This is a genomic window from Streptomyces sp. NPDC020299 (assembly GCF_044387825.1).
Classification (GTDB): Bacteria; Actinomycetota; Actinomycetes; order Streptomycetales; family Streptomycetaceae; genus Streptomyces.
In genome coordinates, this window is the sequence record NZ_JBIRWL010000032.1 from 1 (window position 1) to 55,935 (window position 55,935).

The window sequence follows — 55,935 nt, forward strand, 5'->3', positions numbered from 1 at the left end:
AGGACGCCGTCTCCGACGTGAACCGGTCACCCGTGAGCTGCATACCGTCACCCGAGTCGCCCGCGAACCGGATGATCACCCGGTCCAGACGGCGGACGCCCTTCGCCCCGGCCGGTTTGCGCGGCCCTCCTACGACTGCTCCGTCGGCCTGTTCCGCTGCGCTGCTGACCTGGCTGGTCACTGAACTGGACCTCCTTAGAGGCGGCTGCCCGGGGCGTGGTCGTCCCGAGGACCTTCCCAGGATCAACCCTACGTCGCTTAGGGTCGCCTTCCCTCGGCCATTCGCATGATGGACAGCGATTCACCCGGGTGTCCCGGCCGCCCGCGCCCCGATGTTCCGGCCGTCACGAGTTCAGGTAGGTGAGGACCGCCAGCACCCGCCGGTGGTCTCCGTCGCTCGGCGACAGACCGAGCTTCAGGAAGATGTTGCTGACGTGCTTCTCCACGGCTCCGTCGCTGACCACCAGCTGCCTGGCGATCGCCGAGTTCGTGCGGCCCTCGGCCATCAGCCCCAGGACCTCCCGCTCGCGCGGGGTGAGCCCCGCGAGCACGTCCTGCTTGCGGCTGCGCCCGAGCAGCTGCGCGACCACCTCCGGGTCCAGCGCCGTGCCGCCCCGGGCCACCCGTACCACCGCGTCCACGAACTCGCGTACCTCGGCGACCCGGTCCTTGAGCAGATAGCCGACGCCGTGACTGGAACCGGCCAGCAGTTCGGTGGCGTAGCGCTCCTCCACGTACTGTGACAGCACCAGCACCCCCAGCCCGGGGTGCGTCCTGCGCAGCCGTACGGCCGCCCGGACGCCCTCGTCGGTATGAGTCGGCGGCATCCGTACGTCCGCCACCACCACGTCCGGCAGGGTGCCCTGCGCGTCCAGGTCGGCGATGGTCTTGATCAGCGCCTCGGCGTCCCCCACCCCGGCGACGACCTCGTGCCCGCGATCGGTCAGCAACCGGGTCAGGCCCTCCCTGAGCAGCACTGAATCCTCGGCGATGACCACCCGCACCCTGTCCTCCACGATTTCCCGGCCCCCCACAGCCCGTCCCGCACACCTGTCCATCCGTACGCGCCGTACGCGTTCGTACGAAGGTTCAGCATTCCAGCATCGGGAACGGACCGGGCCCGGACAAGCGGATTGAGGGGCCGGCCGGTCAGCGGCGCCAGGGCAGCTCGGCCGTCACCCGGGTGGGGCCGCCGGCCGGGGAGTCGACCACGAGGATCCCGTCCACCGCGTCCAGCCGCTCGGCGAGCCCGGCCAGTCCCGACCCGGCGGACACGTCGGCCCCGCCGGCCCCGTCGTCGATGACCTGGAGCATCAGCCGGTCCTCCGACCGCCACACGTCCACGGTGGCCGACGCGGCCCGGGCGTGCTTGCTGACGTTCTGCAGCAGCTCGGAGACGGTGAAGTAGGCGATCCCCTCGATGGCGGGGGCGGGCCGGTCGGCGAGATCCACCTCGACCTGGACGGGGACCGTGCAGCGGGAGGCGACGGCGGACAGGGCGGCGTCCAGGCCGCGGTCGGTGAGGACGGCGGGATGGATGCCGCGTGCCAGGTCGCGCAGCTCCTGAAGGGCCGTCTTCACCTCGCCGTGCGCGTCCTCCACCATGCGGGCGGCCGCCTGCGGGTCCTCGGCGAGCTTCTCCTTCGCGAGGCCCAGGTCCATGGCCAGCGCCACCAGCCGGGCCTGCGCGCCGTCGTGCAGGTCCCGCTCGATGCGCCGCAGGTCGGCCGCCGCCGTGTCCACCACGACACCCCGGTCGGACTCCAGCTCCACCACCCGCTTCGCCAGCCGCGACGGCCCGAGCAGCCCCAGCACCATCAGCCGGTCCACCGTCGTCAGCGCCCGCACGATCCACGGCGTGGCCATCGTGAACAGCAGCCCGACCAGCGCCGTCACGGTGATCTCGAACGGGTTGTCGAGGTAGATGCGGTGCTGGGCGTCGCCGTACAGCTGGAGCCCGCCCTGGCCGCCGTACATCGGGAACAGCCAGAACCACAGCGGGTACGTCAGCAGCGCCCAGCCGTACGTCCAGAAGACGACGGCGACGATGAAGGAGAACAGCGCCCACGGGAAGTGCAGCAGCGCGTACAGCAGGTGCCGCCAGGACGTGCCGCTCTTCAGGACCGCGCCCATCCAGCCCAGCGGACCGTCCTTGCGCACCCGCAGCGGCTCCGGTTCGGCCACCTCCAGACGGAGCAGCCCGCGCGCCCGCGCCCGCTCCAGGGAGCCCAGGCCCCGGCAGCCCGCCAGCGCCCCGGCCAGCACCGGGATACCGAGGAACGTCACCAGCAGGCCCGCGCCGAGCGCCACCATCGTCACGGCGTAGCTGAAGGTCAGGACGGCGATCGGCAGGTTCAGCAGGACGTAGCCGAACTCGCGCCAGCTGCGGGCCTCCAGCGGCGCCCGCAGCGCGGCGGGCAGCCGGTTCGGGCGGTGCCCCCAGTCGTCGGTGCCGTGGCCTCCGGGCCGGCCGCCGTGCCCGTACCCCTGCCCGTACCCCTGTCCGTAGTCCGTGGCCATCGGTGTCGTCCCGTTCTCCTCGTCGGCGGCTGTGTTGCCGTACATCCAGGCTGCTGCGGCGCAGGTCGACGGGCCATGGAGGCCGTCGGCGTCTTGGTCCGGGGGTTTTCCCTACCCCTGCCCGGTGTCCTGGGTCCGGTCCCGCCAGGGCAGCTCGGCGGTGACGGTGGTCGGGCCGCCCGTGGGCGAGTCGACGACGAAGAGCCCGTCGACCGCGCCGAGCCGCTCCGCGAGCCCCCGCATCCCCGTGCCGCCGTCCAGCCGGGCGCCACCGCGTCCGTCGTCCCACACCTGGATCAGCAGCCGGTCCTCGGACCGCCACACCTCGACGGAGGCGGATCTCGCCCGGCTGTGCTTGCTGATGTTCTGCAGCAGCTCGGAGACGGTGAAGTAGGCGATGCCCTCGATCGCGGCGGCCGGCCGCTCCGCGAGGTCGGTGGTGACCTTCACCGGCACCGTGCAGCGGGAGGAGACGGAGGACAGGGCCGCGTCCAGGCCGCGGTCGGTGAGGACGGCCGGGTGGATGCCGCGCGCCAGATCGCGCAGCTCCTGGAGTGCCAGCTTCACCTCGCCGTGCGCCTCGTCGACCATCGCGGCGACGGTGTCGTCGGCGCGACCCTCCAGCAGTTTCTCCTTCGCCAGGCCGAGCCCCATCGCCAGATTGACCAGCCGGGCCTGCGCACCGTCGTGCAGATCGCGCTCGATGCGCCGCAGGTCGGCCGCCGCCGTGTCCACGACCACTCCGCGGTCGGACTCCAGTTCGCTGATGCGGCGTTCGAGATCATCGGAGGGCGACAGCAGCCCCCGCACCATCGCCCGGTCCGCGTTCGCCAGGCCCCGCGCGATGAACGGCAGCACCGGCCACAGTATGAATAGCGAGGCGAAGGTGATGACGAAGGTGAGGATGCCCCAGGGCAGCCGGATGAAGTCGTACAGCAGCGTCCGCCAGCCCACCGGGTCCTTCAGGGCCATCCACAGCCGCTGGAACATCCCGCCGCCCTTCCTGAGCGGCAGCGGCGTCGGCTCCTCCACCCGCACCCCGAGCAGGCCCCGCGCCCGGGCCCGCTCCAGCTTCCCCAGCCGGCGAGCGCCCAGCAGGCTCGCCGCGAGCAGCGGGAACCCGACCACGGTGAGGGTCAGGATGCCGCTGACGAACAGCACGCTGACGACGTAGGTGAAGCCGAAGATCGCCACCGGCAGGTTGGCCAGGAGATGCGCGATCTCCTTCCAGGTGTGCTTGTCGAAGGCGAAGCGCGCCGGCGGCAGACGGGGCTCGTCGGCGCTGAGGCCGTCGGCACTGGGGTCGGGTGCGGTCATACGGGTCAGCGTGCCGTGGACGGCGCCGCCGCGCCATGAGGTATGCCGCCGCAGTCCACGGGGGAAAACCCCACCCTCGCCGTGCTCACCTGTCTCATGGCGTGACGGGCTGCTTACCCGCTCTTTATCAGGGCCTAGACTCCCGTGCGTACACATCGTCGAATCACGTCAACCACCACGGTCGGCGATTCACGGTGCACCGCAGTCACCGGGTCAGGGAGCGAGGGACGCACGTTGCGGGAGACGTTGGGGGACTCGACCGTCGTCGCGGCGGACTACTTCCAGTCATATTTGGTCGTGGGACTGCTCGCCCTGGTCGGCGTGCTGTTCGTCGCGGTCGCTTTCGGGGCGGGCCGCCTGCTGCGGCCGGTGGTGCCCACCCCGGAGAAACTGCTGACCTACGAGTGCGGCGTCGACCCCGTCGGCGAGGGCTGGGCCCACACCCAGGTCCGCTACTACGTCTACGCCTTCCTCTACGTGATCTTCGCGGTCGACTCGATCTTCCTGTTCCCCTGGGCGACGGTCTTCGCCGCCCCCGGCTACGGCGCGACGACGCTGGTGGAGATGTTCATCTTCCTCGGCTTCCTCGCCGTGGGCCTGCTGTACGCATACAAGAAGGGCGTCCTGACATGGACGTGACCCCCACTCCTTCCGAGCCTGTCCTGCTTCCCGAGCCGAAGCGGCTGGGCGCGCTCGCCCGGCTGGCACCCGAGCCGATGAAGGTGGTCCTGAACTGGGGCCGCCGCTACTCGCTGTGGGTCTTCAACTTCGGTCTCGCCTGCTGCGCGATCGAGTTCATCGCCGCGTCCATGGCCCGCCACGACTTCATCCGCCTCGGCGTCATCCCCTTCGCGCCGGGCCCGCGCCAGGCCGACCTGATGGTGGTCTCCGGCACGGTGACGGACAAGATGGCCCCGGCCGTCAAGCGCCTGTACGAGCAGATGCCCGAGCCGAAGTACGTCATCTCCTTCGGCGCGTGCAGCAACTGCGGCGGGCCGTACTGGGACTCCTACTCGGTGACCAAGGGCGTCGACCAGATCATCCCGGTCGACGTGTACGTGCCCGGCTGCCCGCCCCGCCCCGAGGCCCTCCTCCAGGGCATCCTCAAGCTCCAGGAGAAGATCGCCCAGGAGTCGCTCGACGAGCGCTACGGCTCCGGTGGAGCCCCGCGTCCCTCCGCCGCGGCCCTGCAGAGCGGCCTGGTGCGGCCCCCGGCGCAGCCCTCCGGCGGGGAGGGTGACGCCCGATGACCACCGTCGGCTGGCTCCCCGCCCCCGTGGAGGACCTCTTCGGTACGGAGGCCACGGCCGAGGAGTCCTACGAGCTCCTGACGGTCGACGTACCGCCCTCCTCCTGGATCCCGGCGCTGGAAGCGGCACGCACCAGCCTCTCCTGCACCTATTTCGACTGGCTGAGCGCGGTCGACGAACCGGGCACGGGCTTCCGCGTCTCGGCGCACGTCGTCGCCCTCTCTCCGGTGCGCCGCCTCCTGCTGCGCACCACGGTCCCGCACGAGGCGCCGACGCTCGCCTCCGCCGTCGGCGTCTACGCGGGCGCGGCCTGGCACGAACGCGAGACGCACGAAATGTTCGGCGTCCGCTTCGAAGGCCACCCCGCCCTGGACCACCTCCTCCTTCCCGAGACCTTCGAGGGCCACCCCCTGCGGAAGGACTTCGTCCTCGCCGCACGGGTCGCCAAGGCCTGGCCGGGCGCCAAGGAACCCGGGGAGCCCGAACACGGCGGTCCCAAGCGCCGACAGATGCTTCCCCCGGGCGTTCCCGACCCCAACGAGTGGGGCCCCCTCAAGGGCCAGCTGCCCCCTGCCCCGGCCCGACCGGCACGAGGAGCGGGACGCGCGGCGGCCGCTGGAGAGCGGCCCGCGCGCGCGGCGGGGGAGCGGCCGGTGCGACGGACACGTACCGCCGCGGAGGGATCGGCCAGCCAGGCCCCGGCGACGGAGGCCGCGGCGACCGAGGCCCCCGCGACCGAGGCCGCACCCGCGACGCCGCGCCGGGCGCGCAGCGCGAGCGGGGGGTCCGCCTCGCAGCGTGCGCAGCGTGCGCAGGGTGCGCAGGGTGCGGAAGGCGCGGAGAGCGCGGAGGGTGCACAGGCCGTACAGGCCGCACAGGGCGCCCCGCGCAGCTCGGACGCCCCCTGGCACCACGCCCGCCCGGCTTTCGACAAACCGGAGGCCGGGCCGGAACCCGAGACCAAGCCGGAGACCAAGCCGGACAGCGCACCCGGAACCGAACCCGGCGAGGAGTCCACGCCTGAGGACACCCGCGACGACCCCACAGGAGGCCCGCAGTGAACGACGCGCTGGACGTCGCCCTGCGACTCCTGGTCGTGTTCGTCGTCTTCCTCACCTTCCCCCTGATCGTCGGCCAGACCGAGCACAAGGTGATGGCCCACATGCAGGGCCGCCTCGGCCCGATGTACGCCGGCGGCTTCCACGGCTGGGCCCAGCTCATCGCGGACGGCGTGAAGTTCGCGCAGAAGGAGGACGTCGTACCCGCGGGCGCGGACCGCCGCATCTTCCAGCTCGCCCCCGCCGTGGCCCTCCTGCCGTACCTCCTGGTGCTCCTCGCCATTCCCATCGGCCCCAGCGACAGCGCGGTCGGCCAGGTCCTGGACGCGGGCGTGTTCTTCGTGCTCGCCGTGATGGGCGTCGGCGTCCTCGGCTCGCTCATGGCCGGCTGGGCCAGCGCCAACAAGTTCTCCCTCCTCGGCGGCCTGCGCACCGCCGCCCAGCTCCTCGCCTACGAACTTCCGATGCTGCTCGCCGGGGCCTCGGTGGCGATGGCCGCGGGCACCGTGTCCATCCCCGGGATCCTCCACGCCTTCCACTGGTGGTGGCTGCCCTGGCAGATCGTCGGCGCGGTCGTCTTCTTCGTCGCCGGGCTGGCCGAGCTCCAGCGCCCGCCCTTCGACATGCCCGTCGCCGACTCCGAGATCATCTTCGGCGCGTACACCGAGTACACCGGCCTGCGCTTCGCCCTGTTCCTGCTCGCCGAGTACGCGGGCATCGTCGTCCTGTGCGGCCTGACCACCGTCCTCTTCCTGGGCGGCTGGCACGGCCCCTGGGGCGCCGACGGCCTCGGCTGGCTCTGGACCCTGCTGAAGACCGCGATCCTCGCCTTCATCGTCATCTGGCTCCGCGTCACCTACCCCCGCCTGCGCGAGGACCAGCTGCAGAAATTCTCCTGGACCCTCCTCGTGCCCCTCTCCCTCGCCCAGATCGCTCTCACCGGCGTCGTCAAGGTGGTGATCTCCTAACCATGGCTCCCATCCCCGGCTCCGGCCTCGCCAAGGGCCTGGCCGTCACCCTCCGCACGATGACGAAGAAGACCGTCACCGCGCAGTACCCGGACGTCCAGCCCGACCTCCCGCCCCGCACCCGCGGCGTCATCGGGCTGTTCGAGGAGAACTGCACGGTCTGCATGCTGTGCGCCCGCGAGTGCCCGGACTGGTGCATCTACATCGACTCCCACAAGGAGACGGTCCCGGCAGCGGCCCCCGGCGGCCGCGAACGCAGCCGCAACGTCCTCGACCGCTTCGCCATCGACTTCTCCCTGTGCATGTACTGCGGTATCTGCATCGAGGTCTGTCCTTTCGACGCCCTGTTCTGGTCCCCGGAGTTCGAGTACGCCGAGACCGACATCCGCGAGCTAACCCACGAGCGCGACAAGCTCCGCGAGTGGATGTGGACGGTCCCGCCCCCGCCCGCCCTCGACACGGGCGCGGAGGAGCCGAAGGAGATCGCCACCGCCCGCAAGGCGGCCGAGAAGCTGGCGGCCGCCCAGGAACAGCCGGCCGAGCCGCAGGAGGGGGAGTCGTGAGCCTCGCCGCCGAAACCCACGGCTTCCTCTCCCCGAACGGCGTCGAGATCGCCTTCCTCCTCGTCGGCCTGGTCACCTTCGGCGCCGCGCTGGTCACCGTCACCACCCGGCAACTGGTGCACGCCGCCCTGTGGCTGGTGGCGACCCTCGGCGGCCTCGCGGTGGAGTACCTGCTGCTCACCGCCGAGTTCATCGCCTGGGTGCAGGTCCTCATCTACGTCGGTTCCGTCGTCGTCCTCCTCCTGTTCGGTCTGATGCTCACCAGGGCCCCCATCGGCCGCTCCCCGGACGCCGACTCGGGCAACCGCTGGGCCGCCCTCACCGTGGCCGTCGCCGCGGCGGCCGCTCTGGTCTGGGTGGTCGTCGACGCCTTCCGCACCACCTGGATCGACCTGGACGGGCCGGCCGCCGGCTCGACCAAGGTCACCGGCGCGAGCCTCTTCCAGAACTGGGTCCTCCCCTTCGAGGCCCTCTCCGTCCTCCTCCTCGCCGCCCTGGTCGGCGCGATCGTCCTGTCCCGCAAGGCGAAGGCGGACGCGGACGTCCCCGGCGCCCGGCAGAACCAGGCCGACAAGGAAGGTGTCCGCTGATGCACCTCGCGTATCCCGCCGTGCTCTCCGCCCTCCTGTTCTGCACCGGCCTGTACGGCGTCCTCGCCCGCCGCAACGCGATCCTGGTCCTGATGTCGGTCGAGCTGATGCTCAACGCCGTCAACCTGAACCTGGTCGCCTTCGACGTCTGGCTCAGCAAGGCCGCCAAGGAGACCCTGCACTCCGGTCAGGCCCTGACCCTGTTCACCATCGCCATCGCCGCCGCCGAGATCGGCATCGGCCTGGCGATCGTCCTCGCCGTCCACCGCAACCGCGGCACCTCCGACATCGACAAGCTCCGCGACACCGCCGAAGGCCCCGGCACCGACGGCCCCGGCAGCGACTCCCCAGCGGCCGAGAAGGCTGAGGCCACCGCGTGACCACGACCACCCTCGCCGTCCTCGTCCCCCTCCTGCCGTTCCTGGGTGCCGCCGCCGGCCTGCTGCTCGGCCGCACGGCCCCCGGTTTCACCCGCCCGCTCGCCGTCCTGCCGCCCCTCGCCTCCCTGGTACTGGCCGTGCTGGTCGCCGTCCGCCAGGGCGGCGGCCAGGCCATCGACGCCCAGACCGAACTCACACCCACCGGCTCGGTCCCGATCGAGCTCGCCCTGCACATCGACGGCTTCGCCGCCCTCGTCGCCGTACTCGTCGGCGTCGTCGCCACCTGCGTGCAGGTCTACTCGACCGGCTACCTGCGCGACGACCCGCGCTACCCCTCCTACGCGGCCCTCGTCTCCCTGTTCACCTCCGCGATGTTCCTGGTCGTCTACTCGGGCGACCTGATCGTGCTGCTGGTCGGCTGGGAAGTCATGGGCATCTGCTCCTACTTCCTGGTCGGCCACTACTGGGAGACCCCGGAGGCCCGCGCCGCCTCCCTCAAGGCCTTCCTGGTCACCAAGCTCGGCGACGTGCCTTTCCTCATCGGCCTGTTCGCGCTCGGCACCGACGCCGGGTCCTTCCAGATCACCCGTGTCCTCGGCACCGTCGCGAGCGGCGGCCTGCACCACCCGACGCTGATCGCCCTGCTGCTCCTGGCGGGCGTGGCCGGCAAGTCCGCGCAGTTCCCGCTGCACACCTGGCTCCCCGACGCGATGGCGGGCCCCACACCCGTCTCCGCGCTGATCCACGCCGCGACGATGGTCGCCGCCGGTGTCTACTTCGTCGCCCGTCTCCTGCCCGTCTTCGAGGCCTCCTCCGCCGCGTTGCTCGTCCTCGCCGTCATGGCCGCCGTCACGATGACCGGCTCCGGTCTCGCCGCGCTCGCCCAGGACGACATCAAGCGCGTACTCGCCTATTCGACGATCGGCCAGCTCGGCTACATGACCGGCGCCCTCGCCGTCGGCGACCGCGGCGCCGCCGTCTTCCACCTCCTCTCGCACGGCGCCTTCAAGGCGCTGCTGTTCCTCGCGGCCGGCGTGATCATCCACGCCGCCGGCACCAACTCGCTGGCCGCGATGTCCCGCATGAGCCACCTGCGCGACCGCATCCCCGACGCCTACTGGACGATGACCGTGGCGCTCCTCGCGCTCGCCGCGATCCCTCCCTTCAGCGGCTTCTTCTCCAAGGAATCCGTCCTCGGCGCCGCCGAGCACGTCGCCACCGGCCACACCGAGCACGCCCCCGCCGCCGCCGGCTGGCTCGTCCTCGTCGCAGGCCTGCTCACCGCCCTGCTCACCGCCGCCTACGCCACCCGCCTATGGCTGCTGGCCTTCCGCGGGCGCGGTGCCGAGGCCCCCGAGCACGGGCGGCAGCCGCTCACCATGACCGTGGTGCTGTGGGTGCTCGCCGTCCCGTCCCTGGCCTTCGGTGCCGTCGCCTACCGGGCGCTGCCCGACTGGTTCGGCGGCCGCGACCTGACTCCGACCCTCATCACGTCCATCCTCGGCACCGGCCTCGCCCTGGTCGGCGGGATCGTCACCTACGGCGCCTGGCAGCGCACCACCGCGCTCGCCGCCCGTGTCCCGCTGGGCGCGGTCGCCGCCCACCCCGAGGGGGACGCCGCACTGGTCGAGGCCGAGGCCATCGCCAGCCACGCACCCGTCTACGGCGGCGTGGCCTACGCACCCGACCCGGCCGACCCCGGACGGCTGCTGCTCGGCCCGCTGCACCGGCACGCGGCCGTCGGCTTCCACCTGGACGCCGTGTACGCGGCGCTGTTCGTCCGCCCGGTCCAGGCCGGAGCGAGTCTCGTCCGGTTCCTCGACCGCGAGGTCGTCGACACCTACGTACGCGGCGCGGCCGCGCTGCCCCGACTGCTCGGGGCCGCCGTACGGCGCGCCCAGACCGGCAATGTGCAGACCTATGTGAGCGCGCTGCTCGCCGGCACCGTCGTCCTGGCGGTCGCCGTCCTCCTCGTCGCCTCGGGAGCGTGAGCAGGCGTGATCGATATCAACGAGTCCGTGATGCAGTTCCTTCTGGCGTTCCTCGTCGTCGGCCCGCTCCTCGGCGCCGTCGCCGCTCTCCTGCCCGCCCCGCCCGGGCTGAAGGGGAAGTCGCCCGAGCAGGCCGTGCTCCGGCACGGCGTGACCGTCACCGGCGTCATCCTCATCGCCGCGATCGTCCTCGCGCTCGGCTTCGACCACGACCATCCGTCGAAGATGCAGGCCACGACCGACATCAGCTGGATCCCCGCACTCGACGTGCGGATCCACCTCGGCATCGACGGCATTTCCCTCCCCCTTCTGGTCCTGACCGCGCTGCTGACCTTCCTCTGCGCGCTCTACTCCTACTTCAAGATGCCCTCGGGTCCGACCCCGAAGGCCTTCGTCGCACTGCTGCTCGTCCTCGAGTCCGGCACCCTCGCGACCTTCGCCGTCCTCGACCTGCTGCTGTTCTTCCTCGCGTTCGAGATGGTGCTCATCCCGATGTACTTCCTCATCGCCCGCTGGGGCGGCGAGGGCCGGACCCAGGCCGCCTGGAAGTTCATCCTCTTCACGTTGCTCGGGTCCGTGGTCATGCTGCTCGGCCTGCTCCTGATCGGAATCAAGGCGGGCACGTTCGACATGGTGGCACTCGCCACTGACAACGGCCGGTCGCTGACCACATCCGTGCAGGTCATCGCCGTTCTGGCGATCGGGATCGGGCTCGCGGTCAAGACGCCGATGTGGCCGTTGCACAGCTGGCTGCCGGACGCCCACACCGCCGCGCCCACCGTCGGCTCGGTCATGCTGGCGGGCGTCCTGCTGAAGATGGGCACGTACGGGTTCGTCCGGATCCTGCTGCCGGTGGCGCCCGACGGCTTCCACACCTTCGCGCCCTACCTCGCCGCGTTCGCAGTCGTCGGAATCATCTACGGATCCCTGGCCTGCCTGGCCCTCGCCAAGCAGGGTGCGAAGGGCGATCTGAAGCGGCTCATCGCCTACTCCTCCGTCGGCCACATGGGCTTCGTCCTGCTCGGCATCGCCAGCACCACCCCGACCGGCGTGAACGGCGCGCTGTTCGCCAACATCGCCCACGGCCTCATCACCGGCCTCCTGTTCTTCCTGGTCGGCGCGCTCAAGGACCGCACCGGCACCACCGACCTCGACGCCCTTGCCGAGGAAAGCGGCGCCGCGCTGTACGGCAAGGCCCCCCGCCTCGGCGGCCTGCTCGCCTTCGCCGCGGTCGCCTCGCTCGGCCTGCCCGGCCTCGCCGGGTTCTGGGGGGAGATGCTGGCGCTGTTCGGCGCGTTCGAGCCCGCCGCCGGCCTCAGTCGCCCCGCGTTCCTCACCTTCATGACGATCGGCGCGTTCGGCACGCTGCTGACCGCCGCGTACATGCTCGTCGTGGTCCGCCGCGTCTGCATGGGCGCCGTACCGCAGGACGTCCCGAAGCTCGCCGACGTCCACGGCTACGAGTTCGCGGCCTGGACCCCGCTCGTCGCCCTCACCGTCGTCGCCGGGCTCTGGCCGAAGGCCCTCCTCGGCCTGACCGACCCGGCCGTGCAGCAGCTCCTCGCAGGAGGCACCCGATGAGCGCCCTGGCCCAGCCGGTGGTCCAGTCCGTCGACTGGCTCGCGATCGCCCCGCCCACCCTCGCGGCCGTCGTCGCCCTCGCCGTCCTCGTCGCCGACCTGTTCGTGCCCGACGCCAGGAAGGCCGTACTCGGCTGGGTCTCCGTCACCGGGCTCGCCGCCTCGGCCCTCCTGCTGCTGCCCCTCCTGGACGGCGACCGCAGCACCTTCTGCCTGACCGGTGCCACGCACGCGTGCAGCTACACCGCCGACCGGTTCACCCTCGTCATCCAGTTCCTCGTGCTCGGCGGCGCCCTCCTCGCGGCCCTGCTGTCGGTCACCGCGCTGAAGGACGCCGGCCGACGCGTCCCCGAAGGCGAGTTCTGGTTCCTGCTGCTCTCCTCCGCCGCGGGCGCCGCCCTCCTGCCCGCCTCCCGCGACCTCGCGACCCTGATCGTCGCCCTGGAGGTCGCCTCCCTGCCCGCCTTCGCTCTCGTCGGCATCCGGCACGGCGACCGGCGGTCCTCGGAAGCGGCCCTGAAGTTCTTCCTGTCCTCCGTCACCGCCACCGCGGTCAGCCTGATGGGCATCAGCTTCGTCTACGCCTCCACCGGCACCCTCTACCTCACCCAGGTCGCCGACCGGATCCAGCACGTCGACGGCCAGCTGCACACCCTCGCCCAGACCGGCGTCGTCCTCACCCTCGTCGGCTTCGCCTTCAAGACGGCCGCCGTCCCCTTCCACTTCTGGGTGCCCGACACCTACGTCGGAGCCCCGCTGCCCATCGCGGCCTACCTGTCGGTCGTCGGCAAGGCGGTCGGCTTCTCCGGCCTGATCCTCGTCACCGTCGTCGCCTTCCCGTCGTACGCCGACGTCTGGGGCCCGGCCCTCGCCGTCCTGGCCGCCCTCACCATGACCGTCGGCAACGTCGCCGCCCTGCGCCAGCAGGCCACGCGCGCGTACAGCGCGGTACGGCTGCTCGCCTGGTCCTCCGTCGGCCAGGCCGGATACCTGCTGGTGCCGATCGCCGCCGCCGGATACACCAAGGACGCCCAGAAGGCCATCGGCTCCACCGTCGCCTACGCCCTCATGTACGCCGCCGTGAACCTCGGCGCCTTCGCCGTGGCCGCGCTCGTCGGCCGCGCCAAGTCCCTCAACCGGATCACCGACTACCGGGGCCTCTACGCCTCGAACCCGCTGACCGCACTGCTCCTGGCGTTCTTCCTGCTCTGCCTCGCCGGACTCCCTCCGGGCATCATCGGCCTGTTCGCCAAGGTCACCGTCTTCTCGGCGGCCGTCGACGCGGGTCTCGGCTGGCTCGCCGTCGTCATGGCCGTCAACGTGGTGATCGCGCTGTTCTACTACCTCCAGTGGACGGCCCTGCTGTTCCGTGCCCCCGAGGGCGAGCCGGGCCGCCACCACGTCCCCGCCCCCCTCACCGCCGCGCTCGCCCTCACCGGCGTCCTCGGCGTCGTCCTCTCCGGCGCACCCCAACTCGTCCTGCGCTTCGCGGCCACCGGCCTGTTCGGATGACTCGTCACGCGCGCACGGGGCACCCGTGCTCCCACGCGCGCGTGGGGTCATAAGGGCACGTCACCCGGACGGCCGACACGCGCCGCCGTCTGTACCAGGGAACTCGCGGCGGTCACCTGGCGTTGACCAGAGCGGGAGGGTCCACTGGACCCGAGACTTTCCCTGCTGCGCGATTTGGAGGGCGTACCGTGCACCGCCGGCACAACGGGCTCAGGACGGCAGTACTCCTCGGTGGACTGTCCGCACTCATCATCGTCATCGGCAGCTTCTTCGGCCGCATGGGGCTGATCGTCGCGGTCCTCGTCGCCCTCGGCACGAACGCGTACGCGTACTGGAACAGCGACAAGCTGGCGCTACGCGCGATGCGCGCCCGCCCGGTCAGCGAGTTCGAGGCCCCGGCCCTGTACCGCATGGTCCGCGACCTCTCCACCCAGGCCCGCCAGCCCATGCCGCGCCTGTACATCTCCCCGACGGAGGCACCGAACGCCTTCGCCACGGGCCGCAATCCGCGTAACGCCGCCGTGTGCTGCACCGAGGGCATCCTGCGCATGCTCGACGAGCGTGAACTGCGCGGCGTCATCGGCCACGAGCTCAGCCACGTCTACAACCGAGACATCCTCATCTCCTCGGTCGCCGGTGCGCTCGCCTCGGTGATCATGTTCCTGGTCAACTTCGCCTGGCTGATCCCGATCGGCCGCTCCGACGACGACGAGGGCCCCGGCCTGCTCGGCATGCTGCTGATCATGATCCTGGGCCCGCTCGCCGCCTCCCTGATCCAACTGGCCATCAGCCGGTCCAGGGAGTACGAGGCGGACGCCTCCGGCGCCCAGCTCACCGGCGACCCGCTTGCCCTGGCCAGCGCCCTGCGCAAGCTGGAGACCGGCACCCAGCAGCTTCCGCTGCCCCCCGAGCCCCGCATCGAGACCGCGAGCCACATGATGATCGCCAACCCCTTCCGCCCCGGACAGGGACTGTCGAAGATGTTCTCCACGCACCCGCCGATGGCGGACCGCATCGCCCGGCTCGAGAAGATGGCAGGTCGTTACCAGTGAGAACCACCCTGAACGTCATCTGGCTGATCCTGAGCGGCTTCTGGCTGTTCCTCGGCTACCTGCTGGCAGGCGTGCTGCTCTGCATCACGATCATCGGAATTCCGTTCGGGATCGTTCTTCTGCGTTCAGCATCACGCTCGGGTCGACCCGCCCTTCGATGACCATCGAGGGCAGTAGCTGGATCTCCGGGAGAGGGACCTGATCCACGTCCGTGAGCGCAGCGTTCACGCGGCTCCAGGTCCCGTCGGAGATCCAGGCGTTGAAGTGCTTCGAAGCTTGGATGGTGGCGCCGGTTTCCTTGATCACGTTGGGCCATGACTTGCCGGTGCGAGCCTTGTAGAAGATGGCGTCCACGGATCGGCGGACGGTGCCCCTGCGCCCTTTCGGGAGGAGGGGAGCGACCTTCGCCCACTCCTCGTCTGAGAGCGCGACAGCGGGGATGCCGACGCCGGTCGTGGCGTACCAGGCCCGCACGGTACAGGGGACGCCGCCGCGTCGGTCGTCGGGAACCGGACCGGTGATGGTGATCTTCAGTTCCAGCATGGACAGGATGGCCGCTTGCTGGTCAGGGGCCATGTCCGGGAACGACTTCTGCGTCATGTCCGCCAGCGCGATGAGATCACGAGCGCGCTGATCGGACTCTTCCATCTCGGCCAGCCATTCGGCCGCTTCGTCGCGCAGGTTCTGAAGCTGTTGAAGTTCGCCGTTCAGGACTGCTGTGGCCGCCTCGATGGCATCCGCAGACTTGCTCTGTTTGGCTGCTGCGACGATGACGGCCGCAATCGAGGCGTTCATGCCCTCGATCTGCTGGTCGAGGTCGGCGATCCGGTCGGCCAGGGCCACGGTGTCCCCTGCCGCCATCCCGATCCACTCGGCAGCCAGCTCTTGGAGCTTCTCGCTGTCGCTCGCAATCTCGGTGACGTGCTTCCAGACGTGCTCTTCAAGGGCGTCCGCGTCGATGCGAGAACAGCCGCAAGACTGCTGGCTGATGTCCTTGGGGGCGTTGCCAGTGCACCGGTAAAACCGGGCTACTTCCCGATCCGTCGCATAGCCGAACCCCGAGTGAGTCTTGCCGCAGAGGCTGACGATCCGACCGCTGAGTGGGTAGATCCACCGCTGGCCGTTGCTGAGCTTCGCTGTCTCGGCGACCTTACGCCGTAGCTCAGCGCACTGCTCTTCGGTCAGGATTCGAGGCAATTCGATCTTGACGGAGTCGCCCCAGACCGGGTCGCCGTCTTCGTCCCTCTTGGCATGCTTCCCACGGAAGACGAGCACGGCGTCGAGTACGGGCGCTGACATGATGCGGTCTCGGAGATTGTCCCGCGTCCATGTCCTGCCAGAGCGTGCCGTGATCCCTTCGCTGACCAGGCGAATGGTGGCCTTGCGGAGGTTGAGCCCCTCGCCGACCACCAGGTCGTACACGCGCTTGATGACCTTCGCCTCGTCCTCATCGATCACCAGGTACGAACCGGGCGTCCCCTTGTTGGCGATGCGGTAGCCATAAGGGGCACGCCCACCGATATGCGCGGCCGGCGTCAGCTCTGCCTTCTCCTGCAAGCCGCCCTGGGTACGGTCGCGGATCGTCTCCCATTCGGTCTCGGCGTAGTCAGCATCACGGCGCATCTTCTTGCGCCCCTCGGTGGTGGTGTTGTCGTAGTCGTCGGCGACGACCGCGACGAAGACACCGATGTCTTCGAGAGCCCAGACCCAGCGCCAGAAGGCCCGGCCCTTGCGGCCGATCACACGACCGTCCGGCACGACCACGATGTCGAAGGGACGCGGAGTCTGCTGGGCGTCGTCCATGAGCCGCTTCAGGTCACCGCGGTCAGCAGCTTCCAGGGAACCCGAGACTCCCTCGTCCTTGTAGGTGCCGACATGCGTCCACTGCTTGAGCGCGATGTGCCGAGTTGTCTTGCGGCTTTGCCTGGCTACGCCGTAGCCCTTTTTCTGCTCCTCAGTCGATACGCGTAGGTAGTCGACCGCACGCAGGGTGCGTGTACCGGCCCCACGTGCAGCGGTCTCGATGGCTGAAGACAGGGGTGTGCTTACATTGGACACGTCGACTCCCAATCAGTCGGCCAGCCCCGGGGCGGTGCCAGCCGCTGCCGGGGCGTTTGTCTGAACGCCCAAGGTAGCCCGAATATCTGACGCACCGTCGGTTTTCCGGAGTTCCGTCGCCGACGTCCCCGTGGCCCGAACAAGGACGGCCTGGCCGCGCTGCCATTTTGCCTGCTTGAACCCTCCCAGACAGCGGTGCAGGCCGGTCGAGCGCACCAAGCAGATAGGCGGCCTGGGCACCGTAACTGAGCGTCAGATGTTGGAGGGTTGGCTGAACTGGCACCGGGAAACGTTGCTGGCCAAGTGCGCCGGGCCTGAGCCGGCCCAATTAGCGCGGACGACCGTAGAGCCGTCGGACCTCACCCTCCTTGGCTTGGTGCGGCACATGGCGGAGGTAGAGCGATGGTGGTTCCGGCGAAGCTTCGCCGGTGAGGCTATCGGCGATGTCTTCACCGGCCCGTCAGACGGCAATGAGGGACTCGACGGTGTTCACCCAGCCGATGCGGAGAGAGACTTCGGATTGTTCCAGATCGAGGTCAAAGCGTGCGACGTGGCGACTGCCGGGCACGACCTCGACGAGACCTTCGTGTCCTCTCGCGGAGTTACCCTCAGCCTGCGCTGGGTCTACGTGTTGATGATCCAGGAGTACGCCCGCCACAACGGCCACGCCGACTTCCTGCGGGAGCGGACCGACGGGGCAACGGGTGACTGAGCTTCTTTCTCGGACCGGAGCCCCCTCCATGCCTTGGAGGGGGCTCCGACGGTCGCTGTCTTGTCCTGGAGAACCTGACCGCAGGATGCGGGAGCGTGGTCAGCGGCCACCGAAGGCTTGGTCTGTGGGGACGACCTCCCGCCCCAGAGGCATGAGTGAGATGGGGATGAGCTTCAGGTTCGCCCAACCAAAGGGGATCCCGATGATCGACAGGAACAGAGGGATGCTCGTAATGAGGTGAGCCAGCGCCAGCCACCATCCCGCGAAGATCACCCAGATCACATTGCCGATGAAGGAGCCCGCGCCGGCGTCACGCCGGTCCACGGTGGTGCGGCCGAACGGCCACAGGACGAAGCCGGCGATGCGCAGCGACGCGATGCCGAACGGGATGGTGATGATCAAGACGAAGCAGATCACCGCAGCGATGAGGTAGCCGAGCGCCATCCAGAAGCCGCAGAAGACGAGCCAAAGGATGTTGAGCAGCAGGTTGAACACCTTCATGATCGGTACCTCTCCAGGTCGGTCCGTCGGCATGCCTGCTGTCACCAGTATCAGCCGATCACGCGCTCAGGCGGAACCGGAGAGCGCTTGTAGCGTGATCGGGAACGTCCTGAGACGATCCCGTTCGGCATCGCGGCGTTCCGTATCGGCGTCTACGCCCTGTGGCCCTTCGGGTACACCACCGTCGAGCGCCGCGACGCGGGCGCCGCGTCCTGCGTCGGCAACGTGCTGTGGCTGATCCTCGCCGGCTGGTGGCTCGCCATCGCCCATATCGTCACGGGGATCGCCCTGTGCGTCACGATCATCGGCATCCCGTTCGGCATCGCCAACTTCAAGCTGATCCCGATCTCCCTGTTCCCGCTGGGCCGGGAGATCGTGCCGTCGGACGAGCCGTTCGCGACGCGCTGACGGCCGTCCTCCTCGCCTGACCGCCCTTCAGGCCCGCTCCCCTCGCGCCGGGTTGTCCACAACCGGCTCGTTGTCCACAGGCCCGCCCGGTTGTCAGTGGCGACCCGCATCATGGGTACCGAGTCCCACCCACCGCCCTACCGCGTAGGCCGCCGCTCCCACGGCCAGCACGCTCGCCCCCACGAAGACCGAGACCGCCGGCAGGGCGAACGCCAGCGTCACGCACCCCAGCAGCCCCACCGTCGGCACCACACGTGCCGACGGAGCGGGGCTCAAGGTCCAGGCCGAGGCGTTGGCGATCGCGTAATAGGCCAGCACACCGAAGGAGGAGAAGCCGATGGCACCCCGTACGTCCACCGTCGCCGCCACCGCGGCGACGACCGCACCCACCGCCAGCTCCGCGCGGTGCGGGACCTGGAAACGCGGATGCACGGCGGCCAGCGCCCCGGGCAGACGGCGGTCGCGGGCCATGGCCAGCGTGGTCCGCGACACCCCCAGGATCAGCGCGAGCAGCGACCCCAGCGCGGCCACCGCGGCCCCCACCCGCACCACGGGCACCAGTCCCGGCACCCCGGCCGCCCGCACCGCGTCCGCCAGCGGCGCCTCCGCGAGCCCGAGACGGCCCGCGCCGAGCACGGACAGAACGGCCACGGCCACGCACACGTACACGGCCAGCGCGATACCCAGGGCGAGCGGGATCGCGCGGGGAATGGTGCGCGCCGGATCCCGCACCTCCTCACCGAGGGTCGCGATCCGCGCGTACCCGGCGAACGCGAAGAAGAGCAGCCCGGCCGCCTGAAGCATCCCGCCCCCGCCCGAGGACAGCCCGATGCCCAGCCGCCCGGCATCGGACCGCCCGGAGGCCAGGCACACGACCACCACGGAAGCGAGGACCGCCAGCACCACGGCCACGATCACCCGCGTCAGCCAGGCGGACTTCTGGATGCCGCCGTAGTTCACCGCGGTCAGCGCCACCACGGCCGCGACCGCCACCACGTGCGCATGTCCCGGCCAGACATACGCTCCGACGGTGAGCGCCATCGCCGCACAGGAGGCCGTCTTCCCGACGACGAAGGCCCAGCCCGCGAGGTAGCCCCAGAACACCCCGAGGCGCTCCCGCCCGTACACGTACGTGCCGCCCGAGGCCGGATACAGGGCGGCGAGCCGTGCCGACGAGGTGGCGTTGCAGTAGGCCACCACGGCGGCGACGCCCAGCCCGGGCAGCAGCCCGGACCCGGCCGCGCGGGCGGCGGGCCCCAGGGCGGAGAACACCCCGGCGCCGACCATCGAGCCGAGCCCGACGACCACGGCGTCCCGCACTCCCAGGGTGCGCCGCAGCTCTGAACCGGAGGGTGTCATGCGCTGGACCCTACTGATCGATGCAACCGCCCGGTGTGCCCGCGGCGTCCTGTGCAGCAACACGGCACGAACACGCGCACGACGGACAGACGGTCCTCACCGAATTCTCAAGGGCCGGACAGTGCGGGCACAGCACGGAAGGGCAGGTTCAGGGCATGAGCATCATCGGTTGGATCATCCTGGGACTTCTGGCCGGAGCCATCGCCAAGGTCCTGCTGCCGGGCCGTGACCCGGGCGGCTTCATCGGCACGACCCTCATCGGCATCGCGGGTGCGTTCATCGGCGGCTGGATCTCGGCCCGCTGGCTGGACCACCCGGTCTCCAAGCACTTCTACGACGGCGCCACCTGGGCCGCCGCGATCGGCGGCTCGCTCGTCCTGCTGATCGTCTACCGCCTCCTGTTCGGCAACTCGCGCGACTGACCGTCGGCTGGGACGCGACGGAAGGGCGGTACGACGGAAGGGCGGTACGACGGAAGGGCGGACACCACCGGGTGCCCGCCCTTCCGCGCAGTGGAGTGCCCTCCTACCGGTAGTTCACGAACTGCAGCGCGAAGTCGAAGTCCTGGCCCTTCAGGAGGGCGATCACGGCCTGCAGGTCGTCGCGGCTCTTGGAGCTGACGCGCAGCTCGTCGCCCTGCACCTGCGCCTTGGTGCCCTTGGGGCCCTCATCGCGGATGATCTTCGCCACCTTCTTGGCGTTCTCCTGGGAGATGCCCTCCTGGATGGACGCGAAGATCTTGTACTCCTTGCCGGAGAGCTGGGGCTCGCCCGCGTCCAGCGCCTTCAGCGAGATGCCGCGCTTGATCAGCTTGGACTGGAAGACGTCGAGGACCGCCTTGACCCGCTCCTCGGAGTTCGCCTCCAGCAGGATCTTCTCGCCGGACCACGAGATCGAGGCACCCACGCCCTTGAAGTCGTAGCGCTGGGAGATTTCCTTGGCGGCCTGGTTGAGGGCGTTGTCGACCTCCTGCCGCTCGACCTTCGAGACGATGTCGAAACTGGAGTCGGCCATGTCCTGTGGCTCCTTGTATCGGGGTGCGTATCGGGTGCGTATCGGGTGCGTATGGGTGCGTGTCGGCGTGCGCGGCGGTCGCCGCCGACCCCGGCACGAGGGCCGGACCGCATCCGCACCAGCCTAGCCACCCCGCGTCTGTGAGGGGCCGATCAACAGAGTGGCGAAGCACCCCTACCCATCGGGTATTGTTTACGTCGTTGCCAGGGAGCATCGCCGAAAAGCGGTACGACCGGCTTCAACCCCCGGCGGTGTGCCCGAGCGGCCAAAGGGAGCAGACTGTAAATCTGCCGGCTCAGCCTTCCCAGGTTCGAATCCTGGCGCCGCCACACTGGGGAAGACCCCCGTCCGATCTGCGGAGACGCAGGCCAGACGGGGGTCTTTTGCGTGGGTCTCGCGTGCCGGGCTCACTGATCTCCGATCATGGAGTGACGTCCGTCACCTCGTCGATCACGGCGTTGTCAGTGCCCCGGGGCACACTGGCTGCATGTCCTCCGCGTCCTCCCGGTCCGGCCTGTCCGCCCGTCGCAGAACCTGCCCGGTGTGCCGTCGTGAAATCGCCGTCGTCGCCGGGCGGTTCGCGCGGCACGATCCGCCAGGGGTGCGGCGCGGTGGTGAGCTCGTCTCGTGTGCCGGGTCACGGCGGCAGGCGGAACTGGGGGCCGTACAGCCGTCGTTGGACGGGTATGCGCTGCCGGACTTCCCCGGGCAGCTGCCCCTGTTCTGACCGCCCGCCGCCGCCCGGTGACGGGCGGACGGGCCGGACCGCCCGGCCGTCGGCCTCAGTGCGACGGCCCCGCCGTCGACGGCAGCGCCCGGGGCCCGGCCGTCAACCTCAGTTGCCCGCCACCGACTTCACGGCCACCGTCATCGGAGTCGACCCGCCGATCAGCTCCAGCGTCAGGCCCGCCGTCGCCGGTGTGTCCACCAGTTCCGCCAGGACGGCCGCCACGTCCTCGCGCGGGACCGAGCCGCGGCCGGTGTGCGCCTCCAGGCGGACCAGGCCGGTGCCGGGGTCGTTCGTCAGCGAGCCGGGGCGCAGGATCGTCCAGTCCAGGGCGTCCAGACCACGGACGTAGGCGTCGGCCTCGCCCTTGGCGCGCAGGTACACGTCGAAGATCTCGTCACCCTGGTGCGCCGGATCCGCGCCCATGGACGAGACGACCAGGAAACGGCGTACCCGCGCCCGGACGGCGGCGTCCGCGAACAGCGTGGCCGCGCCCTTGTCCACCGTGTCCTTGCGGGCCGCACCGCTGCCCGGGCCGGCGCCCGCCGCGAAGACCGCCGCGTCGGCGCCCTGAAGGTGCGCCGCGACCTCCTCCACCGAGGCCGACTCCAGGTCGAGCAGAACCGGTTCGGCGCCCACCTCCCGCAGATCGTCGCCCTGTTCCGGCTTGCGGATGATGCCCGCCACCTCGTCTCCGCGCCCGGCGAGCAGCCGCTCCAACCGCAGCGCGATCTGACCATGACCACCAGCGATGACAATGCGCATGTTTCCGACCGTACGCCCGAAGGGCCGCATCCGCCGCACGACTTCGGCCCTGTCCCACCCGTCCGGGTCACAGCGGTCAGGACAGTTCGCCCCGGCCCTGCCGCGGCAGCCCCAGCTCCGCCGCCACGGCCGAGTTGCAGTACTCGCGCACCGCGCTGGTGCGCGCCACCACGCGTCCCCGGTGCACCACGATCCGGCTGTACGCCAGGGACAGCGCTCCGGCGAGGTGGTCACCGCGCACGGCGAGGAGTTCGGCGGGGAACCCGGCCTCGACACGCACCTCGGGCAGACCGAGTACGGCGCGGGCGGAGGTACTGACCGCGTCGTAGGCGTCCGCGGGGCGCAGACCGTGACGGGAGGCCAGCAGGTAGGCCGCCTCCAGGGGGTCGCCGCGTCCCACCGGGTTCGACACGTCCCGCAGCGCGCCGCTGCCGGCCGCGACCCGCACCCCGGCGGCGCGCAGCAGCCGTACCGGAGCCGTGTCCCGCCCCTCGGCGTGCCCGCAGCCGCCCTGGGGCAGGCACACCACCGTCACGCCGGCCGCCGCGAGCCGGTCCGCGATGCCTGAGACCGCCTCGGCGGGCAGCCGGGCCAGACCGGCGCACGGGCCGAGCGTCACACCGGGGCGCAGGCCGCCCGCCATCGCCGCGAGCCGGGCCAGGCGGGCCGGGTCGGCGGCGTCCGTGTGCAGGTCCACCGGGCTGCCGTGCTCGGAGGCGATCTCCAGCACCGCCTCCACATAGCCCGTCGGATCCGGATCCAGATCCGGACAGCCGCCCACCACGGAAGCGCCCATCTTGACCGCGTCCCGCAGTATCGCCAGCCCGTCCGCCCCCGCCATCCCGGTCAGCACGCGCGGCACCGCCACCGCCGTCAGCTCCGCCAGCCCGTGCAGCGAGCGCCGTGCCCGCAGCACGGCGGCCAGCGCGCCCAGCCCCTGGACGTCGCCCACCCGCACGTGCGCCCGCAACGCCGTCGCCCCGTGGCCCAGCTGGAGCAGGGCGGCCTCCGTGGCCCGGCGCTGGACGTCGTCGGGGTCGTACGAGACCGGGCCGCCGTCCTCGGCGGACAGCGCCGTGTCGCCGTGGGCGTGCGGCTCGGCGGGGGCCGGGAGCAGGAGATACCCGCCGAGGTCCACGCGCGTGCCGCCGGCCCGGGGCGGTCCCGACGCCAGGCTGCCGGCCGTGCCGACCGCCTCGATGCGCCCGCCGCCCAGCCGTACGTCCACGGCCCGGCCGTCGGTCAGGCGCGCCCCGCACAGCAGGAGGGGCGCCGCGTCGGGCTGTCCCGACGACGAGGAAGGCGGCTGCGGTCGGCTCTCGGGCATCGCGCTCCAGGGACTCGGGGCTGCGTGAAGGGGCGCATGATCGGGGGCATGATCACGCAGAGTGAGTCGAGCCTAGGGTGGCGGGCCGCGCCTGGCGGGGAGGAGCGCAATAGTCGTACCGGCGTGGTCCGTCGCTCGGAGTGCTGGTCGGGGGCATGCGGAGGGTGCGCGGGAGGGGCGTACGAGGCCGGAGAGAGCCCTGCTGGACGGGGCGGGGTGGGCCGTCCGGAATGGATTTGGGTGAACGGCCGCCGAGCGTGTAATGTCTTCATCGCTCGCCCCAATAGCTCAGTCGGCAGAGCGTCTCCATGGTAAGGAGAAGGTCTACGGTTCGATTCCGTATTGGGGCTCTGGTGTGAGAGGTTCCCGCCGCGAGGCGGGTTCCGATCTCATCAAAGCGGTGTAGCTCAGTCGGTAGAGCAAGCGGCTCATAATCGCTGTGTCACCGGTTCAAGTCCGGTCACCGCTACTGACAGTAGCCGATTGTGGGGTCGGTCCTTCGATCGGCTACTCTTTCTTGCGTTAAATCATCCCATCCGTTCGTCAAGGAGCACTCACGTGGCTGCCACCGACGTCCGCCCGAAGATCACGCTGGCCTGCGTGGAGTGCAAGGAGCGGAACTACATCACCAAGAAGAACCGGCGTAACAACCCGGACCGTCTTGAGATGAAGAAGCACTGCCCGCGTTGCAACGCGCACACCGCGCACCGCGAAACGCGATAAATCAGGCTCGTACGCGAGGCCGTCCCCGGATGACCGGGGGCGGCCTCGCGTCGTTGAGCGACTAGTACCGGTCAGTAGAGCAAGCAGGAGGTGCCGAGCCCATGGCGCTCGACCAGTCCTTCGTGGGGCGGACCTACCCGCCCACCGAGCCCTATGAGGTGGGCCGGGAGAAGATCCGCGAGTTCGCCGAGGCGGTGGGGGACACCAACCCGGCGTACACGGACGCGGAGGCCGCCAAGGCGCTCGGCCACCCCGATGTGATCGCCCCGCCGACCTTCGTCTTCGCCATCACCTTCAAGGCCGCGGGACAGGTCATCGAGGACCCTCAGCTCGGCCTCGACTACAGCCGTGTGGTGCACGGCGACCAGAAGTTCGCCTACACCCGCCCGGTGCGCGCCGGTGACCGGCTCTCGGTCACCTCGACCATCGAGGGGATCAAGTCCCTCGCGGGCAACGACATCCTGGACGTCCGCGGCGAGGTTCACGACGAGGCGGGCGAGCACGTCGTGACCGCCTGGACCAAGCTCGTGGCGCGTGCCGCGGACGAGAAGGCGTGAGGAAGCGATGACGGCGAAGATCGCGTACGACGACATCGAGGTCGGCACCGAACTGCCGGCGCAGACCTTCTCTGTGAACCGCGCCACCCTCGTGCGGTACGCGGGTGCCTCCGGGGACTTCAACCCGATCCACTGGAACGAGAAGTTCGCCAAGGAGGTGGGCCTGCCGGACGTCATCGCGCACGGCATGTTCACCATGGCCGAGGCGATCCGCGTGGTCACCGACTGGGCCGGCGACCCGGGCGCGGTCGTCGAGTACGGCGTCCGCTTCACCAAGCCCGTCGTCGTCCCCAACGACGACCAGGGCGCCACGATCGAGGTCAGCGCCAAGGTCGCGGCCAAGCTCGACGACAACACCGTCCGCGTGGACCTCACGGCGATGAGCGCCGGGCAGAAGGTACTGGGGATGTCCCGGGCGGTCGTACGACTCGCCTGACCGGGAGAAGGACAGAGGGACAGAGGGACAGAAGGGCAGAAGGGCAGAAGTAAGGGGCGCCTGCCCTTGCGAGCGCCCCTTACTTCTGCCCTTCTGCCGTACTTCGCCCGCCGGATGCCCCGCCCCTCCCGAACAGCGCCCCGACGACCTGCACCCCGGCCGCCGTCAGCAGGGTGCCCGGCAACGACCGGCCGATCATCGGGCCCGCCACCGCCGCGCCCAGCGCGAAGCCGGTGATCTTCAGGCTGGCGCCGGTGGTGAAGACCTGGCTGCGCAACCGCTCCGGCGCCTCCCGGTGCCGCACCGCGAACAGAGCCGTGAGCTGCGGCCCCTGCCCGGCCCCGGCGAGTACGACCGCGGCGGCCAGCAGCGCCGGGCGGCCGGTTGCGGCCAGGGCGAGGGCGACGGCCTGTAACAGCGCGCCGGTACGGACCACGCGGTCCGGGGTGAGCCCGCGGGGGCCGGGGAGGCGGGCGAGGGCGGCGTTCGCGGCAAGGGACACGACGGCGACACCACAGAGCAGCAGCGCGCCGCGCTCCGCTCCGCCGAGGGACCGCGCCCCCAGTACCGGCGTGCAGGTGAGAAGCATGCCCTGCGCCGCGCAGGAAGCGACCGACGTCAGGGTGGCCCGGGCCAGGGACGGGCTGCGGCCGACGCACCGCACACCGGCCACGAGGTCGCCCACCACCGTGCCCGCGCGCCGCCCGCTCGGCCGGCCAGCGGTGCCCGCGCGCCGCCCGAGCGCCGCCGGCCCCGGCCCAGTCCCCGGCCGCCCGGGCAGCGTCCACGCGACGGGCAGCGACGCCCCGATGAGCGTCACCGACAGCATGACCGCGGCGGGCGCCCCCAGCAGCCCCGCCGCGAGGCCGGCCAGGGCGGGGCCGGCCAGGCTCGCGGCGCCGAAGGTCATGGCGTCGAGCGCGGTGGCGCGCGGCAGCCTCTCCGGTGGGACGACGCGGGGCAGTTGGGCGGTCCAGCCGCCCGACAGGGCCGGCCCGAACAGACCGGTACCCACGGCGATCGCGAGCACGAGGGCAAGCGGCAGGCGGCCCAGCGCCGACAGGATCAGCGCCAGCCCGGCCGCGTACAGCGCCAGCGCGGTCGCCAGCAGACGGCCCGGTCGCTCCGCCCGGTCGAGGAACGCCCCGAGCACGGGACCGCCCACCGCTGCCGCGACCGTCACCGCCGCGAGCAGCGAGGACGCCTCGGCAGCCGAGCCCGAGGCCGCGAAGCCGGCCAGCGACAGCGCCGGGCCGGACATCTCGTCGCCGGTGCGGGCGGCCGTCGCCCCGGCCAAGTAGAGCCGTGCGTAAGGCCTTTTCATCGGCGCGACGTTACGCACGTAACTCAAAAAGTCTCAATATGCGTTACGTTCCGGGGATGCCCTCCCGTACCCCCGACTGGTCCACCCGCCACTCCGTGCTCACCAACGCGCGCCGCACCGCCGCCCTGGTCAACGCCCTCACGGTCGGCCCGGACCCGGACCCGGAAGCGGTCGCCGCCGTACTGCGCGAGTACGGCGAGACCGGCCCTCTCCATCTGACCGCCCAGGACGTCGGGCGCATGCGCACGGCCGCCGTGCCGCTCCGCGAGGTCTTCACCGCCGAGGACGTGGACACGGCCGCCGCCACCCTCAACCGCCTCCTCCGGGAGTGCGCGGGGCCGCTGCGCCTCACCTCGCACGGCGGCGGCACGCCCTGGCATCCGCACCTCGACCGCGACGACGACGCCCCCTGGGGCGAGTGGCTCCTCACCTCCTCGTGTCTGGCGCTCGCCGTCCTCGTGTGGGACCAGCAGCGTCCGCCCGGCCGGGTCTGCGCCTCGCCCGCCTGCGGGAATGTCTTCATCACGCAAGGGCAGGGCCCTGCGCGCCGGTACTGCTCCCGGCGCTGCGCGACCCGCGAGAGGGTCGCCGCCCACCGCCGTTCGCAGCCGCGGGCCGGCACCCCTTGACGGAGTTAGTGATTGAGCACTAACTTACTGGCATGGTCAGGATGAGCGCAGAAGAGAGGCGCGAGAGCGTCATCCGTGCGGCGATGAGCGAGTTCGCGCGGGGCGGCTATCACGGGACGTCCACCGAGGCGATCGCCAAGCGGGTCGGTGTCTCGCAGCCGTATCTCTTCCGGCTCTTCCCGGGCAAGAAAGCGATCTTCCTCGCGGCGGCCGAGCGGTGTGTGGAGGACACCATCCGCACCTTCGAGGAGGCGGCCGAGGGGCTGGAGGGCGAAGAGGCCCTGCATGCCATGGCGAACGCGTACGTCAAGGTCATCGCGGAGCGGCCCGAGCGGCTGCAGATGCAGATGCAGATGTACGTCGCGGTCGCGGCCGCCGACGAGGAAGGCGATCACGCCTTCGGGGAGTCCGTGCGGGCCGGCTGGATGCGCCTGTGGGACACCGTGCACCTGCCGCTCGGGGCCGATGTGAACGAGACGACGACCTTCATGGCGTGCGGGATGCTGATCAACTGCCTGGTGGCCATGGGCTTTCCGCCCGGGCATCGGGTGTGGGAGGGGATCTACCCGGACGCGCGGGTCACGGGTCGGCTGGAGAAGTAGCGCGGGCGGCGAAGGGTGATGCCTGCCGCCGTTTGCCCGCAGAAGTTAGTCATCGATAACTAATCAACTGTCACGAGCACTCCCTGGGGGAGAGATGCCACAGCAGAGGTCACAGCAGACGCAACAGCAGAGCACAAGCCGCGGGGGAACCGTCTGGGCCCTCGTCATCACCAGCGTCGCCGGATTCATGGCGTCCCTCGACAATCTCGTCGTCACCACCGCGCTGCCCTCGATCCGCCGGGACCTGGGCGGCGCTCTGGACGACCTGGAATGGACCGTGAGCGCCTACACGCTCACCTTCGCCGTCCTGCTGATGTTCGGCGCGGCGCTCGGCGACCGGTTCGGCCGCCGTCGGCTCTTCCTCGCCGGGCTCACCGTCTTCACCGGCGCCTCCGCGGCCGCCGCCATGGCACCCGGCATCGGTTCGCTCATCGCCGCCCGCGCCGTCCAGGGCGTCGGCGCGGCCGTGATGATGCCGCTGACGCTGACCCTGCTGACCGCGGCCGTGCCCGCCGCCAAGCGCGGGATGGCGTACGGCATCTGGGGCGCGGTCAACGGCCTCGCGGTCGCCTCCGGGCCGCTGATCGGCGGCAGCCTCACCGAACACGTCTCCTGGCACTGGATCTTCTGGCTGAACGTCCCGCTCGGCGTGGCCCTGCTGCCGCTCGCCCGGCTGCGCCTGGCCGAGTCGTACGGCACCGGCGCCCCGCTCGACCTCCCCGGCACGCTGCTCGCCAGCGGCGGGCTCTTCGGGATCGTGTACGGCCTGGTCCGCGGGCCCGCCGACGGCTGGACCGACGCCGTCGTGCTGAGCGCGCTGTTCGCGGGCAGCGCCCTGCTGGCCGGCTTCGTCCTCTACAGCACCCGCGCCAAGAACCCGATGCTGCCCATGCGGCTGTTCCGCTCCCGTGCCTTCGCCGGGATCAACGCGGCCAGCCTGCTGATGTTCGTCGGCATGTTCGGCTCGATCTTCCTGCTCAGCCAGTACATGCAGGGGGTGCTCGGCTACTCGCCCACCGAGGCGGGCTTCCGGATGCTGCCCTGGACCGGGATGCCGATGCTCGTCGCGCCGGTCGCCGGGATCCTCTCCGACCGCGTCGGCGGCCGCCCGGTCGTCGCCACCGGACTGTTCCTCCAGGCCGTCGGGCTCGGCTACCTGGCCCTGGTGGTCTCGGCCGACGTCTCCTACGCCGCGCAGCTGCCCGGTCTGATCATCAGCGGTATCGGCATGGCCCTCTACTTCGCCCCGGCCGCCAACCTGGTGATGTCCAGCGTCCGCCCGCAGGAGCAGGGCATCGCCTCCGGCGCCAACAACGCGCTGCGCGAGGTCGGCGGCGCCCTCGGCATCGCGGTCATGTCCTCGATCTTCTCGGCGCAGGGCGGCTACGCGTCCGCGCAGAACTTCGTCGACGGCCTGAAGCCCGCCCTGGTGACCGGCTCCGGGGTCGTGGCGCTCGCCGGAGCGGCGGCGCTGCTGATCCCGGCGAGGCGACGGGCCGCCACCCCGGCCGCCGGCCCGGCCGAGCCGGCGCCCGCCCCGGTCGTCGAAGCCGCCTCCCACTGACGCCGTGAGCAGCGGTTCGCGACCCCACGCGCGTGAGGCACGAAAACGCCATGACGGCCCGGCTTCCCGCCGGGCCGTCGCCCTGTGCCCCGGCACTGTCGGTGCCGTCTCGTAGTCTTGGGCACGTGCAGGAACTCCACGACGCCCCCCTCGCCCCGCTGACCACGTTCCGGCTGGGCGGTCCCGCGACCCGGCTGGTCACCGCCACCACCGATGCCGAGGTGATCGACGCCGTCCGCGAGGCCGACGCCACCGGCACGCCGCTGCTGGTCATCGGCGGCGGATCGAACCTGGTCATCGGCGACAAGGGGTTCGACGGCACGGCCCTGCGCATCGCCACCACCGGCTTCGAACTGCGCGGTACGACACTGGAGCTGGCGGCCGGCGAGGTGTGGACGGACGCCGTCGCCCGCACCGTGGAGGCCGGGCTCGCGGGCATCGAGTGCCTCGCCGGTATCCCGGGCTCGGCGGGCGCGACACCGATCCAGAACGTCGGCGCGTACGGCCAGGAGGTCTCCTCGACCATCACCGAGGTGATCGCCTACGACCGCCGGTCCCACGAGACGGTCACACTGGCCAACGACGAGTGCGCCTTCTCCTACCGCCACAGCCGCTTCAAGGACGACCCCGCGCGCTACGTGGTGCTGCGCGTCCGCTTCGCCCTGGAGGACGCGGACGGGCTGTCGGCGCCGGTCAAGTACGCCGAGACGGCCCGCGTTCTCGGTGTCGACCCCGGTGACCGGGTGGCGCTCGCCACCGCCCGCAAGACCGTCCTGAAGCTGCGCGCCGGCAAGGGCATGGTCCTGGACCCCGACGACCACGACACCTGGTCGGCAGGCTCGTTCTTCACCAACCCGATCCTCACCGACGCCCAGTTCGACGCCTTCCACGCGCGCGTGCGGCAGCGGCTGGGCGACGGCGTGGAGCCGCCCGCCTACCCGGCGGGGGAGGGCCACACCAAGACCTCGGCGGCCTGGCTGATCGACAAGGCCGGCTTCACCAAGGGCTACGGCACCGGCCCCGCCCGCATCTCCACCAAGCACACCCTCGCCCTCACCAACCGGGGCGGCGCCACCACCGAGGACCTGCTGTCCCTCGCCCGCGAGGTCGTCGACGGAGTCCGCGAGGCCTTCGGCGTCACGCTGGTCAACGAGCCCGTGACGGTGGGCGTCAGCCTGTAGGCGGCCCTGGGTGGCCTACCAAGGGGCTGTACCGGCCGGCCCCTAGTACGCCACCCCGACCCCCTGCTTCACCGTCCCCGGATCGTCGATCATCGCCAGCATCGCGTGGGCCACGTCCGCCCGCGCGATGAAGCGCCCCTTGGGCGGGAAGCCGCCGACGACCGTCCGGTACGAGCCGGTGAGGGGCTTGTCCTGCAACCGCGGGGGCCGTACGGACGTCCAGTCCGTGCCGCTGCGGGCCAGCTCGTCCTCCATCTCCCGCAGGTCCGCGTAGACGTCCTTGAGCAGCGCCGAGACGATCCCCCGCATACCGCGGTCGAGGAAGCCGTCCCCCTCCGGCTCCGGGCCGACCGGCCCCGCGCTGACCACGAGCACCCGCCGCACCCCCTCGGCCTCCATGGCCCGCAGGACCGTACGGGTCAGCCGGGCCGCGACCCCGGCGTCCTTGCGGCTGCGGGCACCCAGACCGGACAGGACCGCGTCCCGGCCGGCGACCGCGGGGCGCACCGATTCCGGGTCGGCGAGGTCCGCGCGGAACACCTCCAGGCCCGCACCGGCCACGTTCAGCCGGGCCGGGTCGCGTACCACGGCCGTGACCCGATGGCCCGCGGCGAGCGCCTGCCGGACGATTTCCTGGCCGATTCCTCCGGTGGCACCGAAGACGGTGAGGTTCATGACCCACTCCTCCGTTGGTGGGTGAGTATTCACTCACCCGCTTGCCCTCTAGAGTGAGTAAGTACTCACCCACTCGTCAAGAATCCTTGGAGGGACCATGCGATCCTTGGGCGCCATGCAGCAGAAACCGGCCCGCGCCCGCATCCTCGACGCCGCCCACGAGCTCATGCTCACCGTCGGGCTGGCCCGCGCCACGACCAAGGAGATCGCCAGGGCGGCAGACTGCTCCGAGGCAGCCCTCTACAAGCACTTCACCGGCAAGGAGGAGCTGTTCATAGAAGTCCTGCGCGAACGGCTCCCGCGACTCACCCCGCTGCTGCACGCCCTCACCGCCGAGCCGGGCCGGCACACCCTGGAGGAGAACCTCACCGAGATCGCCCGGCAGGCGGCCCTGTTCTACGAGCAGAGCTTCCCGATCGCGGCCTCCCTCTACGCCGAGACCCAGCTCAAGAAGCGCCACGACGACGCGATGCGGCAGATGGGCTCGGGCCCGCACCTGCCCATCGAGGGCCTCGACGCCTACCTCCGCGCCGAACAGACCGCCGGCCGGGTCCACCCCGGCGCGGACACCTTCGCCGCCGCCTCCCTCCTCCTGGGCGCCTGCGCCCAACGGGCCTTCGCCTACGACGCCACGAGCGACGGTGAGCCGCCCCCCGTGGACGACTTCGCCCGACGCCTTGCCCGCACGCTGCTGACCGGGATCGCCGTATGCGGCTGAGACTGCGCCAGTTCCGGCCGAGGACCGGCCCGCACGAGCACCGGGTCGTCCAGCCCTGGCAGACCCTGCGCCACACCTCCCTGAGCGCGCCCGAGCCGATAGGCCTGCTGCTGGGCGACCACGACGGCCTGAACCGGCTCGCGGGCCTGTTCTCCTTCGCCGCCTACTCCCGCCACACGATCGTCCACCTGCCCTTACGCGACGGAGTCCCGCCCGACGAGGGCTGGGGCGAGCCGGTCGACCTCGTCCTCGCCCACCACACCCTCGGCCTGCGCCCCAGCCAGTGGCCCGAACTGCGCCAGAAGCTGCGCCACGGCACCCCGCTGACCGTCCGCACCGACGAGGCCCGCACCGCCCGGGACGCCGCGGCCTGGCGCGAGCGCTGGGAGCGGGCGGACTTCCGTGACGAACTGCGGCACGCCACGCACGCCCGCACGTTCTTCCTCTTCGGCAGCCGCGACGTCTTCGCCGAGACCGCCGGCTACTTCGCCCACGCGGCGGGCTGGGGCCCGCGCCAGAAGGGCGTGACCAAGGGGTACTCAGCGCTGATGGCGGCGCTCCCGACGCTGGTCCAGCCACCCGGCGGCGGCCACCCCGTCGAGGTCCTGATCTGCTTCAAGCCCTATCCGCCCTACGCCCACTTCAAGCGCCCGGGCCACTGAGCCAGTCGTCCACGCCCGCCAGCAGCCGCGCCTTCACATCCTCCGGCGCCGCCGAACCCCGGACCGACTGCCGGGCCAGCTCCGCCAGTTCGGCGTCCGTGAAACCGTGGTGCAGGCGTGCGAGGTCGTACTGGGCCGCGAGCCGGGAGCCGAAGAGCAGCGGGTCGTCGGCGCCCAGCGCCATCGAGACCCCCGCCTCGAAGAGCGTGCGCAGCGGCACGTCCTCCGGCTTCTCGTACACGCCCAGCGCGACGTTCGACGCCGGGCACACCTCGCAGGTCACACCCCGGTCCGCCAGCCGCTTCAGCACCCGCGGGTCCTCCGCCGCGCGCACCCCGTGGCCGATCCGCGAGGCGTGCAGGTCGTCCAGGCAGTCCCGGACCGAGGCCGGACCGGTCAGCTCGCCGCCGTGCGGGGCCGCGAGCAGGCCGCCGTCCCGGGCGATGGCGAACGCCCGGTCGAAGTCCCGCGCCATGCCCCTCCGCTCGTCGTTCGACAGCCCGAAGCCGACCACACCCCGGTCGGCGTACCGCACCGCCAGCCGGGCCAGGGTGCGCGCGTCCAGGGGGTGCTTCATCCGGTTCGCCGCCACCAGCACCCGCATGCCCAGGCCGGTCTCCCGGGACGTCGTGTCCACCGCGTCCAGGATGATCTCCAGCGCCGGGATCAGACCGCCCAGCCTGGGCGCGTACGACGTCGGGTCCACCTGGATCTCCAGCCAGCCCGAGCCGTCCTTGAGGTCCTCCTCGGCCGCCTCCCGGACCAGCCGCTGGATGTCCTCCGGCTCTCTGAGGCAGGAGCGCGCCGCGTCGTACAGCCGCTGGAAGCGGAACCAGCCCCGCTCGTCGGTGGCCCGAAGCCTCGGTGGCTCCCCGCTGGTGAGGGCTTCGGTCAGCGCGTCAGGCAGGCGCACGCCGTACTTGTCAGCCAGTTCCAGGACGGTTCCCGGCCGCATCGAGCCGGTGAAGTGCAGGTGCAGATGGGCTTTCGGCAGCTCAGAGACATCACGTACACGCTCCATCCATGGATCCTGCCGTACTTCCCTGCCGTCCCGGTAGCGGAATCCCCGAACGTGGTCTTGCTCGCACATGGAGACGAAGAAGCGGGCCGCCTCCCGTCAGGGAAACGGCCCGCCCCAGGCAGTGAATTCGGCGGACGTCAGTCCCGCGCCTCCGCCAGCAGCTTCTGCATCCGGCTCACGCCCTCGACCAGGTCCTCGTCACCGAGCGCGTACGACAGCCGCAGATAGCCGGGGGTGCCGAAGGCCTCGCCCGGGACGACAGCGACCTCGGCCTCCTCCAGGATGAGGGCGGCCAGCTCCACCGTGTTCTGCGGGCGCCTGCCCCGGATCTCCTTGCCGAGCAGTGCCTTCACCGACGGGTACGCGTAGAAGGCGCCCTCGGGCTCCGGGCAGAGCACGCCGTCGATCTCGTTGAGCATCCGCACGATGGTGCGGCGGCGCCGGTCGAAGGCCTCGCGCATCTTCTCGACGGCCGACAGGTCGCCGGAGACGGCGGCCAGGGCCGCGACCTGGGCCACGTTCGAGACGTTCGAGGTGGCGTGCGACTGGAGGTTCGTCGCGGCCTTCACCACGTCCTTCGGGCCGATGACCCAGCCCACGCGCCAGCCCGTCATCGCGTACGTCTTCGCGACGCCGTTGACCACGACGCACTTCTCGCGCAGCTCGGGCAGGAGCGCGGGCAGCGAGGTGAACTTCGCGTCGCCGTAGACCAGGTGCTCGTAGATCTCGTCCGTCAGCACCCACAGGCCGTGCTCCACGGCCCAGCGGCCGATCGCCTCGGCGTCCTCGGCGCTGTAGACCGCGCCGGTCGGGTTCGAGGGGGAGACGAAGAGCACGACCTTCGTCTTCTCCGTGCGGGCGGCCTCCAGCTGCTCCACGCTCACGCGGTAGCCGGTCGTCTCGTCCGCGACGACGTCCACCGGTACGCCGCCGGCCAGCCGGATCGACTCCGGGTAGGTCGTCCAGTACGGCGCCGGGACGATGACCTCGTCGCCCGGGTCGAGGATCGCGGCGAAGGCCTCGTAGATGGCCTGCTTGCCGCCGTTGGTGACCAGGATCTGCGACGGGTCGACCTCGTAGCCGGAGTCGCGCAGCGTCTTCGCGGCGATCGCGGCCTTCAGCTCGGGCAGACCGCCGGCCGGGGTGTAGCGGTGGTACTTGGGGTTCTTGCAGGCCTCGACGGCCGCCTCGACGATGTAGTCCGGGGTCGGGAAGTCGGGTTCACCCGCGCCGAAGCCGATCACCGGACGCCCGGCGGCCTTGAGGGCCTTGGCCTTGGCGTCCACGGCGAGGGTGGCGGACTCGGAGATCGCGCCGACTCGGGCGGAGACCCGGCGCTCGGTGGGAGGGGTTGCAGCGCTCATGGAGCCATCGTTTCAGACCGGAAACGTGCCCGGCACGCGGGTTTCACCCACTGAACAGGATCGTGCCGACCCGTGAACAAGGGTCCGAATTCCGGCCCGGGTCAGGACGATCTTCCGGCCGGGGAGTCCGTAGGGGCACTTTCTGTTCGACGCCGGGCCCGCGACCACGTACACTCTCACCTCGTTGGCCTCCAGCAGCCGCGGCTCAGCCGGTGCACACCGAGCACCCGGTCGGATGCGGTACGTTGGGGAACACACAAAGGGTCGTAGCTCAATTGGTAGAGCACCGGTCTCCAAAACCGGCGGTTGGGGGTTCAAGTCCCTCCGGCCCTGCTACACACACCGCCAGGATGTGTGCGCATGTACGTACAGCATTGCACCGCCGTGCGGCTCAGGAACCGGGCGCGGCACGGCCACGACCCGGGATCAGGTGAGGACGAATGACGGACGCCGTGGGCTCCATCGACACGCCTGACGCGGATGAGGTGCAGGAGACCAAGAAGGCCCGCAAGGGCGGCAAGCGCGCCAAGAAGGGCCCGCTGAAGCGCCTCGCGACCTTCTACCGCCAGATCATCGCGGAACTCCGCAAGGTCGTCTGGCCGACGCGTAACCAGCTGACGTCGTACACCACCGTGGTGATCTTCTTCGTGGCCATCATGATCGCGCTGGTGACCGTGATTGACTATGGGCTCAACCACGCCGCCAAGTACGTCTTCGGCTGAGCCAAGAGCGAAGGGCGCCGTGGTACCGGCGCCCGTTTTCGCATGTTCCACCCCTATGTATCCAGGAAGAAGCAGCCATCGTGTCTGACCCGAACCTGAACGACGCCACCGAGCCTCGCGAGAGTGCCGCCGAGACGGTGGACGACGAGCTCGACATCGTCGAGGGCGCGGATGAGCAGGACGAGTTCGAGGCTGCGGAAGCCGCGCTGGGTGAGGCTGCCGAGGAAACCGCCCTGCACGTCGAGGACGAGTCCGTCGAGGACGAGGTCGAGGACGAGTCCGACGAGGTCGAGGACGAGTCCGACGCCCTGGCCGTGGCCGACGAGGTCGAGGAAGAGCCCGCCGAGCCGGTCGACCCGATCGAGGCCCTCCGCGAGGAACTGCGCACCCTGCCCGGTGAGTGGTACGTCATCCACACCTACGCCGGTTACGAGAACCGCGTGAAGACCAACCTGGAGCAGCGCGCCGTCTCGCTGAACGTCGAGGACTACATCTTCCAGGCCGAGGTGCCGCAGGAAGAGGTCGTCCAGATCAAGAACGGCGACCGCAAGACGATCAAGCAGAACAAGCTGCCGGGTTACGTCCTGGTCCGCATGGACCTGACCAACGAGTCCTGGGGCGTCGTCCGCAACACCCCGGGTGTCACCGGCTTCGTCGGCAACGCCTACGACCCCTACCCGCTGACCCTGGACGAGATCGTCAAGATGCTCGCCCCGGAGGCGGAGGAGAAGGCCGCCCGCGAGGCCGCCGAGGCCGAGGGCAAGCCGGCCCCGCAGCGCAAGGTCGAGGTCCAGGTCCTGGACTTCGAGGTCGGCGACTCGGTCACCGTCACGGACGGCCCGTTCGCCACGCTCCAGGCGACCATCAACGAGATCAACCCCGACTCCAAGAAGGTCAAGGGCCTGGTGGAGATCTTCGGCCGCGAGACGCCGGTCGAGCTCTCCTTCGACCAGATCCAGAAGAACTAGTTCCAGGACCAGTTCCTTACTGGACCCAACCGCTTCCGCGCAGGTCAGGCGAACGCTCGGCGGACGTCTGACCTGCGCGGTTTTTGGCCGCGCATCTATACCCGTTATCGTTGTGCGGTATGCCTGCGTCCGGGTTGTCCCCCGAGCGCAGGCAGGACCCGAACCGAAAGGACCCGGAGAGCTATGCCTCCCAAGAAGAAGAAGGTCACGGGGCTCATCAAGCTCCAGATCAACGCCGGTGCGGCGAACCCGGCCCCGCCGGTCGGCCCGGCGCTGGGTCAGCACGGCGTCAACATCATGGAGTTCTGCAAGGCCTACAACGCCGCGACCGAGTCGCAGCGTGGCTGGGTCATCCCGGTGGAGATCACGGTCTACGAGGACCGTTCCTTCACCTTCGTGACCAAGACGCCGCCGGCCGCGAAGATGATCCTCAAGGCCGCTGGCGTGGAGAAGGGCTCCGGCGAGCCGCACAAGACCAAGGTCGCCAAGATCACCGAGGCGCAGGTCCGCGAGATCGCCCAGACCAAGCTGCCCGACCTGAACGCCAACGACCTGGACGCCGCGTCGAAGATCATCGCCGGCACCGCCCGTTCCATGGGCATCACGGTCGAGGGCTGAGCCCCACCCCCCCCCCAGCAGTCATGCGGCCGTAGCCGGTCGCACGTGGCAGGGCCTGCTCGGCCCGTACCACGACTCCTTTCAGAACACACAGGAGCAGTTGTGAGCAAGCGCAGCAAGGCCCTCCGCGCTGCGGACGCCAAGGTCGACCGGGAGAAGCTCTACGCCCCGCTCGAGGCCGTCCGTCTCGCCAAGGAGACCTCCACGACCAAGTTCGACGGCACCGTCGAGGTCGCCTTCCGTCTGGGTGTCGACCCGCGCAAGGCCGACCAGATGGTCCGTGGCACCGTGAACCTGCCGCACGGCACCGGCAAGACTGCCCGGGTCCTGGTCTTCGCGACCGGTGACCGTGCTGCGGCCGCGGAGGCCGCGGGCGCCGACATCGTCGGCTCCGACGAACTGATCGACGAGGTCTCGAAGGGCCGTCTGGACTTCGACGCCGTCGTCGCCACCCCGGACCTCATGGGCAAGGTCGGCCGCCTCGGCCGCGTCCTCGGCCCGCGTGGTCTGATGCCGAACCCGAAGACCGGCACCGTCACCCCCGACGTGGCCAAGGCCGTCACCGACATCAAGGGCGGCAAGATCGAGTTCCGCGTCGACAAGCACTCGAACCTGCACTTCATCATCGGCAAGGTGTCCTTCGACGACAGCAAGCTGGTGGAGAACTACGGCGCCGCGCTGGAGGAGATCCTCCGTCTGAAGCCGTCCGCCGCCAAGGGTCGCTACATCAAGAAGGCCGCGATCAGCAGCACGATCGGCCCCGGCATCCCGGTCGACCCGAACCGCACCCGCAACCTCCTCGTCGAGGAGGACCCGGCCGCCGTCTGAGCCTCGCGCTCACCCCGGTAGCCGCGTCAGGGACGTGAAAATAGGGCGGGCCCCGCAACCTTTCGAGGTGCGGGGCCCGTCCTTTCTTTGTGCGACCTTTCGTACGACTGTCAGTGGCCTGAGCTACGGTGCTGGCACACAACTCGCTTAGGGGTGGGACGAGATGAAGAGCACGACCGTGCGCCGGGTGACCCTTTCCGTCGCGGTGCTGACCGCGCTCACCGGGGTGGCCGCCTGCGGCAACGACGACGGGAAATCCGGCGACAAGGCGGGCGGCGACGGCGTCACGCACCTCAGCCCCGTCGCCGCCCTGCTCTCCGCCGAGAAGTCCACCGACAAGGCCGACTCGGCCAAGGTCCGCTCCACCACGTCCATCGGCGGCATGATGTCCATGAAGGCCGACGGCGCCCTCTCCTGGGGCGACGGCCTGCGGGGCGACCTCACCATCACGTACACCGGCGGCCAGATGGCCGACGCGATGCGCAAGGCCGGCACGACGTCGATGGAGGCCCGCTATCTGCCGGACGCCTACTACGCGAAGATGAGCGAGAAGTTCGCCGCGCAGTTCGGCGGCAAGCACTGGATCAAGTACGCGTACGACGACCTCGCCAAGCTCGCCGGCGGCTCGGGCGCGTACCTCAAGGACCAGATGCAGAACACCACGCCGAACCAGTCGGTGAAGATGCTGCTGGCCTCCGGCGACGTGAAGAAGGTCGGCGAGGAGAAGGTGGCCGGGGTGCGGACCACGCACTACTCGGGCACGGTGAACGTCGCCGACCTCGCCGGCAAGAGCAGCAACCTCAGCGCCTCCCAGCTCGCCGACCTGAAGAAGCAGCTCAAGCAGGCGGGCGTCACCACGGACACCGTCGACATCTGGGTCAACGACCAGGACCTGCTGGTCAAGAAGGTCGAGAAGGCGGACATGGCGACCGGCCCGATGACCAGCACGGCGTACTACACCGACTACGGCGTGAAGGTCTCCGCCGAGGAGCCCCCGGCCAGTGACACCAAGGACTTCAAGGACCTCATGAAGTCCACCGGGACCGGGACCGTGACCGGCGGCGTCGGCACCACCTCCTGACCCGCACCCCATGAGACCGTCCGCCGCCGTCGCGCTCGCCGCCGTACTGCTGGCCGGGGGCGCCGCCGGCTGCACCCGGGGCGACGACCCGTCGGCGGCCCCGGCGACGCCCGCCGCGGCCGTCGCCCGGGCCGCTGAGAAGACCGGCGGGCTCACCTCCCTGCGCTACCGGGCGACCGGCCGCATACCGGGGGAGGGCCGTATCCGGGCCGAGGGCTCCTACCGGGCGGACGCCGGCAGCGTGAAGACGCGGGTGATCGGCGGAGCACACCCCGGCACCACCGAGCTGCGGCTCGTCGACGGGGTGCTGTACGGCTCCGCCAAGCCCTGGCACGGCAAACACTGGGTCTGCTACGGCTCCCTGGAGCGCGGCAAGCTGGACGACTTCATCGTTCTGAACACCAGGAACGAGCGGGACGAGGCCGGCCGGAACCCGGCCAGGGAGGCCGCCTTCCTGACCGCGGCCAAGGATGTGAAGGACGCCGGCACCGCGACCGTCGACGGCGTACGCATCACCCACTACACCGGCACGGCCGGTCTCGACGCGATCGACGCCGAGCTGAAGCCCGGCAAGAGCCTCAGGCCGTACCGGACGATGGGCGTCGACCGGCTCACCCTCGACCTGTGGGTCGGCCCCGACGACCGCGCCCGGCAGGTGCGGCTGCGGGGCATGGGCCGCCACGGCGAACTCGACCTCACCCTCACCTTCCTCGCCTACGACAAGCGGGTGACGGTGAAGGCACCGGCCCTCTCCGACACCGCGGACCTCACCAAGCGCCTCAAGCCGGTCAAGGACTGACCACAGCCGGGCCGAACGGGCGGATTTGCTTGGGCACGACCCGTTCACGTACTCTCCTACAGAAGCCAAAGACCGCTGGTCGTTGCCGTGCACTCGCAGGAGGGCGCGGTGGCCGAAGGATCCGCTGAAATGCGGGCGACCCGCGCAGGTGACTGTGGAAGAACTCCCGGAGCAGGTGCGTCCCCGCTCATGCGACCGGTCGAGTCCGCCCCGTGCGCCTGCGCCGGGGCGTTTCGTTTTCCCCAGTCCTCCTTCGGGTCCGCGCGGTCAGAATCACCCGGAAGGAGGCCGAGGCTCTATGGCGACGCCCGACAAGGCTGCCGCAGTGTCCGAGTTGACGGAGCAGTTCCGCAACTCCAACGCTGCCGTGCTGACCGAGTACCGCGGTCTCACCGTGGCGCAGCTCAAGACGCTGCGCCGGTCGCTCGGTGAGAACGCCCAGTACGCCGTGGTGAAGAACACGCTGACCAAGATTGCGGCCAACCAGGCCGGGATCACGACGCTGGACGACCTGTTCAACGGTCCGACGGCTGTCGCCTTCGTCTCCGGTGACCCGGTGACGTCGGCGAAGGGTCTCCGTGACTTCGCCAAGGACAACCCGAACCTCGTCATCAAGGGCGGTGTCCTTGACGGCAAGGCGCTGTCCGCCGACGAGATCAAGAAGCTTGCGGACCTCGAGTCCCGCGAGGTTCTGCTCTCCAAGCTGGCGGGTGCCTTCAAGGGCAAGCAGTCCCAGACTGCACAGCTCTTCCAGGCGCTTCCCTCGAAGCTCGTCCGCACCGTGGACGCCCTTCGCGCCAAGCAGGACGAGCAGGGCGGTGCCGAGTAATTCGGCTCGCTTTCTGACCTGGGCCGTATGAGGCGGCAGAGGTCACAGCGGGCCAACGTACGCCCGCCACTCATGTACATCCGGCACCAGCCGAATTAGTGGAAGGATCGCCCATCATGGCGAAGCTCAGCCAGGAAGACCTGCTCGCGCAGTTCGAGGAGATGACCCTCATCGAGCTCTCCGAGTTCGTGAAGGCCTTCGAGGACAAGTTCGACGTCACCGCCGCCGCCGCGGTCGCCGCCGCCCCCGCCGGCCCGGCCGCCCCGGCCGAGCAGGCCGAGGAGAAGGACGAGTTCGACGTCGTCCTCACCGGCGCCGGTGACAAGAAGATCCAGGTCATCAAGGTCGTGCGTGAGCTGACCTCCCTGGGCCTGAAGGAGGCCAAGGACCTCGTGGACGGCGCCCCGAAGCCCGTTCTCGAGAAGGTCGCCAAGGACGCCGCGGAGAAGGCCGCCGAGGCCCTCAAGGGTGCCGGCGCCTCCGTCGAGGTCAAGTAACACCTTCGCGGTCGGCAAGACCGCAGCGAGGCCGAAACATTCCGTAGGGCTGTAACGGTCACGCACCGAGGAGCGATCATCCATCCGGGTGGTCGCTCTTCGGCGTTTCAGGGGTCCGGCCACGGTTGCCTTGCACCTGCGATGGTGAGGGGTAAGGTGATCTTCGTCTTGTCCCCGGGCACCCCGGTTCGGGCCAGGGGGGCCTTGACGAACCGCACGCAGCGCGCAATTCTCAGGACGCGTCGTCACAAGGATCCGAATCCGAGGCATGGATCGACGGCGAAGAGGGCAGTATCAACGTGCGTTGAGGGCAGGCGCGCCGAGGGCGTTGGGAAGAGCGGTGAGCACGGCGAGGGTCTCGAGAAACCCGCACTGGACATCAGTGGGCCAAGTGGCTACACTGACCCTTTGCGCTGCCTGTTAGCTGTCCCCTGCCCGTCACCAGGGGTCTGCCCTCACCCGAACATCGACGACGAACGTTCTCTGACCTGGCCCTTTGGGCACATGGGAACAGTCTGTCTCTGTGTGTGGGAGAGGGGCCGGTACGCGCGTAGTGAGTCCGAGCCCTCGGAAGGACCCCCTCTTGGCCGCCTCGCGCAACGCCTCGACCGCGAATACGAACAACGGCGCCAGCACCGCCCCGCTGCGCATTTCCTTTGCAAAGATCAAGGAGCCTCTCGAGGTTCCGAACCTGCTCGCGCTGCAGACCGAGAGCTTCGACTGGCTGCTCGGCAACACCGCTTGGCAGAGTCGGGTCGAGGAGGCTCTGGAGAACGGTCAGGACGTCCCCACCAAGTCCGGCCTCGAGGAGATCTTCGAGGAGATCTCCCCGATCGAGGACTTCTCCGGGTCGATGTCGCTGACCTTCCGCGACCACCGCTTCGAGCCGCCGAAGAACTCGATCGACGAGTGCAAGGAGCGCGACTTCACGTACGCCGCGCCCCTCTTCGTGACGGCTGAGTTCACCAACAACGAGACCGGCGAGATCAAGTCCCAGACCGTCTTCATGGGCGACTTCCCGCTCATGACGAACAAGGGCACCTTCGTCATCAACGGCACCGAGCGTGTCGTGGTGTCGCAGCTGGTCCGTTCGCCGGGTGTCTACTTCGACTCCAGCATCGACAAGACGTCCGACAAGGACATCTTCTCGGCCAAGGTCATCCCGTCCCGGGGTGCCTGGCTGGAGCTGGAGATCGACAAGCGCGACATGGTCGGTGTCCGCATCGACCGCAAGCGCAAGCAGTCCGTGACCGTCCTCCTGAAGGCGCTCGGCTGGACGACCGAGCAGATCCTCGAGGAGTTCGGCGAGTACGAGTCCATGCGCGCCACCCTGGAGAAGGACCACACCCAGGGCCAGGACGACGCGCTGCTCGACATCTACCGCAAGCTGCGCCCGGGCGAGCCCCCCACGCGCGAGGCCGCGCAGACGCTCCTTGAGAACCTCTACTTCAACCCCAAGCGCTACGACCTCGCCAAGGTCGGCCGCTACAAGGTCAACAAGAAGCTGGGTGCGGACGCTCCGCTCGACGCGGGTGTCCTGACCGTCGAGGACGTCATCTCGACGATCAAGTACCTGGTGAAGCTGCACGCCGGCGAGACCGAGACGAGCGCCGACAACGGTCAGACGATCGTCGTCGAGACCGACGACATCGACCACTTCGGCAACCGTCGTCTGCGCAGCGTCGGCGAGCTCATCCAGAACCAGGTCCGTACGGGTCTGGCCCGTATGGAGCGCGTCGTGCGTGAGCGCATGACCACGCAGGACGTCGAGGCGATCACGCCGCAGACCCTGATCAACATCCGGCCGGTCGTCGCCTCCATCAAGGAGTTCTTCGGCACCAGCCAGCTGTCCCAGTTCATGGACCAGAACAACCCGCTGTCCGGGCTGACGCACAAGCGTCGTCTGTCCGCGCTCGGCCCGGGTGGTCTCTCCCGTGAGCGGGCCGGCTTCGAGGTCCGTGACGTGCACCCCTCGCACTACGGCCGCATGTGCCCGATCGAGACGCCTGAAGGCCCGAACATCGGTCTGATCGGCTCGCTCGCCTCGTACGGCCGGGTCAACGCGTTCGGTTTCGTCGAGACCCCGTACCGCAAGGTCGTCGACGGCCAGGTCACCGACGAGGTGGACTACCTGACCGCCGACGAAGAGGACCGCTTCGTCATCGCGCAGGCCAACGCCACGCTCAACGACGACCTGCGCTTCGCCGAGGCCCGCGTGCTCGTCCGCCGTCGTGGCGGCGAGGTCGACTACGTCGCCGGTGACGACGTGGACTACATGGACGTCTCGCCGCGCCAGATGGTGTCGGTCGCGACCGCCATGATCCCGTTCCTCGAGCACGACGACGCCAACCGTGCCCTCATGGGCGCGAACATGATGCGCCAGGCCGTGCCGCTGATCAAGAGCGAGTCCCCGCTCGTCGGCACCGGCATGGAGTACCGCTCCGCGGTCGACGCCGGCGACGTGGTCAAGGCCGAGAAGGACGGTGTGGTCCAGGAGGTCTCCGCGGACTACATCACCACGGCCAACGACGACGGCACGTACATCACGTACCGCCTGGCCAAGTTCTCGCGCTCCAACCAGGGCACCTCGGTCAACCAGAAGGTCATCGTCAACGAGGGCGACCGGATCATCACCGGTCAGGTCCTCGCCGACGGCCCCGCCACCGAGAACGGCGAGATGGCGCTCGGCAAGAACCTGCTCGTGGCGTTCATGCCGTGGGAGGGTCACAACTACGAGGACGCGATCATCCTGTCGCAGCGCCTCGTGCAGGACGACGTCCTCTCCTCGATCCACATCGAGGAGCACGAGGTCGACGCCCGTGACACCAAGCTCGGCCCCGAGGAGATCACCCGGGACATCCCGAACGTCTCCGAGGAGGTCCTCGCCGACCTCGACGAGCGCGGCATCATCCGCATCGGCGCCGAGGTCATCGCCGGCGACATCCTCGTCGGCAAGGTGACCCCGAAGGGCGAGACCGAGCTGACCCCCGAGGAGCGCCTGCTGCGCGCGATCTTCGGTGAGAAGGCCCGTGAGGTCCGTGACACCTCGCTGAAGGTGCCGCACGGCGAGACCGGCAAGGTCATCGGCGTCCGCGTCTTCGACCGCGAGGAGGGCGACGAGCTTCCCCCCGGTGTGAACCAGCTGGTGCGCGTCTACGTCGCGCAGAAGCGCAAGATCACCGACGGTGACAAGCTCGCCGGCCGCCACGGCAACAAGGGTGTCATCTCCAAGATCCTGCCCATCGAGGACATGCCGTTCCTCGAGGACGGGACCCCGGTCGACATCATCCTCAACCCGCTCGGTGTGCCGTCCCGAATGAACCCGGGACAGGTCCTGGAGATCCACCTCGGCTGGCTCGCCAGCCGCGGCTGGGACGTCTCCGGTCTCGCCGACGAGTGGGCGCAGCGCCTCCAGGCCATCGGCGCCGACGAGGTCGCCCCGGGCACCAACGTCGCCACCCCGGTCTTCGACGGCGCCCGTGAGGACGAGCTGGCGGGTCTGCTGCAGCACACCATCCCGAACCGCGACGGAGAGCGCATGGTGCTCCCGACCGGCAAGGCGCGGCTGTTCGACGGCCGTAGCGGTGAGCCGTTCCCGGAGCCGATCTCGGTCGGCTACATGTACATCCTGAAGCTGCACCACCTGGTCGACGACAAGCTGCACGCCCGCTCGACCGGTCCGTACTCGATGATCACCCAGCAGCCGCTGGGTGGTAAGGCCCAGTTCGGTGGCCAGCGGTTCGGCGAGATGGAGGTGTGGGCGCTGGAGGCGTACGGCGCCGCCTACGCCCTCCAGGAGCTGCTGACCATCAAGTCCGACGACGTCACCGGCCGCGTGAAGGTCTACGAGGCCATCGTCAAGGGCGAGAACATCCCCGAGCCCGGCATCCCCGAGTCCTTCAAGGTGCTCATCAAGGAGATGCAGTCGCTCTGCCTGAACGTGGAGGTGCTGTCCAGCGACGGTATGTCCATCGAAATGCGTGACACCGACGAGGATGTCTTCCGCGCTGCGGAGGAGCTCGGCATCGACCTGTCCCGGCGTGAGCCGAGCAGCGTCGAAGAGGTCTGACGGGAGTCCGGCGGGGGCCCTCGCTCTTGAGGGCCCCCGCCGACCCCCAGGCCCCCGTTTCAGACCAAAGACTTACGACCCTGAGAGGGATTGACGCATAGTGCTCGACGTCAACTTCTTCGACGAGCTCCGGATCGGCCTGGCCACCGCTGACGACATCCGTCAGTGGAGCCACGGCGAGGTCAAGAAGCCCGAGACCATCAACTACCGCACCCTCAAGCCGGAAAAGGACGGGCTCTTCTGCGAGAAGATCTTCGGTCCGACCCGGGACTGGGAGTGCTACTGCGGCAAGTACAAGCGCGTCCGCTTCAAGGGCATCATCTGTGAGCGCTGTGGCGTCGAGGTCACGCGCGCCAAGGTGCGCCGTGAGCGGATGGGCCACATCGAGCTCGCCGCGCCCGTCACGCACATCTGGTACTTCAAGGGTGTCCCGAGCCGGCTGGGCTACCTGCTCGACCTGGCTCCCAAGGACCTCGAGAAGGTCATCTACTTCGCCGCGTACATGATCACGTACGTCGACGAGGAGCGCCGTACCCGCGACCTGCCCTCCCTGGAGGCGCACGTCTCCGTGGAGCGCCAGCAGGTCGAGAACCGCCGCGACGCCGACCTCGAGGCCCGCGCCAAGAAGCTCGAGACCGACCTGGCCGAGCTCGAGGCCGAGGGCGCCAAGGCCGACGTGCGCCGCAAGGTGCGCGAGGGTGCCGAGCGCGAGATGAAGCAGCTGCGCGACCGATCGCAGCGCGAGATCGACCGCCTCGACGAGGTGTGGACCCGCTTCAAGAACCTCAAGGTCCAGGACCTCGAGGGCGACGAGCTGCTCTACCGCGAGCTGCGTGACCGCTTCGGCACGTACTTCGACGGTTCGATGGGTGCCGCGGCGCTGCAGAAGCGCCTGGAGTCCTTCGACCTCGACGAGGAGGCCGAGCGCCTCCGCGAGATCATCCGTACCGGCAAGGGCCAGAAGAAGACCCGTGCGCTCAAGCGCCTGAAGGTCGTCTCCGCGTTCCTGCAGACCAGCAACAGCCCCAAGGGCATGGTGCTCGACTGCGTGCCGGTCATCCCGCCGGACCTGCGTCCGATGGTGCAGCTGGACGGTGGCCGCTTCGCGACCTCCGACCTGAACGACCTGTACCGCCGTGTGATCAACCGCAACAACCGACTGAAGCGCCTTCTCGACCTCGGTGCGCCCGAGATCATCGTGAACAACGAGAAGCGCATGCTCCAGGAGGCCGTCGACGCGCTGTTCGACAACGGCCGTCGTGGCCGCCCGGTCACGGGCCCCGGCAACCGTCCGCTGAAGTCCCTCAGCGACATGCTGAAGGGTAAGCAGGGCCGTTTCCGTCAGAACCTGCTCGGCAAGCGTGTGGACTACTCCGCGCGTTCCGTGATCGTCGTCGGTCCGCAGCTGAAGCTGCACCAGTGCGGTCTGCCCAAGGCGATGGCGCTGGAGCTCTTCAAGCCGTTCGTGATGAAGCGCCTGGTCGACCTGAACCACGCGCAGAACATCAAGAGCGCCAAGCGCATGGTGGAGCGCGGCCGTACGGTCGTGTACGACGTCCTCGAAGAGGTCATCGCCGAGCACCCGGTGCTGCTGAACCGTGCTCCCACCCTGCACCGCCTCGGCATCCAGGCCTTCGAGCCGCAGCTGGTCGAGGGCAAGGCCATCCAGATCCACCCGCTCGTCTGCACCGCGTTCAACGCGGACTTCGACGGTGACCAGATGGCCGTGCACCTGCCGCTGTCCGCGGAGGCGCAGGCCGAGGCCCGCATCCTGATGCTGTCCTCGAACAACATCCTCAAGCCGGCCGACGGCCGTCCGGTGACGATGCCGACCCAGGACATGGTCCTCGGTACGTTCTTCCTCACCACCGACGCCGAGGGTCGCGACGTCAAGGGTGAGGGCCGCTCCTTCGCGGCCGTCGCCGAGGCGATCATGGCCTTCGACGCCGGCGAGCTCTCGCTCCAGGCGCCGGTCGACATCCGCTTCCCGGTGGGCACCATCCCGCCGCGCGGCTGGACCCCGCCCGCCCGCGAAGAAGGCGAGCCGGAGTGGCAGCAGGGTGACAGCTTCCGTCTGAAGACCACGCTCGGCCGTGCGCTCTTCAACGAGCTGCTGCCCGAGGACTACCCGTTCGTCGACTACGAGGTCGGCAAGAAGCAGCTCTCCGAGATCGTCAACGACCTCGCCGAGCGCTACCCGAAGGTCATCGTGGCGGCGACGCTCGACAACCTGAAGGCGGCCGGCTTCTACTGGGCCACCCGTTCCGGCGTCACCGTGGCCATCTCCGACATCGTCGTTCCCGACGCGAAGCGCGCGATCGTCAAGGGCTACGAGGACCAGGACGAGAAGGTCCAGAAGCAGTACGAGCGTGGTCTGATCACCAAGGACGAGCGCACGCAGGAGCTCATCGCGATCTGGACCAAGGCGACCAACGAGGTCGCCGAGGCGATGAACGCGAACTTCCCGAAGACCAACCCGGTCGCGATGATGGTCAGCTCGGGTGCTCGCGGAAACATGATGCAGATGCGTCAGATCGCCGGTATGCGTGGTCTGGTGTCGAACGCGAAGAACGAGACGATCCCGCGTCCGATCAAGGCGTCGTTCCGTGAGGGCCTGTCCGTGCTGGAGTACTTCATCTCCACGCACGGTGCCCGTAAGGGTCTGGCGGACACCGCCCTGCGTACCGCCGACTCGGGTTACCTCACCCGTCGTCTGGTGGACGTCTCGCAGGACGTCATCATCCGCGAGGAGGACTGCGGCACCGAGCGCGGTCTGAAGCTGAAGATCGCCCACCGCGGCGCCGACGGTGTGCTGCGCAAGGCGGACGACGTCGAGACCAGCGTCTACGCCCGCATGCTCGCCGAGGAAGTCGTCATCGACGGCAAGGTGATCGCGCCGGCCAACGTGGACCTCGGCGACGTGCTCATCGACCAGCTCGTGCACCACGGTGTCGAGGAGGTCAAGACCCGCTCGATCCTGACCTGCGAGTCCCAGGTCGGCACCTGCGCGATGTGCTACGGCCGTTCGCTGGCCACCGGCAAGCTGGTCGACATCGGTGAGGCGGTCGGCATCATCGCCGCCCAGTCCATCGGTGAGCCCGGCACCCAGCTGACGATGCGTACCTTCCACACCGGTGGTGTGGCCGGTGACGACATCACCCAGGGTCTGCCGCGTGTCGTCGAGCTCTTCGAGGCCCGTACCCCGAAGGGTGTCGCCCCGATCTCCGAGGCCAACGGCCGCGTCCGGATCGAGGAGACCGAGAAGACCAAGAAGATCGTCATCACGCCGGACGACGGCAGCGACGAGACGGCGTTCCCGATCTCGAAGCGCGCCCGACTCCTGGTCAGCGAGGGCGAGCACGTCGAGGTGGGCCAGAAGCTCACCGTGGGTGCCACCAACCCGCACGACGTGCTGCGCATCCTGGGCCAGCGTGCCGTCCAGGTCCACCTGGTCGGCGAGGTCCAGAAGGTCTACAACTCGCAGGGTGTGTCGATCCACGACAAGCACATCGAGATCATCATCCGGCAGATGCTGCGCCGTGTGACGATCATCGAGTCCGGCGACGCCGAGCTGCTGCCCGGCGAGCTGGTCGAGCGCTCGAAGTTCGAGACCGAGAACCGTCGTGTGGTCCAGGAGGGCGGTCACCCGGCCTCCGGTCGTCCGCAGCTGATGGGTATCACCAAGGCCTCGCTGGCGACGGAATCCTGGCTGTCGGCCGCCTCCTTCCAGGAGACGACCCGAGTCCTGACGGACGCGGCGATCAACGCCAAGTCCGACAGCCTCATCGGCCTCAAGGAGAACGTCATCATCGGTAAGCTCATCCCGGCCGGTACGGGCCTGTCCCGCTACCGCAACATCCGGGTCGAGCCGACCGAGGAGGCCAAGGCCGCGATGTACTCGGCCGTCGGTTACGACGACATCGACTACTCGCCGTTCGGCACGGGCTCCGGCCAGGCCGTTCCGCTGGAGGACTACGACTACGGTCCGTACAACCAGTAAGCGAGCAGCATGAAGGGCGGCCATCCCGTTACGGGGTGGCCGCCCTTCGGCGTGCGTGGGGCAGTGCGTGGGGTGTCAGCCGTACTGCTGGAGGTACGGCTGGAGATGGTGCAGCCGGGTGTGGTGGTCCGGGTGCGAGGACAGCAGCTTGGCCAGGGCGCTCTCCTCGACGGGGACACCGCCGTTGAGCGCGGTGACCGCGGCCTTCTCCTGCTCCTCCTGCTGGTGCAGCTTGTGCAGTACGCCGACCAGCATGGGTGCGAAGCCGAGCGCGGCCGCGTGGGCGTCGGCGCGCAGTTCGGAGCGGCGGCCGACGGCGGCGAGCGCGTACGGCACGCCGAGGATCAGCAGCGGAAGACCGTACAGCGTGCTGATGGTCGCCATGGCGAGGCCGCCGACGCCCAGGACGACGAAGGCGACGCCGAAGCAGCCGAAGGCCTTGGAGACGTGGAAGGCGACGGAGGAGACGGCCTTCAGGACCCGCCAGGCGATGCGGCCGGGCAGCGCGTACCAGTAGCCGAGCAGTCCGGACCAGGCGTGGCCGCCGACGTGGTGGCCCAGCTCGTGCGCCAGGACGGCGGCGAGTTCGCCGTTGGGGAGGTTGTTCATGGCGAACCGGGTGACGCCGACGATGTGGCCGGCCGCGGCGACCGCGTTCAGGGCGTCGCTGTCCTCGACCCAGAGTTCGTAGGTGCGGCCCTCGACGCCGGCGCGGGCCGTGACTTCCCGCCAGACCGGTTCGAGTTTGGCTCGTTCTTGTGGAGTGGGGTAGCGCAAACGGAGCAGACGGCGCGCGAGGGCGCCTTCCGTGGGGCGGTGGAAGACGAGTGCGCCGCTGGCGAGCCAGAGCAGGATCACGAGGAACGCGAGACTGCCGAAGAAGGCGGAGAACAGGCCGACGACGCAGAGGCTGCACAGGAAGTTCGGCAGATAGAGCAGCAGGGCACCGATCGCCGTGGCGTCCGTGTGACGCTGCTGGCCGGCGATGTGGACGCGGCGGGCGTCGGTGCTGATGTGGTGCGGGTGGGACGGGTCCTCCGCGGCCGGCGGGGCCGGCGGGGCCTGTGGCGCCGGTGCGGCGGCCGGGGCGGCGGGAGACGTGAGCGGGTACTGCGGGGGCTGCTGGTACTGGGGGGCTTGCGGGTACTGGGGCGGTATGGGGGCGGAGGACGCCGGGTACTGCGGGGCTGCCTGCGGGTACTGGGGCGCCGCCTGGGGATACTGCGGCGGGTACGGCTGTCCCGGGTACTCCGACGGGGAGGGTGGCGGCTGGGTCATGGTCGTTCCTTACGTTCGTGCTTTCTGAGCGGTGTGCGGTGAGCGGTGTGCTGTGGGGAGCGGCGGGTCAGCCGATCAGCAGGGAGGCGGGCAGCAGGACCGTGCCGGTGCAGAAGGCGATCAGGCCGGTACGGATCCACTGGTGCTTGCGCGCGGCGATACGGCTCATCTCGGCGAGCGCGGCCGTCAGCCCGGTCGTCGGGTCGTGCCGGGTGTCCGCGAGCGCGTCCTCCAGCCGGCCCATCCGGACGGCCTGCCGGATGTCGCCGAAGTACGACAGGGGGCGGCCCGGCTCCCATGTCCCGGAGCGGAAGCGGGGCAGGACGGCGAGCAGCAGAGCGAAGAGCGACAGGCCGAGCGTCAGGGTGCCGGTCCACCACAGCGCCGTGGCCGGGCTCGACAGCTCCGACGGCGTCCAGTCCCGCCCGGCCAGCAGGCCGCTGAACACGCCCGCGGTCATGCCCAGCGCCGCGACCAGCACGGACGCCTTGCTGTCGGCCCGGGCGACCTCGTTGCGCAGCTCGGTGAGGAGCCGCTCGCACAACGGGACGAGGTCGGCCGGGGAGGCAGGCTCCGGCGGCGGCACGGTAGGCGCGGGACCGGGGGCGGGGGCGGGGGCGGGGGCGGTCATGAGTCGTCGCCCTCCGGGTCCTTGTCCTTGCCGGGCTGGGTCGGAGCACTCCCGTATCCGGGCGGCGGCTCCCAGGCGGGCGGCGCCTGCGTGTGCGCCGGTGCCGTGGGCGGCATGCCGGGGTACGGCGCCGGGGCGGTCGGGGATGCTGTCGGCTGGGCGATCGGCGCGGGTGTGGGAGTGGGCACGGCCGCAGGGGCGGCGATGGGCGGTTGCGGGTCCGGTGCCGGGACGGCCGGCGATGCCGTCGGCGCGGGCGGAGGAAAGGCGCCCGCGGCGGGCGGAGCGCCCGGGGACGGAGCGGCGTAGGGGCCCGGACCGGGAGCGCCGTACGGGCCGGGGACGGGCGGCATGGCGGGTGCCGCGTACGGCCCCGGGACCGGCGGCATGCCCGGGGCGCCGTACGGGCCGGGGACGGGCGGCATGCCGGGGGCGCCGTAGTGGCCGGGGAAGCCGGCCGGGTCGGGTGCCCCCGGCGCCGTGTGCTGCTGCGCTGCCTCCGCGGGGGCCTGCGGGTAGGCCGGCCCCTCGCCCGGAGCCAGCGGCGGAGGCGTCTGCGGTACGCCCGGCAGGCGCTGGTTGAGGATGTCGCTGACCGTGCGCAGAGCCAGCTGCTTGGGGCCCTCCAGCTCCCAGTTCTCCGCCGCGTCACCGGCCATCAGCTGCTTCACCAGCTCCATCTGTGCCTGGATCATCCGCAGCTGGTCCTCACGCATGCTGTTCATGACGAGCCCGGAGTCCTCGGGGTGCTGGGCCAGGTGCAGCGCCCAGGCGTGCACGCCGCCCTGCTGGAGGTGGTACTGGTAGAAGTTGATCTTCTCGGCCTCCAGCCGCTGCAACTCCATCTGCTGTTGCCCCGCCAGCAGCGCCTGCTGGTGCTGCCACTGCTGCTGCTGGAGGAGATAGACCTGCTGCTGATGGCCGTACGCCATGGCCCGCTCGATCTGCAGCGCGTCCTGCTGCCGGCCGCGCTGGTCGACCGCCACGTCGATGTCCATGCCCCGGTGCGCCGCGAGGACCTGCTCGTCGGCGGAGTGCCCGATGGCCTGCTTGCGCAGCTCGTGGTCGATGTTGGCCTGGTCCCGGCGCACCCGCAGCGTCCAGGTGACCTGCAGACCGGCGGTGGCGCCGAGCGGACCCAGCAACCGCATCCGCTCCAGCAGCTCCGCCTCCGCCGCGGCGCTGTCGGTCACGGCGAACCGGCGGGTCACCGGCCGTGCCGCCTGCTGGAGTTCGCCCAGCAGCAGCGCGGGCACGTCCCGGTGTCCGGTGGCCACGAACCTGGCCGGGTCCAGCACCTGCCAGTCCAGGTCGACCTCGGCCGTGAACTCGAGCGCGTCGTTGTCGCTGGGCAGCAGCAGGTCGGAGGTGTACCGGTGCACACCCATGTCGACCTCGTAGACGGCCGTGTAGCGGTTCGCCACGATCTCGGGCCGCGTCGGCCGCAGCGGAGGCAGATACGCCTTGTACTCGCCCTGGAAGGTGGAGAAGACCAGGGCGTTGTCGATACGGACGTACGACTTGAGGTTGAACTCGAAGCGGGTGAGCTGGCGCACGGTCAGGACCGGGTCGACCAGTTGTGAGTGCCGGTCGGCCTGCTGCTGCCACTCGGGCTGGCGGAAGGTGGGCATGGGCGGATCTCCTGGGACGGTCCCGCGGCCGGGCGCGGGGATGGTGGTGACGTGGGTCAGCGGTGGGGAAGCGTGGTCAGCAGGCGGGCCGCCACCGAGGGCGGGGGCTTGCCGTCCTCGCCGGGCATGGTGCGCAGCAGATGGCTCAGCCGCTGGTGCTCGGCGGGTGTGGTGACGAGCGTGGGCAGCAGGGCGGCCAGCGCCCACTCGGTGGCCGAGGCGCGGTCGGCGATCAGCACCCACTCGCGCAGCACGTCGAGCGCCTGCCGGGTGGAGCCCGCGTCGCCCAGTGCGGCCCGCCACAGGTACGGGATGTCCCGCACCGGGGCGTCCCCGGCGGTCGCCGTGCGGGCGTACCAGGCGAGGACGAGCGGGGTGCCGTAGCGCTCGTCGCCCTCCTTGCGGCGGCAGGCGCCCACGAAGCCGGCGAGGGTGAGGTCGCGGACCGCACGGTCGTCGTCGAGGTGGCCGCGCAGTTCGGCGAGCACCCGCTCGCTGGCCGGAGACAGCAGCAACAGCTCCACGGCCTCGGCGAGTTCGCGGGCCATCGACTCGTCGAGGTCACCGGGGCCGTCCTCGTACAGCCGCCGTACCGCGCCGCGCAGCGCGGCCAGCGCCTGTTCCGGCCGCTCCGGGCCGATGAGTCCGTACGACCGCACGGCCACCCAGCGCAGCCGCGCGTCGTCGCCCTCGCACCAGGCGTCGAGGATGCGCGGGATGTTGGGTGTGTCGATGAGGTGGGCGAGGGTGAGCGCGTTGACCGCGACGAGCCGCTGCCGGAACCGCTTGGAGGTCGCCCACGGTTCGATGACCAGGGCCATCGCCGAGGGCAGGTCGGTGCGGGCGAGGACGGCGACGGTGGAGGCGGCACGGGTGCGCACCAGCGGACGGCCGTCGTCGGCGAGCCGGCGCAGCCAGGCGATGAGGGCGGGCCGGGCGGAGGGGTGGCCGGTCCACACCTCGCGCAGCAGGACGAGGGAGGCCCGCTCGTCGAGGAACCTCGCCTTCTGCTGGGTCACCGGGCCCCACTCGGTGTGCTCGTCGTCCTCGAACCGCTCGGCGCGGGCGAGTTGGAGCCGCTTGCCGACGTGCGTGCCGAAGACCGGGACCTCCGGGACGCGGGAGGGGTTCTCGGTCTCCTGGAGGAAGCGGTAGAGCAGGTCGCTCAGTTCGGCGGTGAGCGCGTAGGGGCCGGCGTCGAAGGCGGCCAGGGCGACGAGGAACGCCTTGTCACGCAGGTGGATCGCGCTCTCGTCCTCCTCGAACCACTCCTGGACCTGGTTCTCCAGCGAGACCAACGAGAAGTCGGTGACGGCCTGTTCGGAGGTCGCCCCGGCCGCGTACCTGCCGAGCAACTGGGCGAAGGCGGTGACCTCGCGCAACTGGTGCCCGCGCGCCAGGAATTCGGTCACGGCAGTGAGCCCGAGCAGCTTCTCGGCGGTCATCTCGTCGGTACGGGTGCGCAGATGCGCGGCGAGGACCTCGGCGGCGGCGGGCGGCCGCCACTCGACGGCCGCCACGTCCTCCAGTACGGCGCTCGGGCCGAGGGTGACGACCAGGTAGGCGTTCCGCTCGGCGAGGCGGTCCCGGGCGGCGAGCAGGTGCGGCTCGCGCAGCGGGCGGTCGCGGCGGGTGGCGAGGTCGCACAGGACGTAGCCGCGGGCCTGGTCGTCGCCGGTGAACCGGTCGGCGAGCGCGCTCGGGTCGGTGTCGCGGAGCAGGGTGCGCACCGGGGCGGCGCCCAGGCGGTGCAGCAGCATCAGGGCGGCGGTGCGCCGGCCGGTGAAGCGGGCGCCGGACAGGACCAGTACGCGGTCGCGGCGCAGCCGTTCGAGGAGGCCGGCCATGACCTCCTCGTCGGCGACGAAGGTCCGCGCCAGGCGTTCCAGGGTGATCTTCGGCACTTCGCCGGACGCGGAGGCGGGCGCGGAGAGGCCGGGTATCGCGAAGTGGTACTCGGTCTTGCTGCCCATGATGACGTCGCCGGTGACCCGGCCGCCGCTCACGGCGTGCTGGTCGCGGCCCGCCAGTCCGCCGCCGAAGCGGGACCGGTCGCCGACGTTCATGGTGCGCGGGCTGTGGTCGATCAGGTCGCGCCGGGCGGCCCAGGCGTCCTGCGGCTGGTCGCGCTCCTCGTCGGTCTCGGCGGGGCGCGGCCGCTCCTCCTCGGGGGCGGGTGACTCACCGGCCTCGGGAGCGGTTCCGGGGGCCGGTCTGCCGCTCTCCGGCTGCTCCGGGGTGCTCAAGCGTGCTCACCCCGCTCCTGGCCGCCCAGGCTGACGTCGCCGGTGACGGTGCCGCCGCTGACGCCGTGCTGGTCGCCCGCGACCAGGCTGCCGCCGAAGGACGGCGCGCCGCCGTTGAAGTTGAAGACGGCACCCGGCGCCGGGGCTCCCCGATGTCCTTCCGGCGCCGGGCGGTCCTCGGGGGGCCCACCCTGCATGGGCACCCGTGGCGCCGGGCGGTCCCCCGATCCGCCCGGCGCCTCCCCCTTCCCCCCATCACGGTGGTCCGTCACATCCGGCACCGGGCCGTGCAACCACGCCGCCAGCGGGCCGTTCTTGCTGGCCACGGTCACGCTGTGGAAGTCGGCGGCCGGGATGCCGGGGTGGTCATGGCGTACGACGCCCTCGTAGAGCGCGCTCGACAGGCACAGGGCGAAGTCGCCGGCGCGCTCGCGCAGGGCGGCCCGCAGCACGTCCGCGTCCAGCAGACGGCAGGCGTGGTTGAGGTCGGAGCCGACCCAGCCGTCGTGTTCGTCGACGGCCACCCAGCCGGTGGCCAGGACGCCGCGCAACCGGATCTGCGCGGAGCGGGACGCCATGCGGTTGACCGTCCGCAGCTGGGCCGGCACCTCGGTGAGCAGGGCCCGCAGC

The 55,935-nt window shown here is 70.3% G+C and carries 53 protein-coding genes, 4 tRNA genes and 1 pseudogene (1 of these 58 only partly in view); 39 read left to right on the forward strand and 19 right to left on the reverse strand.

Annotation, left to right across the window (positions count from 1 at the left end):
* From ACH45E_RS43385 to ACH45E_RS43400, 4 genes are all read right to left on the reverse strand, one after another.
* Positions 1-181 (reverse strand): hypothetical protein (locus ACH45E_RS43385; protein ID WP_399042750.1); only part of this gene is annotated, 181 nt, incomplete at its 3' end.
* A 163-nt stretch (positions 182-344) separates the two neighbouring features.
* The gene (locus ACH45E_RS43390; RefSeq protein ID WP_361455721.1) at positions 345-1,058 is read right to left on the reverse strand and encodes a response regulator transcription factor; all 714 of its coding nucleotides are present in this window, start codon (positions 1,056-1,058) and stop codon (positions 345-347) included.
* A 91-nt stretch (positions 1,059-1,149) separates the two neighbouring features.
* Positions 1,150-2,520, reverse strand: coding sequence for a sensor domain-containing protein (locus ACH45E_RS43395; protein ID WP_361455740.1), 1,371 nt, complete (start codon positions 2,518-2,520; stop codon positions 1,150-1,152).
* Positions 2,521-2,631: 111 nt separating this feature from the next.
* Positions 2,632-3,837 (reverse strand): sensor domain-containing protein, encoded by a 1,206-nt coding sequence (locus ACH45E_RS43400; RefSeq protein WP_361455718.1) that lies wholly within the window; start codon positions 3,835-3,837, stop codon positions 2,632-2,634.
* Between the two features lie 234 nt (positions 3,838-4,071).
* Between ACH45E_RS43400 and ACH45E_RS43405 the strand changes: the two genes are divergently transcribed.
* The 12 genes and pseudogenes from ACH45E_RS43405 to ACH45E_RS43460 all read left to right on the forward strand — a co-directional run.
* Positions 4,072-4,476, forward strand: a complete 405-nt coding sequence (locus ACH45E_RS43405) for an NADH-quinone oxidoreductase subunit A (RefSeq protein ID WP_361455715.1) — start codon at positions 4,072-4,074, stop codon at positions 4,474-4,476.
* A complete protein-coding gene (locus tag ACH45E_RS43410) occupies positions 4,467-5,087 on the forward strand; it encodes an NADH-quinone oxidoreductase subunit B family protein (protein WP_361455712.1) in 621 nt (206 codons plus the stop codon). The genes ACH45E_RS43405 and ACH45E_RS43410 overlap by 10 nt, the downstream gene beginning before the upstream one ends.
* Positions 5,084-6,148 (forward strand): NADH-quinone oxidoreductase subunit C, encoded by a 1,065-nt coding sequence (locus ACH45E_RS43415; protein ID WP_361455709.1) that lies wholly within the window; start codon positions 5,084-5,086, stop codon positions 6,146-6,148. The genes ACH45E_RS43410 and ACH45E_RS43415 overlap by 4 nt, the downstream gene beginning before the upstream one ends.
* Positions 6,145-7,113: a complex I subunit 1 family protein gene (locus tag ACH45E_RS43420; protein WP_361455706.1), complete on the forward strand. Its 969-nt coding sequence runs from the start codon at positions 6,145-6,147 to the stop codon at positions 7,111-7,113. The genes ACH45E_RS43415 and ACH45E_RS43420 overlap by 4 nt, the downstream gene beginning before the upstream one ends.
* Positions 7,114-7,115: 2 nt before the next feature.
* On the forward strand, positions 7,116-7,676 hold the full coding sequence (locus tag ACH45E_RS43425; protein ID WP_361455703.1) for an NADH-quinone oxidoreductase subunit I: 561 nt from the start codon (positions 7,116-7,118) through the stop codon (positions 7,674-7,676).
* Positions 7,673-8,266 carry an NADH-quinone oxidoreductase subunit J gene (locus ACH45E_RS43430; RefSeq protein ID WP_361455700.1) on the forward strand — a complete coding sequence of 198 codons (594 nt, stop codon included), beginning with the start codon at positions 7,673-7,675 and terminating at the stop codon, positions 8,264-8,266. The genes ACH45E_RS43425 and ACH45E_RS43430 overlap by 4 nt, the downstream gene beginning before the upstream one ends.
* Entirely contained in the window at positions 8,266-8,646 is a 381-nt protein-coding gene (nuoK, locus tag ACH45E_RS43435; RefSeq protein ID WP_361455697.1) for an NADH-quinone oxidoreductase subunit NuoK, read from the forward strand. The genes ACH45E_RS43430 and nuoK overlap by 1 nt, the downstream gene beginning before the upstream one ends.
* On the forward strand, positions 8,643-10,637 hold the full coding sequence (locus tag ACH45E_RS43440) for an NADH-quinone oxidoreductase subunit L (protein ID WP_361455694.1): 1,995 nt from the start codon (positions 8,643-8,645) through the stop codon (positions 10,635-10,637). Before nuoK ends, ACH45E_RS43440 begins: the two co-directional genes overlap by 4 nt.
* Positions 10,638-10,643: 6 nt before the next feature.
* The gene (locus ACH45E_RS43445; protein WP_361455691.1) at positions 10,644-12,218 is read left to right on the forward strand and encodes an NADH-quinone oxidoreductase subunit M; all 1,575 of its coding nucleotides are present in this window, start codon (positions 10,644-10,646) and stop codon (positions 12,216-12,218) included.
* Positions 12,215-13,729, forward strand: a complete 1,515-nt coding sequence (locus ACH45E_RS43450) for an NADH-quinone oxidoreductase subunit N (protein WP_361455688.1) — start codon at positions 12,215-12,217, stop codon at positions 13,727-13,729. Before ACH45E_RS43445 ends, ACH45E_RS43450 begins: the two co-directional genes overlap by 4 nt.
* 188 nt (positions 13,730-13,917) lie before the next feature.
* The gene (gene htpX / locus ACH45E_RS43455) at positions 13,918-14,781 is read left to right on the forward strand and encodes a zinc metalloprotease HtpX (RefSeq protein WP_361455685.1); all 864 of its coding nucleotides are present in this window, start codon (positions 13,918-13,920) and stop codon (positions 14,779-14,781) included.
* A pseudogene (locus ACH45E_RS43460) lies at positions 14,778-14,906 on the forward strand (YccF domain-containing protein); the annotation flags it as partial. The gene htpX and the pseudogene ACH45E_RS43460, both read left to right, overlap by 4 nt.
* Here the strand turns inward: ACH45E_RS43460 and ACH45E_RS43465 are convergent.
* Positions 14,872-16,839 (reverse strand): recombinase family protein, encoded by a 1,968-nt coding sequence (locus ACH45E_RS43465; RefSeq protein WP_361455682.1) that lies wholly within the window; start codon positions 16,837-16,839, stop codon positions 14,872-14,874. The pseudogene ACH45E_RS43460 and the gene ACH45E_RS43465 sit on opposite strands and share 35 nt — an antisense overlap.
* 256 nt (positions 16,840-17,095) lie before the next feature.
* Here ACH45E_RS43465 and ACH45E_RS43470 point away from each other — a divergent pair, with 256 nt between their 5' ends.
* A complete protein-coding gene (locus ACH45E_RS43470) occupies positions 17,096-17,551 on the forward strand; it encodes a DinB family protein (protein WP_361455737.1) in 456 nt (151 codons plus the stop codon).
* Positions 17,552-17,650: 99 nt separating this feature from the next.
* Here the strand turns inward: ACH45E_RS43470 and ACH45E_RS43475 are convergent, their stop codons facing one another.
* A complete protein-coding gene (locus tag ACH45E_RS43475) occupies positions 17,651-18,052 on the reverse strand; it encodes a YccF domain-containing protein (RefSeq protein WP_361455679.1) in 402 nt (133 codons plus the stop codon).
* 117 nt (positions 18,053-18,169) lie between these two features.
* Here ACH45E_RS43475 and ACH45E_RS43480 point away from each other — a divergent pair, with 117 nt between their 5' ends.
* Positions 18,170-18,460 (forward strand): YccF domain-containing protein, encoded by a 291-nt coding sequence (locus ACH45E_RS43480; protein ID WP_399042774.1) that lies wholly within the window; start codon positions 18,170-18,172, stop codon positions 18,458-18,460.
* A gap of 93 nt (positions 18,461-18,553) precedes the next feature.
* Here the strand turns inward: ACH45E_RS43480 and ACH45E_RS43485 are convergent, their stop codons facing one another.
* Entirely contained in the window at positions 18,554-19,819 is a 1,266-nt protein-coding gene (locus ACH45E_RS43485) for an APC family permease (protein WP_361455676.1), read from the reverse strand.
* 155 nt (positions 19,820-19,974) lie between these two features.
* Here ACH45E_RS43485 and ACH45E_RS43490 point away from each other — a divergent pair, with 155 nt between their 5' ends.
* Positions 19,975-20,241 (forward strand): GlsB/YeaQ/YmgE family stress response membrane protein, encoded by a 267-nt coding sequence (locus ACH45E_RS43490; RefSeq protein WP_361455673.1) that lies wholly within the window; start codon positions 19,975-19,977, stop codon positions 20,239-20,241.
* Positions 20,242-20,344: 103 nt separating this feature from the next.
* Here the strand turns inward: ACH45E_RS43490 and ACH45E_RS43495 are convergent, their stop codons facing one another.
* Positions 20,345-20,833 carry a YajQ family cyclic di-GMP-binding protein gene (locus tag ACH45E_RS43495; protein ID WP_361455670.1) on the reverse strand — a complete coding sequence of 163 codons (489 nt, stop codon included), beginning with the start codon at positions 20,831-20,833 and terminating at the stop codon, positions 20,345-20,347.
* A 247-nt stretch (positions 20,834-21,080) separates the two neighbouring features.
* On the opposite strand from ACH45E_RS43495, the gene ACH45E_RS43500 reads away from it, so the two are divergent.
* A tRNA-Tyr gene (locus ACH45E_RS43500) sits at positions 21,081-21,162 on the forward strand.
* A gap of 185 nt (positions 21,163-21,347) precedes the next feature.
* A complete protein-coding gene (locus ACH45E_RS43505) occupies positions 21,348-21,560 on the forward strand; it encodes a hypothetical protein (RefSeq protein ID WP_361455734.1) in 213 nt (70 codons plus the stop codon).
* Positions 21,561-21,668: 108 nt separating this feature from the next.
* Here ACH45E_RS43505 and ACH45E_RS43510 read toward each other — a convergent pair whose 3' ends face one another.
* Entirely contained in the window at positions 21,669-22,325 is a 657-nt protein-coding gene (locus ACH45E_RS43510; protein WP_361455667.1) for an SDR family oxidoreductase, read from the reverse strand.
* A 76-nt stretch (positions 22,326-22,401) separates the two neighbouring features.
* Positions 22,402-23,652: an amidohydrolase family protein gene (locus ACH45E_RS43515; RefSeq protein WP_361455664.1), complete on the reverse strand. Its 1,251-nt coding sequence runs from the start codon at positions 23,650-23,652 to the stop codon at positions 22,402-22,404.
* A gap of 277 nt (positions 23,653-23,929) precedes the next feature.
* Here ACH45E_RS43515 and ACH45E_RS43520 point away from each other — a divergent pair.
* The 5 genes from ACH45E_RS43520 (at position 23,930) to ACH45E_RS43540 (ending at position 25,368) form a co-directional block, all read left to right on the forward strand.
* Positions 23,930-24,002 (forward strand) — tRNA-Thr (locus tag ACH45E_RS43520).
* A 46-nt stretch (positions 24,003-24,048) separates the two neighbouring features.
* A tRNA-Met gene (locus ACH45E_RS43525) sits at positions 24,049-24,121 on the forward strand.
* An 89-nt stretch (positions 24,122-24,210) separates the two neighbouring features.
* Entirely contained in the window at positions 24,211-24,375 is a 165-nt protein-coding gene (gene rpmG / locus ACH45E_RS43530) for a 50S ribosomal protein L33 (protein WP_003948671.1), read from the forward strand.
* A 101-nt stretch (positions 24,376-24,476) separates the two neighbouring features.
* A complete protein-coding gene (locus tag ACH45E_RS43535) occupies positions 24,477-24,932 on the forward strand; it encodes a MaoC family dehydratase N-terminal domain-containing protein (protein ID WP_361455661.1) in 456 nt (151 codons plus the stop codon).
* A gap of 7 nt (positions 24,933-24,939) precedes the next feature.
* Positions 24,940-25,368 carry a MaoC family dehydratase gene (locus tag ACH45E_RS43540; protein ID WP_361455658.1) on the forward strand — a complete coding sequence of 143 codons (429 nt, stop codon included), beginning with the start codon at positions 24,940-24,942 and terminating at the stop codon, positions 25,366-25,368.
* 79 nt (positions 25,369-25,447) lie between these two features.
* Here ACH45E_RS43540 and ACH45E_RS43545 read toward each other — a convergent pair whose 3' ends face one another.
* Positions 25,448-26,692, reverse strand: coding sequence for an MFS transporter (locus tag ACH45E_RS43545; protein ID WP_361455655.1), 1,245 nt, complete (start codon positions 26,690-26,692; stop codon positions 25,448-25,450).
* A 56-nt stretch (positions 26,693-26,748) separates the two neighbouring features.
* Between ACH45E_RS43545 and ACH45E_RS43550 the strand changes: the two genes are divergently transcribed.
* The 4 genes from ACH45E_RS43550 to ACH45E_RS43565 all read left to right on the forward strand — a co-directional run bounded on the left by ACH45E_RS43550 (position 26,749) and on the right by ACH45E_RS43565 (position 30,668).
* A complete protein-coding gene (locus ACH45E_RS43550; protein ID WP_361455652.1) occupies positions 26,749-27,321 on the forward strand; it encodes a CGNR zinc finger domain-containing protein in 573 nt (190 codons plus the stop codon).
* 32 nt (positions 27,322-27,353) lie between these two features.
* Positions 27,354-27,923 (forward strand): helix-turn-helix domain-containing protein, encoded by a 570-nt coding sequence (locus tag ACH45E_RS43555; RefSeq protein WP_361455649.1) that lies wholly within the window; start codon positions 27,354-27,356, stop codon positions 27,921-27,923.
* 94 nt (positions 27,924-28,017) lie between these two features.
* Positions 28,018-29,487: a DHA2 family efflux MFS transporter permease subunit gene (locus tag ACH45E_RS43560; protein ID WP_361455646.1), complete on the forward strand. Its 1,470-nt coding sequence runs from the start codon at positions 28,018-28,020 to the stop codon at positions 29,485-29,487.
* Positions 29,488-29,612: 125 nt separating this feature from the next.
* Positions 29,613-30,668, forward strand: coding sequence for a UDP-N-acetylmuramate dehydrogenase (locus ACH45E_RS43565; RefSeq protein ID WP_361455643.1), 1,056 nt, complete (start codon positions 29,613-29,615; stop codon positions 30,666-30,668).
* 42 nt (positions 30,669-30,710) lie between these two features.
* Here ACH45E_RS43565 and ACH45E_RS43570 read toward each other — a convergent pair whose 3' ends face one another.
* Positions 30,711-31,343 carry an NAD(P)-binding oxidoreductase gene (locus ACH45E_RS43570; protein ID WP_361455640.1) on the reverse strand — a complete coding sequence of 211 codons (633 nt, stop codon included), beginning with the start codon at positions 31,341-31,343 and terminating at the stop codon, positions 30,711-30,713.
* A gap of 115 nt (positions 31,344-31,458) precedes the next feature.
* Between ACH45E_RS43570 and ACH45E_RS43575 the strand changes: the two genes are divergently transcribed.
* Together ACH45E_RS43575 and ACH45E_RS43580 are read left to right on the forward strand one after the other, a co-directional pair.
* On the forward strand, positions 31,459-32,061 hold the full coding sequence (locus ACH45E_RS43575) for a TetR/AcrR family transcriptional regulator (RefSeq protein ID WP_361455731.1): 603 nt from the start codon (positions 31,459-31,461) through the stop codon (positions 32,059-32,061).
* Positions 32,052-32,723 (forward strand): hypothetical protein, encoded by a 672-nt coding sequence (locus tag ACH45E_RS43580; RefSeq protein ID WP_361455637.1) that lies wholly within the window; start codon positions 32,052-32,054, stop codon positions 32,721-32,723. Before ACH45E_RS43575 ends, ACH45E_RS43580 begins: the two co-directional genes overlap by 10 nt.
* Here the strand turns inward: ACH45E_RS43580 and ACH45E_RS43585 are convergent.
* Positions 32,704-33,744 (reverse strand): adenosine deaminase, encoded by a 1,041-nt coding sequence (locus ACH45E_RS43585; RefSeq protein ID WP_361455634.1) that lies wholly within the window; start codon positions 33,742-33,744, stop codon positions 32,704-32,706. The two genes, ACH45E_RS43580 and ACH45E_RS43585, sit on opposite strands and share 20 nt — an antisense overlap.
* Before the next feature lie 137 nt (positions 33,745-33,881).
* On the reverse strand, positions 33,882-35,108 hold the full coding sequence (locus ACH45E_RS43590) for a pyridoxal phosphate-dependent aminotransferase (RefSeq protein WP_361455631.1): 1,227 nt from the start codon (positions 35,106-35,108) through the stop codon (positions 33,882-33,884).
* Between the two features lie 260 nt (positions 35,109-35,368).
* Between ACH45E_RS43590 and ACH45E_RS43595 the strand changes: the two genes are divergently transcribed.
* From ACH45E_RS43595 to ACH45E_RS43645, 11 genes are all read left to right on the forward strand, one after another.
* Positions 35,369-35,441, forward strand: a tRNA-Trp gene (locus ACH45E_RS43595).
* Between the two features lie 107 nt (positions 35,442-35,548).
* Complete coding sequence (secE, locus tag ACH45E_RS43600; RefSeq protein ID WP_361455628.1) at positions 35,549-35,830, forward strand: preprotein translocase subunit SecE; 282 nt, start codon at positions 35,549-35,551, stop codon at positions 35,828-35,830.
* 80 nt (positions 35,831-35,910) lie between these two features.
* Positions 35,911-36,798 (forward strand): transcription termination/antitermination protein NusG, encoded by an 888-nt coding sequence (gene nusG, locus ACH45E_RS43605; RefSeq protein WP_361455625.1) that lies wholly within the window; start codon positions 35,911-35,913, stop codon positions 36,796-36,798.
* 183 nt (positions 36,799-36,981) lie between these two features.
* The gene (gene rplK, locus ACH45E_RS43610) at positions 36,982-37,416 is read left to right on the forward strand and encodes a 50S ribosomal protein L11 (RefSeq protein WP_037858373.1); all 435 of its coding nucleotides are present in this window, start codon (positions 36,982-36,984) and stop codon (positions 37,414-37,416) included.
* Between the two features lie 102 nt (positions 37,417-37,518).
* A complete protein-coding gene (gene rplA / locus ACH45E_RS43615; protein ID WP_361455622.1) occupies positions 37,519-38,244 on the forward strand; it encodes a 50S ribosomal protein L1 in 726 nt (241 codons plus the stop codon).
* A 163-nt stretch (positions 38,245-38,407) separates the two neighbouring features.
* A complete protein-coding gene (locus tag ACH45E_RS43620; protein ID WP_361455619.1) occupies positions 38,408-39,325 on the forward strand; it encodes a hypothetical protein in 918 nt (305 codons plus the stop codon).
* A 10-nt stretch (positions 39,326-39,335) separates the two neighbouring features.
* Positions 39,336-40,124, forward strand: a complete 789-nt coding sequence (locus ACH45E_RS43625) for an LppX_LprAFG lipoprotein (protein WP_361455616.1) — start codon at positions 39,336-39,338, stop codon at positions 40,122-40,124.
* Positions 40,125-40,422: 298 nt separating this feature from the next.
* A complete protein-coding gene (gene rplJ / locus ACH45E_RS43630; RefSeq protein WP_361455613.1) occupies positions 40,423-40,953 on the forward strand; it encodes a 50S ribosomal protein L10 in 531 nt (176 codons plus the stop codon).
* A gap of 116 nt (positions 40,954-41,069) precedes the next feature.
* Positions 41,070-41,450, forward strand: a complete 381-nt coding sequence (gene rplL, locus ACH45E_RS43635; protein ID WP_361455610.1) for a 50S ribosomal protein L7/L12 — start codon at positions 41,070-41,072, stop codon at positions 41,448-41,450.
* Positions 41,451-42,033: 583 nt separating this feature from the next.
* Complete coding sequence (rpoB, locus tag ACH45E_RS43640; protein WP_361455607.1) at positions 42,034-45,519, forward strand: DNA-directed RNA polymerase subunit beta; 3,486 nt, start codon at positions 42,034-42,036, stop codon at positions 45,517-45,519.
* A 100-nt stretch (positions 45,520-45,619) separates the two neighbouring features.
* Positions 45,620-49,519 carry a DNA-directed RNA polymerase subunit beta' gene (locus ACH45E_RS43645; protein WP_361455604.1) on the forward strand — a complete coding sequence of 1,300 codons (3,900 nt, stop codon included), beginning with the start codon at positions 45,620-45,622 and terminating at the stop codon, positions 49,517-49,519.
* Between the two features lie 75 nt (positions 49,520-49,594).
* Here ACH45E_RS43645 and ACH45E_RS43650 read toward each other — a convergent pair whose 3' ends face one another.
* From ACH45E_RS43650 to ACH45E_RS43670, 5 genes are all read right to left on the reverse strand, one after another.
* Positions 49,595-50,797 carry a M48 family metalloprotease gene (locus ACH45E_RS43650; RefSeq protein ID WP_361455601.1) on the reverse strand — a complete coding sequence of 401 codons (1,203 nt, stop codon included), beginning with the start codon at positions 50,795-50,797 and terminating at the stop codon, positions 49,595-49,597.
* Positions 50,798-50,864: 67 nt separating this feature from the next.
* Complete coding sequence (locus tag ACH45E_RS43655) at positions 50,865-51,428, reverse strand: Pycsar system effector family protein (protein ID WP_361455598.1); 564 nt, start codon at positions 51,426-51,428, stop codon at positions 50,865-50,867.
* Entirely contained in the window at positions 51,425-53,059 is a 1,635-nt protein-coding gene (locus ACH45E_RS43660; RefSeq protein WP_361455595.1) for a hypothetical protein, read from the reverse strand. Before ACH45E_RS43660 ends, ACH45E_RS43655 begins: the two co-directional genes overlap by 4 nt.
* 56 nt (positions 53,060-53,115) lie before the next feature.
* On the reverse strand, positions 53,116-55,305 hold the full coding sequence (locus ACH45E_RS43665) for a hypothetical protein (RefSeq protein WP_361455592.1): 2,190 nt from the start codon (positions 55,303-55,305) through the stop codon (positions 53,116-53,118).
* Positions 55,302-55,935: the 3' portion of a hypothetical protein gene (locus ACH45E_RS43670; protein WP_361455589.1), read on the reverse strand. The gene runs 215 nt beyond the window's last position; the window shows 634 of its 849 coding nt (coding positions 216-849); its start codon lies beyond the right edge, outside the window; the stop codon is at positions 55,302-55,304. Before ACH45E_RS43670 ends, ACH45E_RS43665 begins: the two co-directional genes overlap by 4 nt.

Coding starts and splice junctions, on each gene's coding strand:
- ACH45E_RS43425 (WP_361455703.1), top strand. CDS start 7,116: ATGGCTCCCATCCCCGGCTCCGGCCTCGCCAAGGGCCTGGCCGTCACC.
- ACH45E_RS43415 (WP_361455709.1), top strand. CDS start 5,084: ATGACCACCGTCGGCTGGCTCCCCGCCCCCGTGGAGGACCTCTTCGGT.
- rplL (WP_361455610.1), top strand. CDS start 41,070: ATGGCGAAGCTCAGCCAGGAAGACCTGCTCGCGCAGTTCGAGGAGATG.
- ACH45E_RS43545 (WP_361455655.1), bottom strand. CDS start 26,692: ATGAAAAGGCCTTACGCACGGCTCTACTTGGCCGGGGCGACGGCCGCC.
- ACH45E_RS43570 (WP_361455640.1), bottom strand. CDS start 31,343: ATGAACCTCACCGTCTTCGGTGCCACCGGAGGAATCGGCCAGGAAATC.
- ACH45E_RS43560 (WP_361455646.1), top strand. CDS start 28,018: ATGCCACAGCAGAGGTCACAGCAGACGCAACAGCAGAGCACAAGCCGC.
- ACH45E_RS43490 (WP_361455673.1), top strand. CDS start 19,975: ATGAGCATCATCGGTTGGATCATCCTGGGACTTCTGGCCGGAGCCATC.
- ACH45E_RS43390 (WP_361455721.1), bottom strand. CDS start 1,058: ATGGACAGGTGTGCGGGACGGGCTGTGGGGGGCCGGGAAATCGTGGAG.
- ACH45E_RS43470 (WP_361455737.1), top strand. CDS start 17,096: ATGTTGGAGGGTTGGCTGAACTGGCACCGGGAAACGTTGCTGGCCAAG.
- nuoK (WP_361455697.1), top strand. CDS start 8,266: ATGCACCTCGCGTATCCCGCCGTGCTCTCCGCCCTCCTGTTCTGCACC.
- ACH45E_RS43400 (WP_361455718.1), bottom strand. CDS start 3,837: ATGACCGCACCCGACCCCAGTGCCGACGGCCTCAGCGCCGACGAGCCC.
- ACH45E_RS43660 (WP_361455595.1), bottom strand. CDS start 53,059: ATGCCCACCTTCCGCCAGCCCGAGTGGCAGCAGCAGGCCGACCGGCAC.
- ACH45E_RS43650 (WP_361455601.1), bottom strand. CDS start 50,797: ATGACCCAGCCGCCACCCTCCCCGTCGGAGTACCCGGGACAGCCGTAC.
- ACH45E_RS43395 (WP_361455740.1), bottom strand. CDS start 2,520: ATGGCCACGGACTACGGACAGGGGTACGGGCAGGGGTACGGGCACGGC.
- ACH45E_RS43450 (WP_361455688.1), top strand. CDS start 12,215: ATGAGCGCCCTGGCCCAGCCGGTGGTCCAGTCCGTCGACTGGCTCGCG.
- rplJ (WP_361455613.1), top strand. CDS start 40,423: ATGGCGACGCCCGACAAGGCTGCCGCAGTGTCCGAGTTGACGGAGCAG.
- ACH45E_RS43515 (WP_361455664.1), bottom strand. CDS start 23,652: ATGCCCGAGAGCCGACCGCAGCCGCCTTCCTCGTCGTCGGGACAGCCC.
- rplK (WP_037858373.1), top strand. CDS start 36,982: ATGCCTCCCAAGAAGAAGAAGGTCACGGGGCTCATCAAGCTCCAGATC.
- secE (WP_361455628.1), top strand. CDS start 35,549: ATGACGGACGCCGTGGGCTCCATCGACACGCCTGACGCGGATGAGGTG.
- ACH45E_RS43555 (WP_361455649.1), top strand. CDS start 27,354: ATGGTCAGGATGAGCGCAGAAGAGAGGCGCGAGAGCGTCATCCGTGCG.
- ACH45E_RS43475 (WP_361455679.1), bottom strand. CDS start 18,052: ATGAAGGTGTTCAACCTGCTGCTCAACATCCTTTGGCTCGTCTTCTGC.
- ACH45E_RS43510 (WP_361455667.1), bottom strand. CDS start 22,325: ATGCGCATTGTCATCGCTGGTGGTCATGGTCAGATCGCGCTGCGGTTG.
- ACH45E_RS43625 (WP_361455616.1), top strand. CDS start 39,336: ATGAGACCGTCCGCCGCCGTCGCGCTCGCCGCCGTACTGCTGGCCGGG.
- ACH45E_RS43575 (WP_361455731.1), top strand. CDS start 31,459: ATGCAGCAGAAACCGGCCCGCGCCCGCATCCTCGACGCCGCCCACGAG.
- ACH45E_RS43535 (WP_361455661.1), top strand. CDS start 24,477: ATGGCGCTCGACCAGTCCTTCGTGGGGCGGACCTACCCGCCCACCGAG.
- ACH45E_RS43655 (WP_361455598.1), bottom strand. CDS start 51,428: ATGACCGCCCCCGCCCCCGCCCCCGCCCCCGGTCCCGCGCCTACCGTG.
- ACH45E_RS43550 (WP_361455652.1), top strand. CDS start 26,749: ATGCCCTCCCGTACCCCCGACTGGTCCACCCGCCACTCCGTGCTCACC.
- ACH45E_RS43580 (WP_361455637.1), top strand. CDS start 32,052: ATGCGGCTGAGACTGCGCCAGTTCCGGCCGAGGACCGGCCCGCACGAG.
- ACH45E_RS43585 (WP_361455634.1), bottom strand. CDS start 33,744: ATGGAGCGTGTACGTGATGTCTCTGAGCTGCCGAAAGCCCATCTGCAC.
- ACH45E_RS43485 (WP_361455676.1), bottom strand. CDS start 19,819: ATGACACCCTCCGGTTCAGAGCTGCGGCGCACCCTGGGAGTGCGGGAC.
- ACH45E_RS43590 (WP_361455631.1), bottom strand. CDS start 35,108: ATGAGCGCTGCAACCCCTCCCACCGAGCGCCGGGTCTCCGCCCGAGTC.
- ACH45E_RS43540 (WP_361455658.1), top strand. CDS start 24,940: ATGACGGCGAAGATCGCGTACGACGACATCGAGGTCGGCACCGAACTG.
- ACH45E_RS43620 (WP_361455619.1), top strand. CDS start 38,408: ATGAAGAGCACGACCGTGCGCCGGGTGACCCTTTCCGTCGCGGTGCTG.
- ACH45E_RS43410 (WP_361455712.1), top strand. CDS start 4,467: ATGGACGTGACCCCCACTCCTTCCGAGCCTGTCCTGCTTCCCGAGCCG.
- ACH45E_RS43495 (WP_361455670.1), bottom strand. CDS start 20,833: ATGGCCGACTCCAGTTTCGACATCGTCTCGAAGGTCGAGCGGCAGGAG.